Consider the following 57,289-nt stretch of genomic DNA (forward strand, 5'->3'; position numbering starts at 1 on the left):
CATTTTGCCACCGCGCTGATACCGGAAAAATTGGAGGCCACATCACCCAGACCCGGCCCCACGTTGGTAAGGGTCGCCGCCACCGCCGAGAAGGCGGTCACCTCGTTCATCCCGGTGGCGATCAATGCCAGCATGAACAACACAAACAAAATGATGTAGGCGGCAAAGAAACCCCACACCGCCTCGACGATCCGATCCGATACCGCCTTACGCCCCAGTTTGAGGGTATAGACGGCACGCGGGTGCACCAGCCGCTTCAACTCCCGTACTCCCTGCATGAACAGGATCATGAAGCGCATCACCTTGATGCCGCCACCGGTACTCCCGGCGCAACCCCCTATAAAGGAGGAGAACATCAGCATCATCGGCAGTATGGCTGGCCAGTCGGCATAACTGGTGGTGCTGTAACCCGTGGTGGTCCCCAGCGATACCGACTGGAACAGGGCATGGTTGAGTGTCTCCTGCCAGTGTTCATAGTGGTTGTGCTGCAGCAACACGGCGGCGCAGAACAGAAACAGGAACAGCTGAATCCCCAAAAATACCTTCACCTCGGGGTCACGCAGATAGCTCAGCAGGCGCACCGGTGTGTGAGTGAACACCATGAAGTGCAGACCGAAGTTAATGCTGCCGATCAACAGGAAGCACACAGTGACCAGATTGATGGCCGGGCTGTTGAAGAAGCCAATGCTGTCATCGTGGGTGGAGAAGCCACCGATGGAGAGGCTGGAGAAGGAGTGACAGATGGCGTCGAACAGCGTCATACCGGCCAGCCAGTACGCCAGGATGCAGAGCATGGTCAGCAACAGGTAGATAAACCAGAGCGCCTTGGCCGTCTCGGCGATACGCGGCGTCACCTTGGTATCCTTGACCGGCCCGGGGATCTCGGCGCGGTAGAGCTGCATGCCCCCGATGCCGAGCAGCGGCAGTATGGCGACAGCCAGCACTATGATCCCCATGCCCCCCAACCATTGAAGCAGTTGGCGGTAGAACAGAAACGCCTTGGGCAGATTGTCCAGCCCGGTCAGCACGGTCGCTCCCGTTGTCGTCAGGCCGGAGAAAGATTCGAAAAAGGCCTCCGAGACCGACATGCTTGGCACATCCCCCAGCAAAAAGGGCACGGCCCCCACACTGCCCAGCACAGTCCAGAACAGTACCACGATAAGGAAGCCCTCTTTCGAGCGCAGCTCCTTCTTGTGGTAGCGGTTGGGAAACCAGAGCAGCACACCGAGCAACAGCGCGATGAGAAAGGAGCTGACGAACTCGGCACCACCACCATCCCGATATCCAAACGCAACCATTGCAGGCAACAACATGGTCGAGCTGAATAGCGCAACCAACAGGCCAACGATGCGAATAATGCTCAGAATGTGCATTCCGGCTCCCTCTTCAGGCTAAAAGAGCGGTGGATTCTAGCTATCTAAGGAGCGAAGGGATACCCGTCCATGGGTGCGGTCGGTCAACTCCCGATCAACCTGGGCCCAAACAGAGGATTCCCACGCGACCCGCAGGGTAACGCGAGCGCCGTAATCGGCATCCAGCAACTGGCCGTGATGGTATCCGATCAGCGCCTCCACCACACCCATATCGGCATAGTCACATTGGATGAGAGAGGGAGTCTGCTGGCGCTTGATCCGGGTCTCGAGCTGCTTGAGCGCAGCCCCCACGCCCCCCCCATAGGCCTTGACCAGACCGCCAGTGCCCAGCAGCACACCGCCGTAGTAACGCACCACCACGGTGGCTATCTCACCCAGTCCGGAGCCCATCAGCTGGGCCAGCATGGGCTTGCCAGCGGTCCCTGAGGGCTCACCATCGTCGCTGAAACCGTAAACCTGACTGTCTTGTGGTGCGCCGGCAACAAAGGCCCAGCAGTGATGCCGGGCCCCGGGGTGTTGCTGCTTTATCTCGTTGACCCACGCCTTGGCGGCCTCAACCGTCGGCGTGTGCGCGAGCAGGGTGATGAAGCGGCTCTTCTTGATCTCTTCACTCACCGCCAGCGGGGCGGCCGGAATGGAGTACGCTGCCGCCATCAGAGCCCTGCTTGTCTGGTCATGTTCTCCACCCCATTGGCGTGCAACACTATGTTGTCCTCAATGCGGATGCCGCCAAACGGACGCAGCGCCTCTACCTTGTTCCAGTTAACCCGCTTGCACTGCTCGCTCTGACGCAGCGGCGCCAGCAGGCTATCGATGAAGTAGAGGCCCGGCTCTATGGTGAACACCTGGCCCACCTCCATCACCCGAGTACAGCGCAAATAGGGGAACTGCTCGGGAGCAGCCAGGTGTGTGCCACGCTCGTCCTGCATGAAGCCGCCTGCATCGTGCACCTGAAGACCCAGGAAATGACCCAGACCGTGAGGGAAGAAGACGTTGGTCACCCCGGTGTGGATCATCTCGTCTACCGACATGTCCACCAACTCGACCGTTTGCAGCAAGCGCGCCAGCCTGTGGTGCATCTGCAGATGCAACTCGCTGTAACGCCGACCCGGTTTGATCTCCTCGATGATCTCCTGCTGCTGCGCATCCAGCGCCGCGATCAGATCGGCAAACTCGCCACGGCGCCAGGCCCAGGTACGGGTGATGTCGGAGGCATAACCGTGAAAATCCACCCCGGCATCAATCAAGAAGGAGTGGCGCTCCGCATCCGGCACCCGCAAGGCAGACAAATGGGTGTAGTGAAGAATGGCCGCATTGCGGTTGATGGCGACAATATTGCCGTACGGCGCCTCATTGGCCCCCTGCCCAACCGCCTTCATGTAGGCCAGATTGATCTCAAACTCGCTCGCCCCCGCCATGAAGGAGTCCTTGGCCGCGACATGGCCACGCACCCCGATCCGGTTTGCTTCGCGCAGACACTCCAGCTCATAAGGAGTCTTGTAAGCTCGGTGATAGTGCAGATAGTTGAGCACGGATTCCGGGTTCGGCTGACCCAGCCCCAGCAACTTGGCCACCTCGAGATGGCCACCCAGATAGGCCCACTCCTGCTTGCCAGCAGGCAGGTGATCGGCAACCTGCTCCGGCCGCGTCAAGAAGTGGATATCGAAGAAGTCGACCCAGAAGGCATTGGGCAAGTCAGCCACCTTGTGCCAGAAATCCACTGGCCGGTAGAACAGCAACACCGGCTTGTTCACGCCATCCACCAGCAACCAGCAGTGGGGGTTGTCCAGCACCGGCAGCCAGGCCTTGAAGTGCGGATTCACCTTGAAGGGGTAATCCTGGTCGTCGAGGAAGATGCGGTGGGTCTGGCCGGAGTGGATGGCCAGGCCGCTGAGCCCCTGCTGTTGCAGTATGTCGCGGGTGCGATGCTGCAAGGTATCTAGGTGCTGGGCAAAAAGTTGGCTGTAGCTGCTCATGGCGTCCTGCTCCGGGAAAAATGTGATTTCAGCATAACATCAAGCGAATCAGGGCTCGAACCGTCAAGCTATCGCTTCGTGAGGTAACGCATACGTTACAAGGCTTTTGTTATGAAATAAAAACCAATCATTAACAAATAAAAAACAATTCAATACACTGCCGGTAGATACATGCAGTCAGGGACTACTCATGCACAACCTTTGCCTGTGGCAACCGGAGCAGGAGCGGATTCAACAATCCAACCTCCAGCAGTTTATGGCCGAGGTCAACCGCTTCCATGGCCTGCAGCTGCACAACTATGCCCAGCTCTACCAGTGGTCGGTGGAAAAGACGACCCGCTTCTGGCCGCTGGTGTGGCAACACTGCGGCGTCAAGGGCGAGCTGGGGGACATAGTGGCAGAAAACCGCCAGGATATGCAGCGCACCCGCTGGTTCCCCGATAGCCGCCTCAACTTCGCCGAAAACCTGCTGCGCCGTCAGGACGAGAGCCCGGCCATTATCTCCCGCATTGAAGGCAGCCCAAGCCGCACCCTGAGCTGGCATGAGCTGGCGGATCAGGTGGCCAGGCTGGCTCAGTGGCTGCGCCGCCAGGGCATAAGCAGTGGCGACGTGGTCGCCGCCTACCTGCCTAATATCCCCGAAACCGTAGTAGCCATGCTGGCAACCACCAGCCTGGGCGCTATCTGGACCTCCACCAGCCCCGACTTTGGGGAAGCCAGCGTGGTGGAGCGCTTCGGCCAGACCCGGCCGCGAGTGCTGTTTGCGGTGGACGGCTATCGCTACAACGGCAAGGCCATCGACATCCAGGCCAAGGTGGCTGGCGTAGTCAGCCAGATCGACAGCATAGAACAGACGGTGATGATCCCGCTGCTCGGCAATCCCCTGCAGCTTGGTCACGACTGGCAGCACGTGCTGGCGAGCGAGCCGGATGCTGTCCTTCGCTTCGAGCCCATGGGCTTCAACGATCCGCTCTATATCCTCTACTCGTCCGGCACCACAGGCAAGCCCAAGTGCATAGTGCACGGCATAGGCGGCACCCTGCTGCAACATCTCAAAGAGCATCAACTGCACTGCGACACCAAGCCGGGGGAGCGGATCTTCTACTTCACCACCTGCGGCTGGATGATGTGGAACTGGCTGGTGAGCGCGCTCGCCTCCGGCGCCACACTGGTGCTCTATGACGGCTCCCCCTTCTATCCGGACGGCAACGTGCTGTGGGATCTGGCGCGCGACGAGCAGGTCAGCTTGTTCGGCACCTCGGCCAAGTATCTGGATGCGCTCCACAAGCAGGGCTATGCCCCCATCAACACCCACGACTTGCCACAGCTGCGGCTGATCTGCAGTACCGGATCCGTGCTGTCGCCTGAGGGGTTTGACTACGTCTACCAGCAGATCAAAACAAATGTACAGCTGAGCTCCATCTCCGGCGGCACCGATATCTGCTCCTGCTTCGTCATCGGCAACCCGCTCAGCCCTGTTTACCGTGGCAAGAGTCAGGGGCGTGGCCTCGGTCTCGCGGTACAGGTGTTCAACGAAGCGGGCCAGCCGGTACAGGGCGAAAAGGGCGAGCTGGTCTGCACCAAGCCGTTCCCGGCCCAACCCATCGCCTTCTGGGGGGACGACAGCGGCGACAAATACCACGCCGCCTACTTCGAGCGATTCGACAACATCTGGTGCCACGGCGACTGGATCGAGCTGACCCCGACCGGCGGCATCCTGTTCTATGGCCGCTCCGACGCCACCCTCAACCCGGGGGGCGTGCGCATCGGCACCAGCGAGATCTACCGCTACGTTGAACAGCTCGACGAAGTGGAAGAGAGCATCGTCATCGGCCAACAGTGGCAGCAGGACGAGCGGGTGGTGCTGTTCGTCAAGCTAAAGGCGGGCTGCAAGCTGGACGAGCCGCTGCGCGAGCGGATCCGCCAGCAGATCAAACGACACTGTACCGCCCGCCACGTGCCCGCCCGCATCCTGCAGGTGGATGCCATCCCCCGTACCAAGTCCGGCAAAATCGTCGAACTGGCGGTGCGGGAAGTGGTGCACAACAGACCCGTCAACAACACCCATGCCCTCGCCGATCCTGAGGTACTGAGCCAGTATCGCGACCGGCCCGAACTGGCCTGTTGATACAAAACTCATATCCATTGGAGGCGCCGCAAGGCGCCTCTCTTTTGCCCGTTTTGTGATGAGGAGCTTTTACTCGAGAACTGTTAAACAAATGTTTTAAATAGGTGTTGAAAATATCTCCTTTTGGATCAATAGTGAGCCTCGCCCCCTGCTGGGGATAAAGGAGCAACACCCCCCACCGAGTGGGAACAAGGAGACACTCTCATGATCTACCAAGGCGAAACCCTGTCGGTCAGCTACCTCGAAAACGGCATTGCCGAACTGAGGTTTGATGCCCCGGGTTCAGTCAACAAGCTGGATCGCGCTACCCTGCTCTCACTGAGCGAAGCGATCGCCGCATTACAGCAACAAGCCGATTTGAAGGGCCTGATCCTCACCTCCGGCAAAGACGCCTTTATCGTCGGCGCCGACATTACCGAATTCCTGGAACTGTTCGATCTGCCGCAAGAAGATCTGCTCGGCTGGTTGAAAAAGGCCAACGACATCTTCAACGCCATCGAAGATCTGCCGGTACCGACCCTCTGTGCCATCAAGGGCCACGCCCTGGGCGGCGGCTGCGAGACCATCCTCTCCACCGATTTCCGTCTGGCTGACACCAGCGCCAAGATTGGCCTGCCCGAGACCAAACTCGGCATCATGCCGGGCTTTGGCGGCACAGTCCGTCTGCCGCGGGTGATCGGTGCCGACAACGCGCTGGAGTGGATCACCACCGGCAAGGATTACCGTGCTGATGATGCCCTCAAAGTGGGCGCCATCGATGCCGTGGTCGCACCGGACGCGCTGCACAGCGCCGCGCTGCAGATGATGAAAGACGCCATCGCGGGCAAGCTGGACTGGCAGAGCCGTCGCGCCGCAAAAAAAGCCCCGCTGCGCCTCTCCAAACTGGAAGCCATGATGAGCTTCAGCACCGCTGCGGGCATGGTTGCCGCCGTGGCGGGCAAGCACTATCCAGCCCCCATGACTGCGGTGAAAACCGTCGAAGCCGCCGCTGGCATGAGCCGTGACGAGGCTCTGGTCGTCGAGGCGCAAGGCTTTATCAAGCTGGCCAAGACCGATGTGGCCAAGGCGCTGGTCGGTATCTTCTTGAACGATCAGCACATCAAGACGCTGGCCAAGAAGGCTGCCAAGCAGGCAGCTAAGGCCACTCGCCACGCCGCCGTGCTGGGCGCCGGCATCATGGGGGGTGGCATCGCCTACCAGTCTGCCAGCAAGGGCATTCCGGCCGTAATGAAGGATATCAACGAGAAGGCGCTGGCACTGGGCATGGGCGAAGCCACCAAGCTGCTCAACGGCCAGCTCGAAAAGGGCCGCATCGACGGCATCAAGATGGGCCAGGTGCTCTCTGCCATCACCCCGACCCTGAGCTATGACAACGTCAAGCATGTGGATGTGGTGGTCGAAGCCGTGGTCGAGAACCCCAAGGTGAAGGCCGCCGTACTGGGCGAAGTGGAAGGGATCATTGGCGAAGACGCCGTGCTCGCCAGCAACACCTCCACCATTCCCATCTCCCTGCTGGCCAAGGGGCTGAAGCGCCCGCAGAACTTCTGCGGCATGCACTTCTTCAACCCGGTGCACCGCATGCCTCTGGTGGAGATCATCCGCGGCGAGCAGACTTCAGATGAAACCATCAACCGCGTGGTGGCGTATGCCGCCGCCATGGGCAAGTCCCCGGTAGTGGTCAACGACTGCCCAGGCTTCTTCGTCAACCGGGTACTGTTCCCCTACTTCTTCGGCTTCAACAAGCTGGTTGCCGATGGCGCCGACTTCGCCGCCGTCGACAAGGTGATGGAGAAGGAGTTCGGCTGGCCCATGGGCCCCGCCTACCTGCTGGACGTGGTCGGCATCGACACCGGTCACCATGCCGGTGACGTCATGGCGCAAGGCTTCCCGGCGCGCATGAGCAAGGCAGGCCGCACCGCCATCGATGTTATGTATGACGCCAGCCGCTTCGGCCAGAAGAATGGCAAGGGTTTCTACGCTTACGAGCAGGACAAGAAGGGCAAGCCGAAGAAGGTGGCCGATGTGGCCGCTTACGAGCTGCTGGCACCGATTGCCAAGCCGAAGCAGGACTTCGACAAGGAAGCCATCATAGCCCGCATGATGATCCCGATGATCAACGAGGTGGTGCTCTGTCTGGAAGAGGGCATTGTCGCCACGCCAGCCGAAGCCGACATTGCGCTGGTCTACGGTCTGGGCTTCCCTCCTTTCCGTGGTGGCGTGTTCCGCTATCTGGACACCATTGGTCTGGATCGCTACGTGGCCATGGCCGACCAGTATGCCGATTTGGGCCCGCTCTACCGCGTCAGCGACAAGCTGCGTGACATGGCCGCCCTGGGCAAAACCTTCTACTGATTGCGGAAAGGAGATCCATTCATGAAAGACGTAGTCATTGTCGACTGTATCCGGACCCCCATGGGCCGGTCCAAGGGCGGCGCCTTCCGCAACGTGCGTGCAGAAGATCTGTCCGCGCACCTGATGAGCTCCATCCTGCTGCGCAACCCCAACCTCGACCCGAACGAGATCGAGGATATCTACTGGGGCTGCGTGCAACAGACCCTGGAGCAAGGCTTCAACATCGCCCGTAACGCCGCGCTGCTGGCTGGTATTCCGAAACAGGTGGGGGCCGTCACCGTCAACCGCCTGTGCGGCTCAAGCATGCAGGCGCTGCATGACGCCTCCCGCGCCATTCAGGTAGGTGATGGGGATATCTTCATCATCGGCGGCGTCGAGCACATGGGCCACGTGCCGATGAGCCACGGCGTCGACTTCCACCCGGGCATGGCCAAGTCGGTGGCGAAAGCCTCCGGCATGATGGGGCTGACCGCCGAGATGCTGGGCAAGCTGCACGGCATCAGCCGTCAGCAGCAGGACGAGTTTGCCGCCCGCTCCCACCGCCGCGCCTATGCCGCGACCGTGGAAGGGCGCTTCGCCAGAGAGATCGTCGGTCTGGAAGGGCATGACGCCAGCGGCGCCCGCTTCTTCTACGACTACGACGAAGTGATCCGCCCGGAGACCACGGTCGAAACCCTGAGCCAGCTGCGCCCGGTGTTCGACCCGGTCAACGGCACAGTGACCGCTGGTACTTCCTCGGCCCTGTCCGACGGCGCCGCCGCCATGCTGGTGATGAGTGCGGATCGCGCCAAGGCCCTCGGCCTCACGCCCCGCGCCAAGGTGCGCGCCATGGCCATCGCCGGTTGTGATGCCGCCATCATGGGTTACGGCCCGGTGCCGGCCACCCAGAAAGCACTCAAACGTGCCGGTCTGACCGTTGGTGATATCGATCTGTTCGAGCTGAACGAGGCCTTTGCCGCCCAGTCACTGCCTTGCGTCAAGGACCTGGGGCTGCTGGACGTAGCGGAAGAGAAGGTGAACCTGAACGGCGGCGCCATTGCGCTGGGCCACCCGCTCGGCTGCTCCGGTGCGCGCATCTCCACGACTCTCATCAATCTGATGGAGGAGAAGGATGCCACCCTGGGGGTTGCCACCATGTGTATCGGTCTGGGTCAGGGCATCGCCACCGTATTCGAACGGGTGTGATGTAAACGGCTCGCCCTCACCGCGACAGTGAGGGCGAGCCAGAATACTCTCTTTTGGGGCCGACCTTGCCGGCCCGTCATTGAGTCTGTTGAGATCGCCACACGGGGTGATCTCCTGTCGTCGGAATCTGCGTGTTGGCCGTCCCGTTTGGGTCGGCCTTTTTTATTTAAATGGCGCTATATGGGCGGATAATGCCCATAACCTCACATTAGATGGGGGGCTTGCTTGCTTTTTGCTCCCCCGACAGGTTCAATCTGCACAAAAAAATGGGTGGATGCACATACATATGTCAACGAGCAAACAACTGCTGATCGTCGACGACGACCAAGAGATCCGCGAGCTGCTCAATGAATACCTGACCAGGGCGGGTTTCCAGGTATTAACGGCGGCGGAAGGAAACGAAATGCGCCAGCAGCTCGCCCTGCACAGCCCGGACCTGATTATTCTCGATATCATGATGCCAGGTGACGACGGCTTTACCCTCTGCCAACAGATACGTCGCGATTCCCAGGTACCCATCATCATGCTGACCGCCGCCTCCGATGAGGCGGACAGGGTGATCGGCCTCGAACTCGGCGCCGACGACTATATCGCCAAGCCATTCAGCCCGCGCGAGCTGCAGGCTCGCATCAAGGCGCTGCTGCGCCGCGCCGAATTCCGCCAGCCGGAAAAAGAGAAAGAACCGAGCCGCCGGTTGCGTTTTGCCGAGTGGACCCTGGACACCCTGAGCCACCAGCTGACCCACGACGATGGCAGCCTGCTGGATCTCTCCGGCAGCGATGCCCTGCTGCTCGGCATGTTCCTGCAACAGCCGGGTGTGGTACTGGATCGCGATACCATCTCCGATGCCACCCGCGGCCGCGAAAGCCTGCCGATGGAACGCGGCATAGACGTGCAGATCAGCCGTCTGCGTCAGAAGCTGGGTGACAACGGCAAGAGTCCGCGCATCATCAAAACCATCCGCGGCAGTGGCTATATGCTGATCGCAGAAGTGCACGAGATCCCATGAAGGGCAAAAAGGTAGCAACAGCATGCTGATCGGCACAAGGCGCGAGATCCCATGAGCAGCGGTTGGTTCTGGCGGACGCTGGTCCCCCGCTCCCTGTTGTCGCGAATGCTGCTGCTGTTGCTGCTCGCCATCCTGCTCTCCCAGACCATTCTGACCGGCATCTGGATGCAACAGATCCAGAAACGGGAGCTGGAGGGGATGATCAGCACCACCCGCAACCTGGCGCTGTCGGCCGCCTCTACCGTCAACTTCTTCAAGTCGCTGCCGCTGCAGTACCGCCACATCGCACTGGATCAGCTGCGCAACATGGGGGGCAGTCGCTTCTTCGTGTCACTCAACGAGGAAGAGATCCACATCAGCGCCATCCCCGACAGTGAGCGCAAAACGCTGGTGCTGAAAGAGGTGCAGGGGGTGCTGACCCGCAAGCTCTCCGATGCCATGGCCATCAAGGTGGACTTCTCCCGCCCGGAAGAGCTGCACGTCTTCAACAACGACACCCTGCTGGCGGATCTGCCCTCCTCCTGGGCCCGCTATACGCTGTCGCTGGAGCCGCTCAACCCGCCCGTGCTGGTGACCCAGATCGAGATAGAGCCCGGTGAGTGGCTCTATCTGGCGGCTCTGCTGCCCGCCCCCTACATGACCCTCGACGATACCGTCATGCCGAGTAATCAGGTGCGTTTCATCGCCCTGATGACGGTGTTCCTCTGTTTCTTCACCTTCATGCTGGTGCGCTGGCAGACCCGCCCGCTGCGCCGCCTCGCCAAGGCCGCCGTTAATCTCGGCAAGGATATCGACCAACCCTCCCTCAAGGAGGAGGGCGCCTCCGAAATCGTGGCGGCCACTCGCGCCTTCAACATCATGCAACACCGCATCCGCCGCTATATCGATGATCGGGAGCGGCTGTTCAGCTCCATCTCCCACGATCTCAAGACCCCCATCACCCGGCTGCGGCTGCGGGTCGAACTGCTCGATGACGAGGTGCAGATCAGCAAGTTCAACAAGGATCTCGACGAGCTGGAGCTGATGGTAAAAGGGGCGCTGCAGACGGTAAAAGAGACAGATATCCACGAGAACATCGAAGAGATCGATATCAATGCCCTGCTGGAGCAGATGGCCGAGTCGATGAACCTGCACGACGAGCGACTGACTATCGAGGGGCACTGCAAGTGGCCCTATCGCGGCAAGTTGCTGGCCCTCAAGCGCTGTATCGGCAATCTGGTGGACAACGGCATCAAGTACGGCCAAAAGGTGCGCATCATCCTCATGGACGACGAAGAGATGCTGATCCTGTTCATCATGGATGAGGGGCCAGGCCTGCCGGACGATCAGTTCGAGCGCATCTTCGAGCCTTATTACCGGCTCAGCACGGATCTGGCCGGTTCCGGCCTTGGTCTGGGCATAGCCCGCAACATAGCCCACGCCCACGGCGGCGATCTGGTGCTGGAAAATCGCCCGCAAGGTGGCCTGCAAGCCACGCTATCTCTACCAAGGCAGTAACCTTATGAAGTGGTTGTCTTTTTCTGTCATCGCCCTGTTATCACTACCGGTGAGCGCCTCCCAAGTGGAGGTGCTGCACTGGTGGACATCCGGCGGCGAAGCCAACGCGGTGGAAGTGCTCAAATCGGAGTGGACCGAGCAAGGCAACCAGTGGAACGACTTCGCAGTGCAGGGCGGCGGCGGCAAGAGCGCCATGACGGTATTGAAAAGCCGGGCGCTGGCAGCCAATCCGCCGGAGGCGGCACACCTCAAGGGCTATGAGCTGAGGGAGTGGGCCGGGCTCGGCTTCCTGCGCGACCTCAGCCCCATGGCCGAACACCTCGGCTGGTACACCAAAATGCCCTCCATGGTGCGGGAAACCCTCAGCCAGAATGGCGCCCTGATGGCGGTGCCCACCGGTATCCACCGGGTCAACTGGCTGTGGCTCAACCGCAAGTTGTTCGACGAGCAGGGGCTGACGCCGCCCACCGACTGGAACCAGTTCGTGGCCGTGGCCGAACGGCTCAAGGCGCAAAACATCACACCGCTCGCCATCGGTAACGAGCCCTGGCAACTGGCGGTATTGTTCGAAACGGTGGCGCTGGGCGAGGGCGGCAAAGAGTTCTATCGCAAGGCGTTTCTCGAACAAGACAGCGCGACCCTGACCGGTCCCGACATGGTGCGAGTGCTGACGCGCTTCCAGCAACTGCGCGCCTACGTGCCGCAAAAATACGCCGGTTTGAAATGGCATCAGGCCACCAATCTGCTGGAGAGCGGTGGCGCTGCCATGCAAGTGATGGGCGACTGGGTGAAGGGAGAGCTGAGCGCTGGCAACTACCGGCCGGGTGAGGTTATCGCCTGCCTGCCGAGCCCGGGCAGTGCCGGGCTGTTTAGCTATAACCTGGACTCCATCGCCATGTTCAAACAGCGGGATCCCGCCCAGCTACAGGCGCAGGGCGATCTGGCTCAGCTACTGATGACGCCGAAATTTCAGGAGGCGTTCAACCGGGTGAAAGGCTCAATCCCGGCGCTGACCAACCCTGATATGAGCAAGTTCGACCGCTGCGCCGTTCACTCTTATCAGGATTTCCTGCTCGCGGAAAAACAGGGCAACCTGCTGCCCAGCATGGCGGAAGGAATGGCAACGCCGACCAATATGCGCCAGGCAATCCTCGATGTGCTGAGCAACTTCTTCAACGACCCCAACGCCAATCCGGAGCAGACGGCGCTGCGTCTGGAGCGGGCCATGCGCTCGACCCGCTAGTCCCTTTCCCTACGGCCAGAAACGACAAAGGCGGATGATGCATCCGCCTTTGTCGTTGTGGGAGAAATCCGGGAGCTAAGTGTTGTCGTTCTCGTCCTCATCTTCGTCGTAGTAATCGCTGAGCTCGATCCAGAGCCCCAGTCCGATCATCACCATGGAACCGAACCAGGTACCAGTGTTACCGATCGGGCTGCCCATCACTATCATGGCAAAAGCCAAGAACCCCATGCCTGCGTAGGCTTGCAATCTGCCGTAGGAGACCTGCATATTCACACCTCCTTGTCGAATATGGTTCAATTTTTATATTACTCACAAGACGGGGACTAGATAGGGCCAGATAACACTTTGGTTACATATGCTGCTTCCTGACCCGGTTATTTGATTATTTTTTCGCCGTGAGTATCATTGGCAGCTGAATTGGTTGAAGGTTAATTATTGATGAGTGCTTTATTCTGCGACGCAACTCACGAGTTGGACGCAATCGGGCTTCGTTGCCCCGAGCCTGTGATGATGGTGCGTAAAAAAGTGCGGCTGATGGCACAAGGGGAAACCCTGCTGGTCAGCGCCGACGATCCCTCAACCACCCGCGACATCCCCAGTTTCTGCCGCTTCATGGATCACACCCTGATCGCCAGCGAGACAGAGCAGACCCCCTACCGCTATCTGATCCGCAAGGGTCAATAAGCCCAGTTTCGGAGCAAACATGACAGCCATTACCCGAGTCGGCACCACCCAGCGTTGGTCAGACGTGGTCATTCACAACGGCACCCTCTATGTGGTGGAAGTCCCCGTGAGCGAAGAGGCCGACATTCACCAGCAGACCCGCGAAGTGCTGACCAGCCTGCAGCGCCTGCTGGAAACCAATGGCTCCGGGGTCGACAAGATCCTGATGGCCAACATCTATCTCAAGGACATTGCGGACATCACCGCCTTCAACGAGCAGTGGGATACCTGGATCCCGGCGGGTACCGCACCGGTTCGCGCCTGCGTACAGGCCCGCCTGGCCCACGACGGCTACAAGGTTGAAATCCAGCTGACTGCGGCCGTCTAAACCGCGCGATGCTATACCGTGACCGATGGCTGAAGGAGTTGCGAGATCCGGGTCTGTTCCTTCTCCCGCAAGGGGAGAAGGGAGCAAAGAACAGGGCGCCACTGCTCGCAACGGCATCAATAAAAAGGCCCCGCCATCACTGGCGGGGCCTTTTCGTTACCAAAACCTGGACGACTTAAGCAGTCGGGGTCAGGGTAATGGTCACGCGACGGTTCTGGGCCTTGCCAGCAGCAGTGCTGTTGGTGGCAACCGGCTGATCCGGGCCCACACCTGTGGTGGTGATACGGCTGCCGCTCACACCCTGACCAATCAGCTGCGCTGCAACGGCGTCGGCGCGCTGGGCGGAGAGCCTCATGTTCAGATCGCGGGAGCCTGTGCTGTCGGTGTGACCAACCACGTTCAGGCGGGTCTTGTTGAACTCGGCAACTACCATGGCCACGCCGGACAGAGTATTGGTACCAGCCGCTTTCAGCTGGGCGCTGGAGCTGTCGAAGGTGACGTTGTTCGGCATGTTGAGGATCAGCTCGTCGCCATTGCGGGTCACGCTGACACCAGTGCCCTGCAGCTTCTCGCGCAGCTTGGCTTCCTGCACATCCATGTAGTAACCGATACCGCCACCCAGGGCGGCACCGGCGGCCACACCTGTCAGAATCCCCTTCTTGCGATCACCCTTGCTGGAGGAGAGCGCCCCCACGGCGGCGCCCGTCGCAGCGCCAGCCAGTGCCCCCCAGGCACCCTTGGAGGTCTGGGATTCACCGGTATAGGGATTGGTAGTACAACCGGTCAGGGCGACAGCGGGAACCAGAGTCTTGAAATGCATGAAAAAAAACCTCAAAAACAACACGATAAATTAAAGGGCGGCATTCTACCCCAGAGGTGTGCCAAGGTGTGACGTCAGAAGCAAGAGAGTCACCCAAGGCAGAAAAAAGCAGTATCGACCATTGAACTGGATCGCCCCTGAACCAGCGGGAAAAACCCGATAAAGACACCGGAGTTGTGATGAAAGGCAGGCCGTAGTGTGGCTCCATTGACTACTATTGAACCCACTATCAATAAGGCATCAGAGGGTTCCATGTCTTCACTGCTTCGAAATCTTTCGATCCGGCATCTGCTGCTGGGAGCGAGTCTCATCATCTTGCTGACCATGGTGCTGAGCAACATCTGGCGCAGTACCCTGACCAGCCAGCTCGGCCTGTTACCGGGGGAAGTCATCAAGATCACCAATGTGCAGATAGCGCTGCAGGAGCTGCGCTACCACACCACCCAGGTACAACAATTCCTCACCGATGCGGCCGTGTCCGGGGAGCAGGACTCCATCAGTGAAGCAGAACAGCATGCACAGGCAGCTCGTCAGCAGCTCGACACCCTGCCCCAGCTGCAAAGCATTCTGTCACCCCAGCTGGCGCGCCAGCTGGAAGTGGGCAAGCGGATGGTCGATGCCTACCTCAAAGAGGGACGCGAAGCGGGCAACCGCCTGATGAAGGAACCGGATCAGGGGTTCGATGCCTTGACCGGCAACATCGCCAGCACGGTCGAACAGGCGCTCGAGCAGCAGCGGCAACAACTACAGCAACAGGAGCTGGCTATCGAAAACCAGAACCATGCCCTGCAGAGTCAGGACATGACACTGCTGGCCGTCAGCCTGGCCGTTATCCTGCTGATGCTGCTGCTGATCCACCTCAAAACCGTCAAGCCACTGCAGCAGTTGATGACACAGCTGGTCGAGCTGGCCAATCGCAGCCACAACCTCACCTTCCGGTTGCACATTCAGGGGCAGGATGAATTTGCCTATCTGGCCAGGGTGTTCAACCGCTTCCTCGATAATATCGACGGCCTGATTGGCTCGGTGCAGCAGGTTTCCCACAAGACCCATGAAAAGATGGCACTGCTGATGGATCACTCCGGCAGCACCTTCAACAGCATGCAGCAAGCCCAGCAAAACACCGACATGCTGGCGACGGCCATCAACGAAATGACCGCAACCGTCCACAACATCGAGCACAACACCGAGCAGGCCAGTCAGGATACCCTGCTCACCCAACAGCAAGCCCACGATGGCCAGCAACAGGTGAGCCAGACCATCGCCCTCATCCGCCAGGTCGCCGACCATATCGAGCAATCCGCCGGTGAAGTAACCCTGCTGGATCAGGAGAGCACCCAGATAGGCAACATACTGCAGGTCATTCGCACCATCTCGGAACAGACCAACCTGCTGGCACTCAACGCCGCCATCGAGGCAGCCCGTGCCGGCGAGCAGGGGCGCGGCTTTGCGGTCGTGGCTGACGAGGTACGCCAGCTGGCTATCCGTACCCAGGCGGCTACCGTCGATATCCAGCAGCGGATCGAGGCGCTGCAGAACAATACCCGCCACGCGGTCAACACCATGCATACCACCCGCAATGTGAGCGAACAGGCGGTCAATCAAGCGGCCGGCACCGGTGAGACTCTGAACGCCATCGTCGAGGCAATCACCCGGGTTGCCGATATGAATGGCCAGATCGCCACCGCAGCAGAACAACAGGCCAAGGTGACCGAAGAGACCAACCGCAACGTCATGCTGGTCGCCAACATCGCCCGCGAATGTCTGGACCTCTCGCACGAGAGCCGCACCCATACCCGGGATCTCAACCAAGCGAACGAGGAGATTCGTCTTGTCAGCGATCAGTTCGAAGTCAGCTCGAGCCCCCTCAATGGTCGCGAGCACGACCCGCAGCACTGGAACGACTCCTTCATGGTCAATGTGCCGAGCGTGGATCGCCAACATCAGGGGCTGTTCGAGGCAATAAACCGCTTCTACCACGCCATCCGTGACAACAGCTCACCCCAGCAGTGCAAACAGCGGCTGGACGAACTGCTCAAGCTGGCAACCCAGCACGTTGCCGATGAGGAGAAAAGCATGGAGCAGGCCTGCTACCCCGAACTGCAACGCCACAAGTAGTAGGATGTCAGGCTGTTGGCCGCGCAGGGAGCCCGGATCCGCCGCCAAGGTGGCGACGAACAGGAGCGCAACAGGGAGCTGATCATCTTCCTCAAGAACGGGCTGCTCGATCGCATCTTCAGGGTGGGCACGCAGGAGAGCGCCTGCATGATCAAGGCGGGGATGGCATAAGCGCCCCCTCACCACGCTAGCGGCGTCAGCCAATGCCAGTCAGCAATGGACTGGCATTTTTGTTGGCGGGATTAATGGGGGGAGTGCTGGCACTCGACATGGCAAGGACAGCTGACCAGATGATCGTTCACCATCCCCACTGCCTGCATAAAGGCGTAACAGATGGTGCTGCCGACGAAGTTGAAGCCGAGCTTCTTGAGCGCCTTGGACATGGCATCTGACTCCTTTGATGTGGCCGGAATATCACCGTTGCCCTGACGCTGGTTGACCATGGGAGTACCACCGACAAAGCCCCACAGGTAACCGGCAAAGTCGACGCCTTCGGCCTCCAGCGCCAGATAGGCGCGGGCATTTCTGATGATCGACTGCACCTTGAGCCGGTTACGGATAATGCCGGTGTCCTGCATCAATCTCTCCACATCCTGCTCGTCGAACCGGGCGATCAGCACAGGATCAAAGTCAGCATAGGCGCGGTAGTAGCTCGCGGTGCGCTTGAGGATGGTGATCCACGACAGCCCCGCCTGCTGACCATCGAGGCAGAGCTTGGCAAACAGCTCGCGGGCGTCATACACCGGCCTGCCCCACTGTTTGTCATGATATTCAATGTATTCCGGGTCTTTGGTCACCCATGCGCAGCGCAGTTCCATTTCCTCTCCCTTGTGATTTCAGCGGTTTCCCTGACCCTGCCCACTCAGCAGGCGGCACTGCTCACATCATATACCGGACATCCCGCCCGACCAGCCAGGGCGCAGCGCAATCCCTGAATCCCCTGCAATTTCGCCTATTATCCGACCATGCCAGACGGTATACTCCCTCGGTTCACATTCAGCAAATCTTGCTCTGATTTTCATTTCGCGCGAAAAAAATTATGCAAAAATTCGATGTCAAAACCTTTCAGGGCCTGATCCTGCAGCTGCAGGACTACTGGTCCCGCCAGGGCTGTACCATTATTCAGCCGCTGGATATGGAAGTGGGTGCCGGTACTTCCCACCCCATGACCTGTCTGCGTGCCCTGGGCCCGGAGCCCATCGCCTGCGCTTACGTGCAACCGTCCCGCCGTCCGACTGACGGCCGCTACGGTGAAAACCCGAACCGCCTGCAGCACTACTACCAGTTCCAGGTGATCATCAAGCCTTCCCCCGACAACATTCAGGAACTCTATCTGGGCTCCCTGAAAGAGCTGGGTATGGATCCCGAGATCCACGACATCCGCTTCGTGGAAGACAACTGGGAAAACCCGACGCTGGGTGCCTGGGGTCTGGGTTGGGAAGTGTGGCTCAACGGCATGGAAGTGACTCAGTTCACCTACTTCCAGCAGGTTGGCGGCCTCGAGTGCAAGCCGGTCACCGGCGAGATCACCTACGGTCTCGAGCGTCTGGCCATGTACATTCAGGGCGTGGACAGCGTCTACGATCTGGTCTGGTCTGACGGCCCGCTGGGCAAGACCACCTACGGCGACGTGTTCCACCAGAACGAAGTGGAGCAATCCACCTACAACTTCGAACACGCCGATGTGGAGTTCCTGTTCCACTGCTTCGAGCAGTACGAGAAGGAAGCCCAGAACCTGCTGGCACTGGAAAAACCGCTGCCGCTGCCTGCCTACGAGCGCATCCTCAAAGCCGCTCACTCCTTCAACCTGCTGGATGCCCGCAAGGCCATCTCGGTCACCGAGCGTCAGCGCTACATACTGCGCATTCGCACCCTGACCAAGGCCGTGGCAGAGGCATACTACGCCTCCCGCGAAGCGCTGGGCTTCCCTATGTGCCAGCGTAGCGACGACATGCGTGAGCGCAGTGAGAACAAGCAAGGTTAAGGAACGGACATGGCACAACATACATTTCTGGTAGAGATCGGTACGGCTGAGCTGCCGCCCAAAGCCCTGCGCTCCCTGGCCGAAGCCTTTGCCGACAACTTCAAAGCTGAGCTGACCAAGGCCGATCTGGCCTTCGGCGGTGTCGAGTGGTTTGCCTCACCGCGCCGTCTGGCACTGAAGGTGAGCGAGCTGGCTGGCGAGCAGCCGAGCAAGAGCGTCGAGAAGCGCGGCCCGGCCGTCTCTCAGGCGTTCGATGCTGAAGGCAAGCCGACCAAGGCTGCCGAAGGCTGGGCCCGTGGCAACGGCATCACTGTTGCTCAAGCCGAGCGTCTGGTCACCGACAAGGGTGAGTGGCTGGTTCACACCGCCAAGGTCGAAGGCCGTCCGGCTAAAGAATTGCTGGGTGAGCTGGTTGCTGCTGCACTGGCCAAGCTGCCCATCCCGAAAATGATGCGCTGGGGCGACAAGACCATCCAGTTCGTGCGTCCGGTGTTCACCGTGACCCTGCTGCTGGATGGGGATCTGGTTCCCGCCACCATTCTGGGTATCGACTCTGCCCGCACCATTCGTGGTCACCGCTTTATGGGCGAGCCCGAGTTCACCATCGACAACACCAGCCAGTACCCGCAGATCCTGCTGGAAAAAGGCAAAGTGGTTGCCGACTTCATGGCGCGTAAGGCCAAGATCAAGGCTGACGCCGAAGCGGCCGCTGCCGCCTTCGGTGGCGTTGCCGATCTGGACGATGCCCTGCTGGAAGAGGTCACCGCACTGGTCGAGTGGCCGGTGGTGCTGACCGCCAACTTTGAAGAGAAGTTCCTGGCCGTTCCCGCCGAAGCGCTGGTGCACACCATGAAGGGTGACCAGAAGTACTTCCCGGTCTACGACAAGAACGGCAAGCTGCTGCCGAAGTTCATCTTCGTCACCAACATCGAGTCGAAAGACCCGAGCCAGATCATCAGCGGCAACGAGAAGGTGGTGCGCCCCCGTCTCTCTGACGCCGAGTTCTTCTTCAAGACCGACCTCAAGCAAACCCTGGCCTCCCGCCTGCCGCGCCTTGAAACCGTGCTGTTCCAGCAACAGCTGGGCACCGTCAAGGCCAAGGTCGAGCGCATCGAGACCGTCGCCGGCTTTATCGCCGAGCGTATCGGCGCCGATGTGACTCAGGCCAAGCGTGCCGGTCTGCTCTCCAAGTGTGATCTGATGACCAACATGGTCGGCGAGTTCGCCAGCACCCAGGGTGTCATGGGGATGCACTACGCCCGTCACGATGGCGAAGACGAAGTGGTGGCCGTGGCCCTCAACGAGCAGTACATGCCGCGCTTCGCCGGTGATGCACTGCCGTCCGCTCTGGAAGCCTGCGCCGTCGCGCTGGCCGACAAGCTCGACACCCTGGCCGGTATCTTCGGCATCGGCATGCTGCCCAAAGGTGACAAAGACCCGTTCGCCCTGCGTCGCGCCGCCATCGGTGCCCTGCGCATCATGACCGAGAAGCAGCTGGACTTGGATCTGGTTGAACTGGTTGAAGAAGCGGTACGCGTCTACGGCGACAAGCTGACCAACAACACCGTCGTCACCGACGTGGTCGACTTTATGCTGGGGCGCTTTCGCGCCGCCTATCAGGACGAAGGCATCGGTGCCGACGTGGTGCTGGCCGTGCTGGCCCGCCGCCCGACCCGTCCGCTCGACTTCGATCGTCGCGTCAAGGCCGTCAGCCACTTCCGCACTCTGGATGCCGCACTGGCACTGGCTGCCGCCAACAAGCGCGTGAGCAACATTCTGGCCAAGGTCGAAGGCGAGTTGCCGACTGCCGTCAAACCGGAACTGCTGGTCGATGCCGCCGAGAAAGCGCTGGCCACCCAGGTTGCTGCCCTGCAAGGCGAACTGGCCCCGCTGTTCGCGGCCGGTGACTATCAGGCTGCCCTCACCCGTCTGGCCGCCCTGCGCGAGCCGGTCGATACCTTCTTCAACGAGGTGATGGTGATGGCCGACGACGAAGCCCTCAAGGCCAACCGTCTGGCACTGCTGAACAACCTGCGTAACCTGTTCCTGCAAGTCGCGGATATCTCCCTGCTGCAGTGATTAGGGTTGAGTAAGTGATATTAAAAACGGCACCTCTTGGTGCCGTTTTTACAGCAAAATGGGATTAATACCATGCAGAAAATTATTGAATTTAATTTGGGAAGATATAGTCGATTGTCAGAGATTTCTCCTGACGAGGATATAAAAATACAATCCCAAGATGACATCTTATGGCAAGAGATCACCAACAAACTTAGTAATTATTGCATTTTATATAAAAGTTTATCGGCCTCAGTTGAGGTTAGCTGGTTGCCTGTTGTGAAACATAAGAAAGCTCTTGATGAGGTGACAAATAGAATAAGTGATCAAGTCACTACTGAGAGTTATGACTCTGATTTTCTCGACCAATTCTCTGCACTATATTTTAAAAAAATACCATTAATAGCAAAAATTGATATTGATGGCACACTTACAGAATCTGAAGAAGCATTTTTACCAAAAATAATTTTGGAAAAATATCTTTATGATGTATTTATGATCGCTAACCTAGCATCTCCTGGTTCTTGTGACTTTCTGAACATTGAATTTCCAAGAAAAAATGGGCATCCAGAAAAGCTGTTTCTATCGTCTTACTTCTTCGAATGTATGTATATGGAAAACATCAAAAACCAATCCTTACCAATTCATCAGTTAGATTTTGATTTAGTTATGTTTTGGTATAAGAATGTAAACTCAACACTTAAAACAATATCAGAAACAAACATTGAAAAAGCTTTATTTTCGACCATGCACATTTGTAAAAGAGAAAACTTCGATGAAACGACCATAGTTTGGATTTTTCATGCTCTAGAAGCTCTTTTTGGCACAAAGGTTGGCGAAGGCTTTAGCAATATCATAAATAGAATATCCCTTCTCCTTGAATTGGATGATAAGCAAAAAGAAAAAACCAAGAAGACCTTAAGAAAAATGTATGATTTCAGAAGCTCTTTAGTTCATGGAGGATACAAAGTACCACACCCAATAAGACCAGTTGATATTGATAATCACATAGAAAATAAAATTATGGATAACCATGAACTCTGTGAAAGTGGCTTCAATATGATTATTTCGTCCATACAAAAGATGATTAGTAATAACTGGCAGGATTTATGTATAAATGAAACAATCCAAGGAACGCCTGTAGGTTCGATTAGCCGTCCGGCGTAATCGGACGTTCGCGTAAATGGATTATTCCGTCATAACGGCCAGCCGAATTCCCCCCTCCGGCTGGCCACAACCAGGCAAAGCTGGGACACCCACCTGTACCCAGCTTTGACAACTCACTCCCCCTCCACTTTCCTTAAACCGGGAGCCCCGAGGAGAGAGCCGCCATGACCATCGCCCGTTCACGCCAGATCAGCCTCGCAGATACGCCTTACTACCACGTGGTCAGCCGCTGCGTTCGGCGTGCTTTTCTCTGTGGCCAGGATGATCATTCCGGCCAAAGCTACGAGCACAGACGCCAATGGGTGGCCGACAAACTGGGCCAGCTGTCGCAGGTCTTTGCCATCGGTGTCTGCGCCTATGCAGTGATGAGCAATCACTATCATCTGGTACTCAAGGTGCAGGCCCATATTGCCCATGAGTGGAGTGAACGAGAGGTGGCTGAACGCTGGTTCCGTCTGTTTCAGTGGCCCTTGCTGGTGCGTCGTTGGTATCAGGGAGATGAACTGATAGAACCCGAGCTGGACGTTGTGCATCAGCTGATAGCTCAGTGGCGGGAACGCCTCTATTCCATCAGCTGGCTGGTGCGCTTGCTGAACGAGTCGCTGGCCCGCCAGGCCAATCAGGAAGATGGCTGCAAGGGCCACTTCTGGGAAGGACGCTTCAAAAGCCAGGCCTTGCTCAGCGAGTCGGCGCTGCTGGCCTGCATGACCTATGTTGACCTCAATCCCATCCGGGCTGGCATCGCCACCACACCGGAGGAGAGCGATTTCACCAGCATCCAGCGACGGATTGAACAGACAGCTGATTTATCCGCACCAGCCTCCTTGCTGTTGCCTTTTGCAAGAGAAGGCAAGCCCGAAGAACTCCCCTGCAGTTTTGCCGATTATCTGGCACTAGTGGATTGGACAGGACGCGTAATTCGTCTGGATAAGCGTGGCCATATCCCGCACCATCTCGCACCTGTGCTGCAGCGCCTGGGCATAGAAGAGGGGCAATGGTTGGGGCAAGTCACCCTGTTTCGGCGTCACGGTATCCGGGCGATTGGCGACAAGATTTGCTGCCAGCGCTACGCCGCGCATTGTGGCCAGACGCGATGTTATCAGCCCAATCCTTGATACCGGAAAGCCTCGTGAGTTCACCACCAATCAGCAATCCTCGTTGACGCTGTACAGGCACTGATTGCCAACTGGCAGCCACTGACGCTCGCTCAAGCTCACAGCTTGTACTCCCATTGCTGTTTCATGCCTTCCAACCCCTAAACCAGCCTGCGTACGAATGGAGCCTCCCAAGCTATTCATCATTTTCCATCAGGTGGGTGTCCAAATTTAATCCCAAATTTAATCACATCAGGTGGGTGTCCAAATTTAATCCCAAATTTAATCCTTCCAAATTTAATCCTTCCAAATTTAATCCTTCCCTTGCACAACTTGGGCTGGATGGGGGTGATATGTGAGAACCACTCCACAGCAAAACGGCGCCCCAAGGCGCCGTTTTACTGCATACCGCCTTTTATATAACTCAGCCGGTATAGACAGGCAGCAGACCCGCCATGTTGAGCAGATGGAAGAGCGCGGTCAGCACCCCGAACAACAAGACGCCCACTATCATCGGCAGGCCGCCCGGCGTGCGGAAGCCATCGCCCTTACCGCTTTGAGCACGCTTGCCAGCGCGTACCTTCCAGGCCAGCAGCGCGGGTATGATGCAGGTCCAGAGGGTCGCCACGGCACCGGCGTAACCGATGGCCATCAGGAAGCCGAACGGGAACAGCAGGGAGAGCAGCAGCGGTGGCAGGAAGGTGACAGCCCACGACTTGGCGCGGCCCTGATGGCTGTTGTCAAACTTGAACAAATCCGCCAGATAGTCGAACACCCCCAGACCGACCCCGATAAAGGAGGAGAGGATGGCGGCCATGGAGAAGAGGTTGAGGGCATTGGCAACGGCCTCTGACTCTATCACCGAGGCCAGCGCCTTGAGCAGCACGTCAACGTTGCCGCCCTGCGCCACCACAGGCCCGAATTCGCTGCGCGGCAGGTTGCCAAACACGCTCACCAGCCAGATGAGGTAGAACAGCAGCGCGATGGCAGTACCACCAAGGATGGCGTAACGAGCGCGGCGCTCCTCACCGTAGTAGGCACGCATGGACGACACCGAGTGGTGATAACCGAACGAGGTGAGCGCCACCGGCAGCATGGCCAGCGCATAGGGTGCATAGCTGGCATGCTGGCTCAGGGTATCGAACAGCAGGGTCGGCTTGATGTTGAGCGACAACCCCGAGATGCCGAACACGAAGCTCAGCCCCATAGCGATGACCAGCACGACCGAAATGCGATCCACCGCCCGGGTCGAGTGCCACACCAGCCCGGAGAAACCCAGAGTGAACAGGATGGAGCCCCAGTGACTGCCGATGCCGGTCATGCCATCTATGATGAGACCGGCCGAGGTGATGTAGGCGTAGAGCAGTATGCCACCGACGAAGTAGACGGTGAGGTTGTTGAGGGCGTTGACCTTCTCTCCCAGCAGCTCCCGGGTCACGGTATCGAACGACACGCGCAGCGGGTAGCCCTGATAGGACTCCAGCAGCATCCAGCCGGAGACCGTCATCACCACCATGGTCAGGGTGATGGCCAGGATGGACCAGATGGTCCAGGCACCCGCCCCGGCACTCGGCAAGCCCAGCATGCCGGCCCCCACACAGACGCCGGCAATGATACATGCCCCGCCCACCAACGATGGCTTATGCCCCATATTCCACTTCTCCTACCCTGTTCTCACTGCAAAAAAATGGCGCAGCCACGGCTGCGCCCTGACGTTCGCCCTGCCCATGACAGGGGACGATTTGTTGTTCTCGCGAAGGGAATGAACCCGATATCCGGCGGCATATCAGGGTGCTGACGCGCCCTGCCCACCGTTTCGCCGTGGCGACTTTACCCTCCAGCCCGCCCGGTATCAAATCCGCTTGCCTGTTTGGGTCACCCACACGACCCGAAACGGGGCGATCCGGGCGGCTTGCCCCCACCTTGCCAGACCCGTGAGGGCACGAACTCGCGGGTGAGTGTGGCCGGATCAATGGGTGAGTGATGGCGACAGCCTGCACCGGCTCGCCAGACTGCTTGAACTCAAACCCTGAGCAGCACCGGGCCCACAAACACCCCCTCGGTGACGGGGGGTCGTGCTGCCTGTGCGATGGTCGGGACAGCGGCATAGTCCACCAGCGGCGGGGTCAGTCGCGGGCACGGCGCAGGTGGTAGTCAACGTGATAGTCGTTGGCGTTGCGAAACATGATGGAGTAGTTGAGAAACTCCCCGTTCTCGCCATAAGAGAGGGAGGTCAGCCGCAGGATGGGCGCCCCCTGCTCGATATGCAGCAACTCGGCCATCTGCCGGTCGGCCAGCACGGCGCTAAAGCTCTCGTAGTTGCCAGCGATGGGAAGCTGGCACTCATTCTCGATATAGGCAAACTTGGAGCCCTCCAGATGAGCCACCGACAGGGTGCGAAACAGTCGCACCGGCATGTAGCTCTCCTCCAGCAGCAGGGCCCGGCCATCCACAGACCGCACCCGGCTTGAGTAGTAGACGGGCTCGTTAACCTTGACCCTGAGCTGGCTGGCAATCGCAGGCGGGGCCGGCATGGTACGAAACTCCAGCACCTGACTGGTGAGTACCCGGCCCTGATCGCGCATCAGCTCGGTAAAGCCGCTCAGCCCCTTGGTCTCGTGCTGAACATCCTTCTTGGTCACATAGGTGCCGCTGCCGTGGCGCCGCGCCACCAGCCCCCATTCGATCAGCATGTCCACCGCCTTGCGCACCGTCATCCGTGACACGCCAAACTGGCTCGCCAGCATCTTCTCGCTCGGCAATACGTCTCCCACCCGGCAATCCGCGCCATTGACCCGGATACGCAGCCGATCCGCCACCGATTTATAGATCACTGCTAGACCTCTCTCAACCTGTACCTGCGACCCCCTCGTTGAGGCTCATCAGACCCAAGCAATTGAAAATAAATAAGTTTAAATTCAAATAAAACGACAAGAACGTCACAAAAACAAGAGGTACAACAATATCTCAAAATTTAGATCTCTTTGTCTAAATAAGAGCATGCGCCGGATCACATAACCACCATCTATTTCATGAGGGCTTGACGCATTGTTGTTAGGTTCAATTCAGCAACACCAACGACACCCTATCAAAAACGCTTTTAATAAAGGGACAATATATGCTCAGTCAAATTCAACGCTTTGGCGGAGCAATGTTTACTCCTGTACTACTGTTTCCATTTGCAGGTATGGTAGTGGGCATTGCAATCATGCTGAAAAACCCCATGTTCGTGGGAGAGTCGCTGGCCAACCCGCAAGGGTTGTTTTTTCAAATAGTCCATATTATTGAAGAGGGTGGCTGGGCCGTATTCAGAAACATGCCACTTATATTTGCCATTGGCTTGCCGATTGGGCTGGCAAATAAGGCACAGGCGCGAGCCTGTCTCTCCGTCTTGGTCAGCTTCATGACCTGGAACTATTTTATCAACGCCATGGGGATCACCTGGGGCAGTTATTTCGGGGTCGACTTCAGTCAGGATGTGGGGGGTGAAAGTGGCCTCGCCATGGTGGCCGGGATCAAGACGCTGGATACCAGCATCATAGGTGCCATCGTCATCTCCGGCATAGTGACGGCGTTGCACAACCGTCTGTTTGACCGTCAGCTGCCAGTCTTCCTCGGCATCTTTCAGGGCAGCTCGTTTGTCACCATCGTCGCCTTCTTCGTGATGATCCCCTGCGCCTGGCTGACCCTGCTGGGGTGGCCCAAGGTACAGATGGGCATCGCCTCCCTGCAGGAGTTCATGCTGATCTCGGGCCCGCTCGGTGTCTGGGTCTATACCTTCCTCGAGCGAATTTTGATCCCGACCGGCCTGCATCACTTTATCTATGGCCCCTTTATCTTCGGCCCTGCGGCAGTGGAAGGTGGCATCCAGCTCTACTGGGCGCAGCATCTGCAGGAGTTCAGCCAGAGCACTCGCCCGCTGATTGAGCAGTTCCCTCAGGGTGGCTTTGCCCTGCATGGCAACTCGAAGATTTTCGGTGCCATGGGGATTGCCTTGGCCATCTACGCAACGGCAACCAAAGAGAACAAGGCCAAGGTGGCAGGCCTGCTGATCCCGGCCACTCTGACCGCCATGCTGGTCGGCATCACAGAGCCGCTGGAGTTCACCTTCCTCTTCATCTCGCCGCTGCTGTTTGCTATCCACGCCCTGCTGGCCGCCACCATGGCCACCGCCATGTACCTGTTCGGTGTCGTCGGCAACATGGGCGGCGGCCTGCTCGACCAGTTCCTGCCGCAGAACTGGATCCCCATGTTCCACAACCATGCCAGCATGATGTTTACCCAGATAGCCATAGGCCTGGCGTTCACCGGGCTCTGGTTCCTGATATTCAAAAGTCTGATCCTGAAATTTAATTTGAAAACCCCGGGGCGGGAAGACAGCGAAATAAAGCTGTATTCCAAAGCGGATTATCAGGCAGCCAAACAACAACGAGGCAGTGATATTGCGACTCAAATTATCGAGGCACTCGGCGGCAGCAACAATATAAGGAGCCTGAATAATTGTGCCACCCGCTTAAGAATATCGCTGATACATGCCAGCCAGGCGGCGGCAGATGACATTTTCAAAAAACTGGGCGCCCATGGTGTGGTTCGCCATGGCGACAGCATCCAAATCATTATCGGTCTGCATGTGCCTCAGGTACGTGAAAATATGGAATCGATAATGAACAACCCCACTCAATCCTCTTCTTTCGTAACGGAGTCATGATCATGAAAAAATTCTCTGTAGTCATCGCCGGCGGCGGCAGCACCTTTACTCCTGGTATCGTTCTGATGTTGCTGGAGAACCAGCATCGTTTCCCGCTCAAGGAGATCAAGTTCTACGACAACGACGGTGCCCGCCAGGAAGTCATCGCCGAGGCATGCAGGATCCTGCTCAAGGAGAAGGCACCCGAGATTGCCTTCAGCTACGGCACCGACCCCAAGGCGGCCTTCAGCGAGGTGGATTTTGTCATGGCCCACATCCGGGTCGGTAAATACCCCATGCGCGAGCTGGACGAGAAGATCCCCCTGCGTCACGGCGTGGTCGGTCAGGAGACCTGCGGCCCGGGCGGCATCGCTTACGGCATGCGCTCCATCGGTGGCGTGCTGGAGCTGGTCGATTACATGGAGCAGTACTCCCCCAACGCCTGGATGCTGAACTACTCCAACCCCGCAGCCATAGTGGCGGAGGCGACCCGTCGCCTGCGTCCCAACGCCAAGATCCTGAACATCTGCGACATGCCGATCGGGATCGAGGGGCGCATGGCCCAGATCGCCGGCCTCAAGTCACGCAAGGAGATGCGGGTACGCTATTACGGCCTCAACCACTTCGGCTGGTGGACCCGTATCGAGGATCTGGCAGGCAACGACCTGATGCCGCAGATCAAGGAGCATGTCGCCCGCCACGGCTATGTGCCCGATCACGCCAGTCATGCCGAGGCAAGCTGGAACGATACCTTCGCCAAGGCCAGGGATGTGTGGGCGCTCGATCCGGATACCCTGCCCAACACCTACCTGAAGTACTACCTCTACCCGGACTATGTGGTCGCCCATGCCAACCCGGAGCATACCCGCGCCAATGAGGTGATGGAGCATCGCGAGAAACAGGTGTTCAGCGCCTGCCGTGCCATCGTCAAGGCGGGTCACTCAGCAGCGGGCGAGCTGGAGATTGACGAACACGCCTCTTATATAGTGGATCTGGCCACCGCCATCGCCTTCAACACCCAGGAGCGAATGCTGCTGATAGTCCCGAACCGGGGCGCCATCAGCAACTTCGACCCCGAAGCCATGGTCGAGATCCCCTGCCTGGTGGGCAGCAGCGGGCCGGAGCCCTTGCAGGTCGGCACTATCCCCCTGTTCCAGCAGGGCTTGATGGGCCAGCAGGTGGCGGTCGAGAAGCTGGTGGTGGAAGCCTGGGTCGAACGCTCCTACCAGAAGCTGTGGCAGGCGATCACCCTGTCCAAAACGGTGCCGAGCGCCTCGGTAGCGAAGGCCATCCTGGATGACCTGGTGGCCGCCAACAAGGATTACTGGCCGCCGCTGCAATAAATCGCCCATAAACAAAAACCCCCTCGGTGAACGAGGGGGCTTTTCGTGGTGCCAACGGCTGCTGTTCGGTCAGCGCAGGGATTTGACCGAGCGACGAACGATCAATTCGGGCTCTACCGTCATGGACTCGACTTCCAGCGCCTTGTTGCGGATCCGGCTCACCAGGTGCTTCACCGCCAGCAGGCCAAGCTCGGCCTTGGGATGACGAATGGTGGTGAGCGGCGGGCTGGAGAAGCGCGCCATTTCCACGTCGTCATAGCCGATGATGGAGATGTCGTCCGGCACCTTGACCCCGGCTTCCCAGGCGGCGCAGATGGCACCGATGGCCATGGGGTCGTCGAAGGCAAACACAGCCGTCGGGCGAGGCGTGAGGGCCAGGATGCGCTGCATGGCATCGAAGCCGCTCTGGCTCTCGTAATCCCCTTCGAAGATCTGCGCGTCTTTCAGGGTCAGGCCATGTTCGCCCAAGGCGTCGCGTACCCCATCCAGTCGCTGCTGGGTGGTCGGCTTGGCGATCTGGCCCGTGATGCAGACGATGTCCGTGTGCCCCTGCTCCAGCAGATGGCGCACGGCCAGACGCGCACCTATACGGGCGTTGTCGTTGATCACGTTGGCGAAATCGCACTCGGTTCCCCAATCCAGCACCACCTGCGGCACATTCTTGTGAATGCGCAGCATGTCACGCAGCGGGGTGTCGATATCGGTTCCCAGCACCAGCAGGCCGTCGACCCGCTTCTCCATCAGCATTCTCAGGTAATGCTGCTGGCGGGGCGGCTGGTTTTCGGTGTTGCACAGGATCAGGCTGTAACCCTGTTCGAAACAGTACGCTTCCACCCCCTGCACCACTTCAGCAAAGAAGGGGTTGGCACTGGTGGTGACCAGCATGCCTATGGTTTTGGTTGAGTTTATCTTGAGGCTGCGCGCTACCGAGTTGGGCGCGTAGTTGAGTTCTGCCACCGCCTCAAGCACTTTTTGGGTTGCATCTTCGCTGACCCGACGGGTGTGATTGAGTACATGTGAGACGGTGGAGATGGATACGCCTGCCCGTGAGGCGACATCCTTGATAGTGGCCATCTCTGTCTCCTGAATATCAAAAGCGGAACATTAGCAGATTTCCCAAATAAAGGCTTGGTTTTAACAGGCACTGCCGATGAATTGTCAATGCAGGCTAATCTAGGTGCTCCTTTCTATTTGCGCAAACGGATTTTGGTCAAAACGGGAGCAGTGTCAGAGTAAAATATCATCAGTTTTTTCATCTACCATCTGTCACCAGCACACCTTGTTATGAAGATGTTAACTATACAAATCAGTGTTAACGTCTGAAAAATAATTTCAAATCAGCTATTTGCTTCAAAAAAGCACTATCTCACCCGCTCTGGTTAGTATCTTTAACAGCTTGTTATTGCCCAGCGAGGAATGATAGAACCATAACTATTACCGGACTGGCGGGATCTCGGTCCGGAATGGCACACGGGCAATGAAACAATCCACTGATTAAGGGACGAATCGATGAATAAGTTGAGCAAAATGGCAGTCAGGGCAGCGGTTTCTATGGCTCTGTTCGGATCGGTATCACTGGCCCAGGCGGCTGACACCATCAAGATCGGCATTGCCGGCCCGGTCACCGGTGCGGTCGCCCAGTATGGTGACATGCAGTTCACCGGCGGCAAGATGGCGGTCGAGCAAATCAACAAGGCTGGCGGCATCAATGGCAAACAGATCGAAGCCATCATCTATGACGACGCCTGCGATCCCAAGCAGGCCGTGGCGGTCGCCAACAAGGTGATCAACGACGGTGTCAAGTTCGTGGTCGGCCACCTCTGCTCAGACAACACCCTGCCCGCCTCCGACATCTATGAAGATGAAGGCGTGCTGATGATCACCCCCGCCTCCACCAACCCCAAGATCACCGAGCGCGGCTATCAGCTGGTGCTGCGCACCATAGGTCTGGACAGCGACCAGGGCCCGACCGCCGCCAAGTACATCATCGATCAGGTCAAGCCCAAGCGCGTGGCCATTATCCACGACAAGAAACAGTACGGTGAAGGCATCGCCACCAGCGTGAAGACATCTCTGGACAAGGCTGGCGTGAAAGTGGTGGCGTTTGAAGGCGTCACGGCCGGTGACAAGGACTTCTCCGCCCTGATCGCCAAGCTGCAGAAAGAGAACGTCGATTTCGTCTACTACGGCGGCTACCACCCTGAGCTGGGTCTGATCCTGCGTCAGGCAGGGGAGAAGGGGCTGAAAGCCAAGTTCATGGGTCCGGAAGGAGTAGGCAACAAGGACATCTCCGCCATCGGTGGCCCAGCTTCCGAAGGTCTGCTGGTGACCCTGCCGAACAAGTACGATCTGGTGCCGACCAACGCCCCGCTGGTGGCGGCGTTCAAGGCCAAGGGTCAGGACTCTTCCGGTCCCTTCGTGTGGACTACCTATGCTGCGGTGCAGACCCTGGCGGCCGGTATTGCCAAAGCGGGTGAGGATGACCCTGCTGCGGTCGCTGCCGCCATCAAGGCCACACCGATCGATACCGTCATGGGCACCCTGAGCTGGGCGCCGAGTGGTGACCTGAAAGGCTTTGAATTCGGTGTGTTCCAGTGGCACGCCGACGGTACCTCCACCCAAGTCAAATAATCTGCCGGTCGGGGTGACATGAGTCACCCCTCTTTTCTTTGCGGGCAAGCACAGGGATCGCAGTATGTCCGAACACCTCCTTTACCTGGTTCAGCAGCTGCTGAACGGGTTAACCATAGGTAGCACCTATGCGTTGATCGCCATTGGCTACACCATGGTCTATGGCATCATCGGCATGATCAACTTCGCTCACGGCGAGGTTTACATGATTGGTTCCTATGTCGCGTTTATGGTGATGGCCGGGCTCATGATGATGGGCATCGACAGCACCTTCCTGCTGCTGGGAGGCGCCTTCCTGGTCAGCATCATCATCACGGGAACCTATGGCTGGACCATAGAGCGGGTCGCCTATCGCCCGCTGCGGAGCGGCAACCGCCTCATCCCCCTCATCTCCGCCATCGGCATGTCGATCTTCTTGCAGAACATGATGCGAATGGCGCAGGGCTCGCGTGATATCGCCATGCCTACCCTGATCTCCGGGGGCTGGACCCTGGGCGCCGGGGACGGCTTCCAGGCCAGCCTCTCCTACATGCAGCTCATCATCTTCGTGGTGACCTTCATCACCATGCTGGTACTGACCCAGTTCATCGGCCGCTCCCGCATGGGCCGTGCCTGCCGCGCCTGTTCGGAAGATATCAAGATGGCCAACCTGCTGGGCATAGATACCCACGTGGTCATCTCCATCACCTTCGTGCTGGGGGCCACCCTGGCCGCCGTCGCGGGCGTGCTGCTCGGCATGTATTACGGTGTCATCAACCCCTACCTCGGCTTTATGGCTGGCCTGAAGGCCTTCACTGCAGCGGTATTGGGTGGCATAGGCAGCATTCCCGGCGCCGTGCTTGGCGGCCTGCTGCTGGGGGTGGTGGAAGCACTCACCGCCGGTTATCTCAGCACCGAGTACAAGGATGTGATGGCCTTCGTCCTGCTGATCGGCGTCTTGCTGTTCATGCCCACCGGCATTCTGGGTCGCCCGGAGGTCGAAAAAGTATGATAAAACATCAATTTATTCATGCACCTGCCTCCTGTCTGATGCGGCTCTTCATGTCCATCAGCGACATTCTCGGCCGACCGGAAGGGGAGAAAGACTGATGAAAAGCCAATTCATTCACGCTTGCATCGCCAGCCTGGTATTGCTGGTACTCTCCTTCTGGTTGCTCGGCTTCAAGCTCGAGACCGACGGCACCCGTTTGCTGGTCATCAGCCGCCTCGACGTGTCACTGGCCTGGCTGGTGGGTGGTGCCGCCCTGGTATTCTGGTTCCAGATGTTGCGCGGCCAGATCAGCCGGCTGTTCAACGGCTCCATCAGCGGCTTCTCCATCGGCTTCAACAAGCTGGTGCTGCCAAGCCCGGAAGAGGCACCAAAGCTCTATAACCTGACCGCCGTGCTGGTGCTGCTGTTTGCGGTCAGCTGGCCCTTCATGGCCTCGCGAGGCGCCATCGATCTCGCCACCCTCACCCTGATCTACATCATGCTGGGACTGGGGCTGAACGTGGTGGTGGGCCTGGCCGGTCTGCTGGATCTGGGCTATGTCGGCTTCTACGCGGTCGGCGCCTACAGCTATGCCCTGCTCAACACCTATTTCGGGCTGAGCTTCTGGGAGTGTCTGCCCATCGCAGGCCTGATGGCGGCTACCTTCGGCTTCCTGCTCGGCTTTCCTGTGTTGCGGCTGCGGGGAGATTACCTGGCCATCGTCACCCTGGGCTTTGGCGAGATCATTCGCATTCTGCTCAACAACATGACCAGCCTCACCGGCGGTCCGAACGGCATCTCCGGCATTCCCAAACCGACGCTCGGTGGCCTGGAGTTCAACCGCACCGTCAAGGACGGTGGCTTTGGCACCTTCCACGACTTCTTCGGCATCGCCTACAACGCCAACCACAAGGTGATCTTCCTCTACCTGATGGCGCTGGTGCTGGTGGTGGCCACCCTGTTCGTCATCAACCGGTTGCTGCGCATGCCGCTGGGCCGCGCCTGGGAAGCACTGCGGGAAGACGAAATCGCCTGCAAGTCACTGGGGCTCAACCCCACCATCATCAAGCTGACCGCCTTCACCATTGGCGCCACCTTTGCCGGTTTCGCCGGTAGCGTCTTCGCCTCGCGCCAGGGCTTTATCAGCCCGGAATCCTTCGTCTTTATCGAGTCGGCCATCGTCCTTGCGATTGTAGTGCTGGGCGGCATGGGCTCCCAGATCGGGGTGGTGCTGGCCGCTATCGTGATGACGGTGCTGCCGGAGCTGGCCCGTGAATTCAACGAGTACCGCATGCTGATGTTCGGCCTGCTGATGGTGTTCATGATGATCTGGCGACCACAGGGACTGCTGCCGATGACCAGACCTCACCTGGAGCTACAGAAATGAGCACTCATCAGAAGTTGTTGGACGTCTCTGATCTGTCGATGCGCTTCGGTGGGCTGCTCGCAGTCAACGGCGTCAAGCTGGACATAGACAAAGGGGAGGTGATCTCCATCATTGGCCCCAATGGCGCGGGCAAGACGACCGTCTTCAACTGCCTGACCGGCTTCTATCGCCCGAGCGGCGGCGTTATTCGCTACAAGGGTGAGGAGATCCAGGGGCTACCCGGTCACCTCATAGCCCGCAAGGGGATAGTACGCACCTTCCAGCATGTGCGGCTGTTCAAGGAGATGACGGCGGTGGAGAACCTGCTGGTGGCCCAGCATCGCCACCTCAACACCAGTTTCATCGCCGGCCTGTTCAAGACCCCGGCCTTTCGCCGTGCCGAGCAGGAGGGGCTGGAACACGCCGCCTTCTGGCTGGAAAAGGTGGGCCTCAAGGATCTCTCCAATCGCACCGCCGGCAACCTGGCCTATGGGCAGCAACGCCGGCTCGAAATCGCCCGCTGCATGGCAACCCGGCCCGATCTGCTGATGCTGGACGAGCCAGCCGCCGGCCTCAACCCGCACGAGACCGATGAACTGAACGAGCTGATCATCAACCTGCGGGACGAATTTGGCGTCTCTGTGCTGCTTATCGAACACGACATGAAGCTGGTGATGGGCATCTCCAACCGCATTTTCGTGGTCAATCAGGGCACCCCGCTGGCCCACGGCAAGCCGGATGAGATCCGCAACAATCCAGCCGTGATAAAGGCCTATCTGGGCGAATCGTAGGACCCAAGGAGTCACGATGTTAGAACTTCGCAACGTATCGACCCACTACGGCAAGATCCAGGCACTACATGACGTCAGCGTCGAGGTGAAAGAGGGGGAAATCGTCACCCTGATCGGCGCCAACGGCGCCGGCAAGACCACCTTGCTGATGACCCTGTGCGGCGAGCCCAAGCCCAGCAGCGGCAGCATCTGGTTCGAGGGGGAGCAGATAAGCTCCCTCACCACGGCCCGCATCATGCGCAAGGACATCGCCGTGGTGCCGGAGGGGCGTCGCATCTTCGCCCGCCTGACGGTGGAGGAGAACCTGCTGATGGGCGCTTTCTTCGTCGACAAGGCCGAACAGCATGGGCTGCTGGATCAGGTGTTCACCCTGTTCCCGCGGCTGCACGAACGGCTGGAGCAGCGGGCAGGCACCATGTCAGGCGGCGAACAGCAGATGCTGGCCATCGGCCGCGCCCTGATGAGCAAGCCGCGCCTGCTGCTGCTGGATGAACCCTCACTGGGGCTGGCCCCCATCGTCATCCAGCAGATCTTCGACACCATAGAGCAGCTGCGCCAGAAGGGAATGACCATCTTCCTGGTGGAGCAGAACGCCAACCAAGCACTCAAGCTGGCCGATCGGGGCTATGTGCTGGAGAACGGCCATGTGGTACTGCATGACACAGGCGCAGCCCTGCTCGCCAACCCGGCCGTGCGGCAGGCTTATCTCGGCGGCTGACAGGCGTGTCGACGTTCACCATAATGACAAGGGAGCCGCTGGCTCCCTTATCTTTTGTGGGGTTAGTTTGCGCCCCGGCTTGCGGTACACTGACCGGTAATCAACCTATTCGCAGGACCTCTCAATGGACCAGTTTGCCCATATCAGTGCCCATGATGCCCACCAGAAGCTCAGCGCTGGTGAAGCCCGCCTCGTGGATATTCGCGATCCGCAATCCTTCGAGGCTGCCCACGCGGTCGGCGCCTTCCACCTCACCAATGGCACCCTGGTGCGCTTCATGGATGAGGTGGATTTCGATACCCCCGTGATAGTGATCTGCTATCACGGCAACAGCAGCCAGGGGGCAGCCCAGTATCTGCTGCAACAGGGCTATGACCAGGTCTACAGCCTGGATGGCGGCTTCGAGGCGTGGCGCAAAGCATTCCCCGTTCAGGCAGGCGACGCATGACAGGGGCGGGCAAGTCTTCCTCAACCGGCATGATCCAGCTGCTGGTGCTCGATAACGCCCGCATGGCCCAGGCGCTGGTGGACTACCTTGCGACGCTGGGCATCTCCTGCGAGCTGACCCAGTCCGAGCTCGGCGTCTCGGTCTGGCTGGCGGACGAGCAGCGCCTCGCCCAGGCCCAGCTGGAGGTGAAGCGCTTCCTGGCCGAGCCGACCCATCCGCGCTACATGGAGGCCTCCTGGCAATCAGGCAGCGCCGATGCCCGCATCGACTACAGCAAGGGAATGACGGATCCCATCACCGACTTCCTCCATCAGGCGGGGCCGCTGACCCTGGTGGTGATCATTGCCTGTCTGGCCATCTATGCGCTGAATGCCATCGGCCTGCCGATCTTTGACGAGCTGGCGTTCCACCTGACCATGGCCCAGTTTACCGACTGGCAGGCGTGGCGTTACTTCACCCCGGCTTTTATCCACTTCTCGGTGCTGCACCTGGTGTTCAACCTGCTGTGGTGGTGGTATCTGGGGGGCCAGATAGAGCAGCGCCTCGGCAGCGGCAAGCTGCTGATCCTGCTGCTGGTGGGGGCTGCCCTGCCCAACATCGCCGAGTTCTTCGTCAGTGGCCCGCGGTTTGGCGGCCTCTCCGGTGTTGTCTATGCCCTGCTCGGCTACTGCTGGCTGCGCGGCAAGATGCAACCGGCCTGCGGCCTCACTCTGCCACCGGCGCTGATGGGTTTCATGCTGTTCTGGCTGGTGCTCGGTTTCTTCGACTTGCTCGGCACCAGCACAGCCAACATGGCTCATCTGGTGGGTCTGCTGGTCGGTCTGCTGCAAGGCTGGCTGGACAGAAACCACCAGCCAGCCTGACGGTTTGCCCTGCCCCAGTCGCAGAAACGAAAACGCCGCCCCGAAGGGCGGCGTTTTTATTAGCCGACTGGCTTACTGCTTGAGCAGGCTGCCATTGGTCACCTGGACCAGGGTACCGCCACTCATGAAGAAGCTGCCAAATTGTGACTGCATCTCTGTGGTGACGTCACCGCTCGGGTCGAAGTTCTCGTCCGGTGCCAGCAGCGAGCTGTGACCACCGGCCACGAAGCGGGCCGCGTTGCGGCTGGCCGCGCCGGTGGCGGTCAGGGGCTGCAGTGCCAGCACCTTGAACAACGGCTCGGTACCACCCAGCGGCGCGGACGCAATGCTGTTCGGGATCACCTGATCCGACAGGCTCAGCGCACCGTCACCCACGATCTCGGTGGCAAACAGCGGGAAGTCCGCCTTGATGCCGCGACCGAGGTTGATCGGGTCAGCCGAATCCAGCAGCGATTGAGCCGCGAAGCTGTAGCTCTGCAGCGTGCTGGCTGCGGTCGTCTGAGTGGCCGCGTCCAGGCTCGGCAGGAACTCGTTGACGAAGCAGGTCGGCACCGCCGTTTGGCAGTTGGGAGCATAGGCGGCGAAACCGGCCTTCAGCTCGGCACTGCCGCCGGTCAGCACGCCCATCTTGATGGTCGGGCCGAAGGCCGGCGAGTTCAGCAACAGCGGCGCTATGCCGCCACCCGGCATGGCCAGGCCACCGGTGTCGAACTTGAACAGGGCATCCGCCTGCGCGTTGCCTATGGACTGGTTGGCTACTGCCAGCAGATTGGCTCCGGCAATGGCCCCCAGCGAGTGGCCGAGGAAATGCACCTTGAGGCTGCCGGCCGTCCCGATGGCCCCTTGGGCGTTGGCCAGGCCAACCGCCAGACGCAGGCCCAGCAGATCCGCCACGCTCTGTTTCAGGTTGTCCCGCGCCACAGTCAGGTAGCTCAGGTTCAGGTACGGCATCGGATTGTCGGAGGTGGTGACGGTATCCGTGCTGCCACTCAGGGCATAGCCACGCTCACCGTGCAGCGGATGATCGATCACCACTACGGCCACCTTTTTACTTGCCCCCATGCCCGCGCCGATCTGGCCCAGCGCCAGCGCATAGGAGTCCTCTTTGATGGAGGTGACCCCGTGCTGATAGATGATCACATCAGTAATGGTATTGAGCGGTGCGGCGGCAAAGATCCGCATCGGCACGGATTGCACCTCTTCCAGCATCGGCAGCGGGTTGAAGCGACCGATATTGCGCTCGGCATCCAGCGGCTTGCCGCCGGAAGTGAGCGTCACCCCGATCAGCTTGCTCGCCTCGGCCAGCAGCTCGCTCTGGCGGGTCGGATCGGCAATCAGCTCACCCAGCAGGGCCGGATCCACGCCCGCCCCCACCAGCCCGGCGATCACTTCGCTGTCAGACGCTTTCAGCGCATTGGCGATGGCATAGAGACTGGGGATGGCACCGTGCCAGGACTGGGTCTTGGCCTTGTCCCATGAACCGGCTATCGCTGGGGTAGAGAGGAAGTAAGGGAGCTTGACGCTACCGGTGTAAACCTTGGTCAGCTGGGCAACACCGTTGAGCGGAGTGCCAGGGCCAAAGGCGGCTGTCAGTGCATCTTTCTGATCCTGCGGCAGGAACAGCTCAGTATTCAGCTGGGTCAGGAAGGCATTGTTGCCGGTCACTGCCAGGGTATAAGTGCCGGGCAGGCTGGTGTTGCCTTTGGCATCCTGTTTCCACAGGGCGGCAGCATCCAGGGTCGGGCTCTTCAGCACGGAAGCGGCGGCACTCTTCACCGCCACCAGCACATCGGCGCCGGATTGGGTACCGAACCAGTCGGAGAAGATGACATGATCCGTGGCGATGCCGGTCGCGGCCTTGAACAGCCCTTCCTGCAGCGCGATCAGACCGTTGATGGTCTGCTCCTGGGCATTGCTGCCGGCGTTGTTCTTGTAGTTGCCGTAGTCACTGCCTGCCTTGAGGGCATCGCCGCGACTATCTTTCAGCGAATCAGTGGCCACTATCATGTAGTAGGAGGAGGGGTTCAACGGCTTGAGCGGAACCAGGTTCAGCTTGCCGGCCGAGGCGGCCACCACGAAGTCCACACCGTAGGTCAGCACCTTCTTCACGCCGCTCGGGCGCAGCGCTGTGCTGTCGAAGGTCAACTCCAGCAGGTAGAGCGGAGCCACTGAAGCGCCAAACTCTGCCGCCGTCGGTGCCTGAACCGTGATGCCAGACGAGGTGACCGGCACGATCTGGATAGCCTGGGTCGTAGACCAACCATCCAGCGTCGACATGGCGGAAACAGGGTTAGAGAGATCTGCGGTCTCGGTGGAGAATTTCAGGGTACCATCGCTGGCCCGGGCCGCCAGGGCACTGGGGCGCACTGCGTTGGAACCGGTCAACAGATAGTCGAGATAGCTTGAAGTGTCGCCTTTGTTATCATCACTGCCACCACAGCCAGCCAACAGGGCACTGACAACTGCGGCATAAATTAGCTTCTTTTTCATATCCTTATCTCTTTTTAGTTGTTATCCATGATGTGCTGACGGGGTAGGGTGAAAACCCGACCGAACCATATTAACAGCAACGCAACATTTTTTAAGCGTTCTGGTCGGTCATCTGATCTGCTTTTTTTGTGTACAACATCAAGGAATTGGAATAGAAACGGGACCCGATAGGTTAACAGCTTCACCCCGGATACCAGACCCGACCAGCAACGCCCCCAGCTCCTGATGGCAAAAAGCCACCCCGATCTCGGCAAAGCGGCTTAATTGTCGGTAGAATGTCGCCATTGCTTAAGGAGAACCACATGATCGACCCGAAGAAACTGGAAGAGATCGCCAAACAGGTGCACAACTCCCTGCCGCCCGGCATTCGCAGCATGGGTGAAGAGGTGGAAAAGAAGATCCGTCAGGTATTGCAGTCCCAGCTCAACAAGCTGGATCTGGTCAGTCGCGAGGAGTTTGACGTGCAGACCAAGGTGCTGCTGCGCACCCGCGAGAAGCTGACCGCCCTCGAGGCCAAGCTGACGCAGCTGGAACAGCAGCTCGCTGCCAAAGGCGAGTAACACGCTGACACCGCCGGCTCGCACGGCGCATAAAACAAACCCCAGCCAGGCTGGGGTTTGTTGTTTCTGAAGCTCAAGCGCCATCGCAATCGGCCGTCATATACGACTGACACCGCTTTGATGCCTACCGATTCGCACGCTCAACTCAGATGAACTCGTAGGCATCGCCGAAGATGCGCTCAGGCTCGGCACCGAGGATCTTGAACTCCTCTCGCGCCGCTCCAGCCATCTCGAAACGGCCAGCCACATAGATGTCGTAGTCATGCAGACTGACGAAGTCATCCATGATGGCCTTGTGCACCAGACCCGTCTTGCCGGTCCAGTCGCTTTCCGGCTCCTGCACCACAGGGATGAAGGTCAGCGGTGCATAGTCGCGCTCCCACTGCTGCATCTGCTCCTGTTCATAGAGCCAGTGCGCCTGGCGCACCCCCCAGTAGACGAAGACGGGGCGCTTGCTGCCGGTGTCTATCAGGAACTCCAGAATGGAGCGGGCATAGGAAAAACCGGTGCCCCCCGCCATCAGGATCAACGGACGGGGCGACTCTTCCCGCAGGAAGGCCTTGCCTGCCGCCAGTTCGATCTCTATCTCTCCCTGCTCGCGCATGCGGGCCAGCACCTGACCTGCATAAGCGTTCTCGGGGGTGGCGCCGATCTGCAGCTCCAGTACCCCAGGGCGGGTCGGTGAGTTGGCGATAGAGAAGGGGCGTTTGTCCGAATCGCTCATCACCACCAGCAGATACTGACCCGGCTTGAAGCTGACCGCTTGCTGCGGCGTCAGGGCCACGTGCCAGATGGTGTCGACATATTCGCGCAGTTCCTCTACGCGGCACTTGATACGTTGCATTCTTATCCTTGTGACGGGCTCGCTCGGCCCGCTTTCGCTCATTGATTCACTGTAGATTGACGACCAGTGCAGCTGGTCAGGTTTCCCGAGCATACCCAATTCCGCCCGGAGATCATCAACCTTTTATACCCGAACGGCGGTGGCAGCACGGATCCTCTGGCTGGCCGGGCTGGGTCGACCCGGCCCGCGTGATATAAATCCCAAGCAACCAGGCCTAGCCGAGAATAGCCAGCTCATCCCAGATGGCATCCACCTTCTGCTTCACCGCCTCGTCCTGGACTATGGGTTGCCCCCACTCGCGGTTGCTCTCCCCCGGCCACTTGTTGGTGGCATCCAGCCCCATCTTGGAGCCAAGGCCGGAGACAGGCGAGGCGAAGTCGAGGTAGTCGATCGGGGTGTGTTCGATCAGGGTGGTATCCCGGGCCGGGTCCATCCGGGTGGTGATGGCCCAGATCACATCCTTCCAGTCGCGGGCGTTGATGTCGTCATCGCAGACGATCACGAACTTGGTGTACATGAACTGGCGCAGGAAAGACCAGACCCCCAGCATCACCCGCTTGGCATGGCCCGGGTAACGCTTCTTGATGGTCACCACCGCCATCCGGTAAGAACAGCCTTCCGGCGGCAGGTAGAAATCCACTATTTCTGGGAACTGCTTCTGCAACAGCGGCACGAACACCTCGTTCAATGCCACGCCGAGTACCGCCGGCTCATCGGGCGGACGGCCTGTGTAGGTGCTGTGGTAGATGGCATCACGACGCATCGTCATGTGAGTGATGGTGAAGACCGGGAACTCGTCCACCTCGTTGTAGTAACCGGTGTGATCCCCGTAAGGCCCCTCGGGCGCCATCTCCCCCGGCTCCAGATACCCCTCCAGCACGATTTCGGCGCTGGCGGGCACCTCCAGCTCACAGCTCAGCGCCTTCACCACCTCGGTGCGGCTGCCCCGCAGCAAGCCCGCGAAGGCATATTCGGAGAGACTGTCCGGCACCGGCGTCACTGCGCCGAGTATGGTCGCAGGATCGGCGCCCAGCGCCACCACCACGGGGAAGCGCTCGCCCGGGTGGGCTTCCTGCCACTCGCGAAAATCGATGGCGCCACCGCGATGATCCAGCCAGCGCATGATCAGCTTGTTCTTGCCGATCTTCTGCTGGCGGTAGATGCCGAGGTTCTGCCGTTTCTTATAGGGACCGCGGGTAATGGTAAGGCCCCAGGTGACCAGGGGCGCCACATCACCGGGCCAGCAGTGCTGGATCGGGATCTGGTCCAGATCGACCGCCTCCCCTTCCAGCACCACCTGCTGGCAAGGGGCGGAGGAGAGCCGCTTGGTCGGCATATTGAGCACCTGCTTGAAGATGGGCAGCTTCTCCATCAGCTCCTTGAGACCGCGCGGCGGCTCGGGCTCCTTCAGGTAGGAGAGCCAGGTCCCCACCTGACGCAGGGCGCCGACGTTGGGCTGGCCCATGCCCATGGCGACCCGATCCGGGGTGCCGAACAGGTTGGTCAGCACCGGCATGCGGTAACCTTTGGGATTTTCGAACAGCAGGGCCGGGCCACCCGCACGCAGGGTGCGATCGCTGATCTCCGTCATCTCCAGATAGGGATCTATCTCGCGGGTGATGCGCTTGAGTTGTCCGTTTTGTTCCAGCTGCGCGATGAAATCACGCAAATCCTTGTATTTCATGCAGGTACCCTGTGTTCAGGCGATGCCGCATTATAACCCCGGCTGAGCGACGGGTGTACCCGTATCGGGCAGCATCACAGGACTGGCATGGCGCTTTTCCTGCTGGGTGAGCCGATCGGCGAGCTGGGCCAGCAGCCTGGGTTCATCCATCTGCAACAGCAGACTGGCCACCTGACCGCTGTACTGACGATTGCCAAGTTCGGCCAGCAGGAACTTCTGCGCCGAGTCGGGCAGGGGTGAGAGCTGGCTGAGTTGTTGCAGGGCGGGCAATGTCAAACGACTGTTGCGGCTGGCGGCGATTAGCAGGTCGCTCGCCGTCTGCCCCTGATGAAAACGGGCCACGCTCATGAGGGCAGCGATGCTGTCGTGATCCACCGGCTGGTGCCACAGCTTCTGATAGAGGGCGGTATCGCCAGTGCGCTCGACCAGCTGTCGCAGCAGCTGATTGTCGGGCAGGAAGATGCTCATGGCGGCCAGCTTGCGCGCCTCGCGCTGCAAGACAAAGCGCGGCTGCCGCTCGAGGACTGCCAGCAACGCCTGCTGCTGCAAGGCCAGGTCCCGGTTGCGGCTGTTGTAGATCTGTTTGAATTCGAAGCTGTTCTGCTCCAGCAGCTGGCGGTAGTTGTCCTGCCAGACCTGTTGCTGCCAGCGGCTCAGTACCAGCCGCGCCGCAGCGGCAAAATCATAGGCAGGCTGCTGGACCAGGAAACCGTCCACCTCCTTCTCCACCAGCCAACGGGGTGCCTTCACCGACTGGGCACGCACCCACAGCAGCAGTTCGGGGGAGCTTGCGCTGGGGCTGGCATCCAGGGTGGTAAGTAGCCGGCACAGCAGGTATTCCCGCTGGCCCACGGCCAGCGAGTCCAACAGCGAGTCCATGGCAGCAAACTGCCCCTGCTGCAGACGGCTGCCCAGATAATCGATATGGCCCTGCAGCCCTTCATCGGCGACCAGCTCGGATCTGGGCACCGAGGGGGGGGCAGCATGCACCGGCATGCCCATCAGCCAACCGAGTCCTATCAGAAGTACCAGCTTCATGACGTCCCTGTCCTTGTGACATCGAGGTTTCATACTACTCAAGCGACCGGAAAATAGATAAACAAAAACCGCGACCTAAGCCGCGGTTTCGTCATTGTCCGACCAGATTACTTCTGTTGACGCCGCATGGAGTCAAAGAATTCGTCGTTGGTCTTGGTGGCAGCCAACTTGTCGATCAGGAACTCGATGCTGTCGATCTCACCCATGGGGTGAATGATCTTGCGCAGGATCCACATCTTCTGCAGCTCGTCACCGGTCGTCAGCAACTCTTCCTTCCGGGTACCGGAGCGGGTGATGTCGATGGCCGGGTAAACGCGCTTCTCGGCAATTTTGCGCGAGAGGTGCAGTTCCATGTTGCCGGTCCCCTTGAACTCTTCGTAGATAACCTCGTCCATCTTGGAACCGGTATCAACCAGCGCGGTCGCTATGATGGTCAGGCTGCCGCCTTCCTCAACATTACGCGCGGCGCCGAAGAAGCGCTTGGGTCTGTGCAGGGCATTGGCGTCCACACCACCGGTCAGTACCTTGCCGGATGAGGGTATGACGGTGTTGTAAGCACGGGCCAGACGGGTGATGGAGTCCAGCAGTATGACCACATCCTTCTTGTGCTCGACCAGGCGCTTGGCCTTCTCGATCACCATCTCTGCGACCTGGACGTGACGGGATGCCGGCTCGTCGAAGGTGGAAGCGATCACTTCACCCTTCACCATGCGCTGCATCTCGGTCACTTCTTCCGGGCGTTCGTCGATCAGCAGGACGATCAGTTCACAGTCCGGGTGGTTGTAGGCGATGCTCTGGGCGATGTTCTGCAGCAGCATGGTCTTACCGGCCTTGGGCGGCGCCACGATCAGGCCGCGCTGGCCTTTACCGATGGGGGAAGCCAGGTCCAGCACGCGGGCAGTGATATCTTCTGTCGAACCATTGCCCCGTTCCATGCGCAGACGCTCGTTGGCATGCAGGGGAGTCAGGTTTTCGAACAGGATCTTGTTGCGGGCGTTTTCCGGACGGTCGTAGTTGACCTCGTTGACCTTGAGCAGCGCGAAATAACGTTCGCCCTCTTTCGGTGGCCGGATCTTGCCGGAGATGGTATCGCCGGTACGCAAGTTGAAGCGGCGGATCTGGCTCGGGGAGACATAGATATCGTCCGGGCCTGCCAGATAGGAGCCGTCTGCACTGCGCAGGAAGCCAAAACCATCGGTCAGGATTTCCAGCACACCGTCGCCAAAGATATCCTCACCACCCTTGGCATGTGCCTTGAGGATCGCGAAAATAATATCTTTCTTGTGCGCCCGAGCCAGATTTTCTAACCCCATGGATTCGCCAAGCTTGACCAGCTCGGACACAGGAGTGTTCTTTAATTCAGTCAGATTCATAGTGGTGAAAGTCTGTAAGCAAGGATTGAAATGAGGAGACAGTCTGCTGGATTGATGCTGATCGGATTTGATTTGCCGGGCTGTTGTTAAGCAAAGAGTCAGGCAAAAAGGTTAGCAAACGAACGATAAACTAGCACCAATCGGGACGAGCGTCTAGGTGATAAAATACAAGGAGCGCATTATTGCAATGCGCTCCTTTTTGATTATTACAGGTTACCGTCCAGAAACTCTTTCAGCTGAGTCTTGGACAGGGCACCGACCTTGGTCGCAGCCACTTCGCCATTCTTGAACAGCAAGAGGGTCGGAATACCGCGAATCCCATACTTGGGCGGAGTGTCGGCGTTATGGTCGATGTTCAATTTCGCCACTGTCACACGACCGGCATACTCTTGGGCGACTTCGTTCAGGATCGGGGCAATCATCTTGCACGGACCGCACCATTCGGCCCAGAAGTCGACCAGAACGGCGCCATCGGCTTTGATTACATCTGCCTCGAAGCTGGCATCGCTCAGCTGAACAATCTTGTCACTCATCTCCAACTCCAGTCAGTAATTAAGGCTTTATTGACGTATCAACAAAGGCAATAGTTGCCCTATTTGAAATGATCCTGTTTATTATTGCAAGCCTAACCTGATAACCTACCGCCATGAGCAAAACACACTTAACGACCGAAAAATTCGCCCAAATGGGCCTCGAACCCGAAGTTCTGGCTGGTCTGGAATCAAAGGGATTTCACTATTGCACGCCCATCCAGGCTCTGTCTCTGCCGTTGCTGGTAGAAGGCCATGACCTCGCCGGTCAGGCCCAGACAGGAACCGGCAAGACCATTGCCTTCCTGGCCGCGACATTCAACTATTTGCTGACCCACCCGCTGACCAATCCCCGTCTGGTTAACCAACCCAGAGCCATCATCATGGCGCCCACCCGGGAACTGGCAGTACAGATCTACAACGATGCCGACAGCATAGCCGCCTCTACCGGCCTGAAACTCGGCCTCGCCTACGGCGGCGAAGGTTACGACAAGCAGCTGGCCGTGCTGGAGCAGGGCGTCGACATCCTGATCGGCACCACCGGCCGCATCATCGACTACTTCAAGTCCAAGGTCATCGATCTGAGCAATATTCAGGTCGTGGTACTGGATGAAGCCGATCGCATGTTCGATCTGGGCTTCATCAAGGATATCCGCTTCCTGTTCCGCCGCATGCCTGCCCCGACCGAGCGGTTGAGCATGCTGTTCTCCGCCACCCTCTCCCTGCGGGTGCAGGAGCTGGCCTACGAGCACATGAACCACCCGGAACACGTGCAGGTGGAGCCTGAACAGATGACGGGCGTGCGCATCAAGGAGGAGCTGTTCTACCCCTCCAACGAAGACAAGATGCTGCTGTTGCTCTCTCTGATGGAAGAGGAGTGGCCAGAAAAAGCCATCGTGTTCGCCAACACCAAACATATCTGTGAAGACGTGCAGGCGTGGCTGGAGAATGACGGCCACCGCGCAGGTCTGCTGACCGGTGACGTGCCGCAGAAGAAGCGGATGAAGATCCTGGAAGAGTTCACCAAGGGGTCGCTGGACATCCTGGTCGCCACCGACGTGGCTGCCCGTGGTCTGCACATCCCGGACGTGACCCACGTCTTCAACTACGACCTGCCCGACGACGCCGAGGACTATGTGCACCGTATCGGGCGTACCGGTCGTGCCGGCAAGAGCGGTCACTCCATCAGCCTGGCCTGTGAAGACTATGCCTTCAACCTGCCTGCCATCGAGGAGTACATCCACCACCCGATCCCGGTCAGCAAGTATGACCGCGAGGCGCTGCTGGATGACGTGACCGCACCGAAACGGGTCGTTCGTAACCGCCAGCCGGTGAACCGCAACATGCGGGATCGCCAGGGTGGTGCCAACAGCAACAACCGTCGTCGTCCGCCGCGCAAGAGCTGAAGGACAGGCCCAGTTGTACAACTCGCCGCTCTATGCCGCCATCGACCTTGGCTCCAACAGCTTTCATATGCTGGTGGTGCGCGAGGTCGCCGGTGCGCTGCGCACCGTCACCAAGGTCAAGCGCAAGGTTCGCCTCGCCGCCGGGCTCGACCCGGAATTTCGTCTCAGCCGTGCCGCCATGGAGCGGGGCTGGGACTGCCTGCGCCTGTTCTCCGAGCAGTTGCAGGACATTCCGGCCGACAACATCCGGGTGGTGGGCACAGCTACCTTGCGCCTTGCCACCAACGTCGATGAGTTCCTCAGCGAAGCGGAACGGGTGCTCAACCACAGCATAGAGATCATCTCTGGCGAGGAAGAGGCCAAGACCATTTACGAGGGGGTCTCCTGGACCTCTGCCGGGGAAGGCAACCGGCTGGTGATCGACATCGGCGGCGCCAGCACAGAGCTGGTGATCGGCGAACATAGCGAAGCGAAACTGCTCAACAGCCTGCACATGGGCTGCGTCACCTGGCTCAACAACCACTTCGGTGATGGCGAGCTGAGTGAAGCCCGCTTCGGACAGGCCATCGCGGCCGCCAAGGCGGTGTTGGAGAAGGTGGCGGAAGACTACCGTACGCTGGGCTGGCGCACCTGCGTCGGCGCCTCCGGCACGGTACAGGCGCTGCAAGAGATCATGCTGGCGCAAGGGAAGAGCGAGCGGGTCACCCTGCCGAAACTGCAGGAGCTGATGGGTCAGGCCATCGCCTGTGGCAGGCTGGATCAGCTGCAACTGGAAGGGCTGGCGGCCGAGCGGCTGACCGTGTTCCCCTCCGGTCTCGCCATCCTTATCGCCATCTTCGAAACCCTGAACATCGAGAGCATGACCCTCGCGGGTGGCGCGTTGCGAGAAGGCTTGATCTACGGTCTGCTTGGCAACAATCACGACTGTGATGCCCGGGATCGCACCGCAGACAGCCTGATCAGCCGCTATCAGCTGGATACAGAGCACGCCGAGCGGGTGCGCGATACCGCCGTCGACGCATTCAACCAGCTGCAACCGGCCTGGCGACTCTCCAAACGCTACGGGCGCCCGATCTTGCGCTATGCAGCCCTGCTGCACGAGATCGGCCTCTGTATCGAGTACAAGAAGGCGCCGCAGCACGCCGCCTACATCATCGACAACATCGACATGCCGGGCTTTACCCCTGCGCAAAAAAAGCTGTTGTCGGCCCTGCTGTTCAACCAGCGGGACGAATTCAAGCTGGAAACCCTGGAGAAACAGGGTGCCGTCACCGGTCGTCAGGCGATCCGCCTGGCCCGTATCCTGCGCATCGCGCTGATCCTCTGCATGCGTCGCACTCAGGGCACAGTACCCAGCTTCACCCTGCAGGCCGATGAAGAGGCACTGATTCTGACCCTGCCCAAGGGATGGATGGATGAACACTACCTGCGCGCCAGCGAATTGCGACTCGAAGTGGAACGCCAGCAAAAGATGGGCTGGCCCACTCGCTTGCTGGAAGCCTGATCCAGAAACTTGCTTGTTTGGGAGCCGATCATGCCGGATTACCAACCTATCAGCTGCGATCTCTACGACTGGCTTGAAATTGCCGCCAGCTGGCAATTGCCGGTGAGCCTCACCAGCCGTGATGGTTACCAGTGGCATGACAAGATCCGCACCATAGAAGCCAGCGAAGGGGTTGAGTATCTGCTGTTGCACAGTGGCGAGCGGCTCAGCCTGGCAGAGTTGGCGACCTTGCGCCTGAACTGGCAAGGGGAAGAGAAGCTGATCCGCTTCGCTCCAACTCACTGAATACAGTACAAAAAAGGAAGGCCAACATGGTGTTGGCCCTCCTTTTTTACATCCGCGGCTCACACAGACCGTTAACCCGCCGCCAGCGCCGCCATGACATAGACATCGAAGCGGTTGCTCTTGGTCTCGATGGCCATGCTGGGTTTGTGCTCATTGAGCCAACCCGCGTAGTCGGGGCGCTTTACCACCACCCGCTTCTCCGCCATCTTGAGGGCCGCCGGCAACAGGGCATCCGCATCGAGATCCGGCCCCACCAGCGACTGGAACACCCGCATCTCTTTTTTCACCAACGCCGACTTCTGCTTGTGGGGGAACATGGGATCGAGGTAGATGACATCAGGCCGCTCGGTCAACGCCAGCAGGTTGTCAACCGCCGGTCCTTGCAGCAGGCACATCCGCTCGCTGACCCAGGAGCCTATCTCGGGATCCTGCGCCGCCCGTCTCAATCCATCCTGCAACAGGGCCGCCACCACAGGGCTGCGCTCAATCAAGGTCACCTTGCAGCCGAGGGAAGCCAGCACGAAGGCATCGCGGCCGAGCCCGGCAGTGGCATCCACCACGGTAGGCATTGCACCGGCCTTGAGCCCGACCGCCTTGGCAATGGATTGACCGCGCCCGCCGCCGAACTTGCGTCTGTGGGCTACGGCTCCTTCCACAAAGTCCACATAGACGGCACCCAGCTTGGGTTCGTCCAGCTTGCGCAGCTCCAGCCGCTCGGGCGTAAACACCAGCGCGAACTGGGGGTAGTCGGTCTGGTCAAGCTGGCTGGCCAACACGTGTGCCTGCGCGGCCTTGGTGGGGTCTTCGAGGAGGATTTGCATGATCTTGGCTGCGTTCTAAGTTCAATGGGCGGAGTGTATCACAGCCCCTTTATGCGGCTGTAGGGTGTGTCGTATCGGGGCAAAATGGCATGGCGAGAAGACACGACAGGCTGACCCTGGCGCTAGAACAGGTATCGGCTAGCTGCTCTGCAGGAACATGCTCTTGTCGTTGAGTTGCAGGTATTCGATCAGGTCGTCATATGCCAGTGGACGGCTGAGCAGGAAGCCCTGGGTGAAGGCACACCCCTTCTGGCAGAGGAAGTTGAGCTGCTCGCGAGTCTCCACCCCCTCGATCACCACCTGCATGCCGAGGTTGTGCACTATGTTGATGATGCCATCGAGCAGCAGCCTGTCCTGCTCGTTGAACGGGATATGGCGCACGAAGGCCCTGTCAATCTTGACCAGATCCACCGGGAAGTTGCGCAGGTAGTTGAGAGCCGAATAGCCGGTGCCAAAGTCGTCGATGGCCAGCTTGCAGCCCGCCTCGCGCAGGGCATCGATCCGCACCCTGTGCTGATCACTGGTTTCCATCAGCAGGGATTCGGTGATCTCGATGACAATATCGCAGGGGTCGAGCCCGAAGTGATGGATCACCTTGAGCCACTCGCTCGCCTCCGGATCTATGGTCTGGAACTCCTGGGTGGAGCGGTTAATGGACATCTGCAGATCCGGGAAGCCGGATTGCTGCAACCGCGCCAGATCCCGACACGACTGCCAGAGCACCAGCGCTCCCAGCCCCTGAATGAGCCCGGCCTCTTCCGCCAGCGGAATGAAATCCGCCGGCGAAACCTGGCCCCACTGGGGGTGATACCAGCGCACCAGCGCCTCCAGCTTGGCCACCCGGCCGCGGCGGTTGTCCCAGATGGGCTGATAGGCCATGGTCAGCTGCTCCAGCTTGATGGCCTCCGCCAGATCCTGCTGCATCTGGTGACGCTGGCGCACCTCCTCCCGCATGGAGACGCAGTAGGTGCCGAGTTGGCGCCCCTGCCGCTTGGCGGCAAACAGCGCCTGTTCGGCGTTGCGCAGCAGCTCGTCGCTCTCGACGCCATCCCCGGGGCAGAGGGTGATGCCGATGGTGGCGGTCACATAAAGGTGCTGGTTGGCCAGCATAAAGGGACGGGCGAAGCCCCCTACCACCTGCTTGGCGAATACCTCGGCCTGCCGACGGTTGACTATACCGGGCACCAGGAAGGCGAACTCGTCGCCACCGATGCGGGCCACCAGATCATCGGTACGTACCCGGCTCACCAGCCGATCCGACACCTCCCGCAGCAGGGCGTCACCGGCGTGGTGATCCATGCTGTTGTTGACCGCTTTGAAATTGTTGAGGTCGAGCACCATGAGTGCGAAACGCTCGCCCCGCTCGCAGAAGCGGCTGAGGCAGCGGCCAAACAGCCAGCGATTGGGCAGGCCGGTGAGGTTGTCGTAGTTGGCCTGGGCGGCGATTTTCTGCTCCGCCAGCTTGGTCTGGGAGAGATCGCTGAAGATACCTATGTACTGGCTGATCTTGCCCCCTTCCCGCAAGGTGCTGATCATCAGCTGCTGGGGGTAGAGCTTGCCGTTCTTGCGCTTGTTCCACACCTCGCCACGCCAGACTCCTACCCGCTCCAGCGCGTGATACATGTCGGCGTAAAAGGCCTGATCGTGCAGCCCGGACTTGAGCATGCTGGGGCACTGACCGCACACCTCACTCTCGCTGTACCCCGTGATCTGCTCGAATGCCGGGTTGACCGAGATGATGCGACTGTCGGCATCACACACCAAAATGGCTTCGGAGAGATTGTCATAGACCCGGTGGGAGAGTTTGAGCTGCTCGGCATGACGCTTGAGAGGATCGATATTTTCCAGCACCACCATCAGGTAGTCGGGCTGCAGCTGCTCGTCCCGCACCAGGGTGACTGTGGCCCGCCCCCACAACACCTGACCATCCCGGTGCAGGTAACGCTTCTCCTGAGTGAAGGCGGTACGCTCACCGCGCTTGAGCTCCCCATAACAGGGGGCGCTGCGCAGCCAGTCTTCCGGATGGTTGAGTTCGGCGGCAGGGCGGTGCTGCAGCTCCTTCTGGCTGTAACCCAGCATCTTCTCGATGGCCGGGTTGGTCCAGAGGATCCTGCCATCCAGATCCAGCTTGCCGATCCCCACGGGGGCGTGGGACATCATGGTGTGCAGAAAGTGGTGATACTCAGGCTGATTCAGCACCGGTAACTGCTGACACATCAGCGCCAGCTCGCGGCCCGCCAGCGGCGCCAGCAGCCGCAGCAAGCCCATCACCTTGTCCATGTTGGCGAGCGGTTGCTTGAACAGCACGCTGCAGAGGCCGATAGTCTCGCCCTGGGCATTCTTGAGGGCCACGGCGGCATAGGCCTGAATATGCCAGTCCTGCAACACGGCGGCATGAGGGAACAGCTGCTGGACGCGATCGCTGAACCAGGCCTCCCCCTGTTGCAGGGCGACCTCCCCCGGGGTGGCACTGACCGGAAAACTGAAATGGGTGGTGTCGAGAGACGCAGGGTGGACGGCGTGTACCTTGAAAAACAGCCCAGCTTGATCCCTGCCTGAAATCAGGACGAAATCGGCCCTGACCGCTGCGGCGATTTCACTCACAAAGGTATCGAAATATCCCTGGCCACTCGAATGAGACAGACTTGAGATGATTTGATAGACAGACTCGAGTGCTCGCCTCATGGCAAGGTTCTTTCTCTCCTTGGAAGGTAGAACCCGACTCTACTGAAGAGGCGGGGACAGTGCAAACATGCACTCTGCAAGATATTAAAAAGCCTTGAGAAAAGGGACCAAAAGGTCCCTTTTTATCTCAAAAATCATGCAAGGATCCCACTATGCCGCAAAAGTGTACCGGCTTGAAGCTCACGGCGGCGCTGGGCATCAGGCGGCGATCCCGCTGTGGCGTAACAACGCATCGACCTTGGGCTCGCGGCCACGGAAGGCACGGAACAGCTCCATCGGCTCCTTCGCCCCCCCCTTCTCCAGAATATGCTTCAGGAAGGATTGGCCGGTGGCCGGATTGAAGATCCCCTCCTCCTCGAAGCGGGAGAAGGCATCGGCAGAGAGCACCTCGGCCCACTTGTAGCTGTAGTAGCCCGCCGCATAGCCGCCGGCAAAGATGTGGGAGAAGCTGTGCTGGAAACGGTTGAACGCGGGCGGCGTCATCACAGCCACCTGGCTGCGCACCTCGGCCAGCAGGGTCAGGACCTGATCCGGGTTGGCCGGGTCAAACTCCTGGTGCAGGCGGAAGTCGAACAGGGCGAACTCCAGCTGACGCAGCATCTGCATGGCAGCCTGGAAGTTGCGGGCAGTCAGCATCTTCTCCAGCAGATCGGCAGGCAATGGCTCGCCGGTCTCATGATGGCCGGAGATAAAGGCCAGCGCCTCGGACTCCCAGCACCAGTTCTCGAGGAACTGGCTCGGCAGCTCCACCGCATCCCAGGCCACACCGTTGATACCGGCAACGCCGGCAACGTCGATTTGGGTCAGCATGTGGTGAATACCGTGACCAAACTCGTGGAACAGGGTGACCACTTCGTTGTGGGTGAACAGGGCCGGTTTGCCATCCACGGGGCCATTGAAGTTGCAGGTCAGGTAAGCCACCGGCTTTTGCAAAGATCCATCCTGACGATAACGACGACCCAGGCACACATCCATCCAGGCACCGCCCTGCTTGTGTTCGCGGGCATAGAGGTCGAGATAGAAGCTACCGCGCAGCTCGTCTTCGGCATCGAAGATGTCATAGAAGCGCACATCCGGGTGCCAGGTGTCGATGCCGAGGCGCTCGCGCACCTTGATGCCGAACACCCGTTTCACGACTTCAAACAGCCCCTTCACCACCTTGCTGGCAGGGAAGTAGGGGCGCAACTGCTCGTCGGAAATGGAGAACTTGTGCTGCTTGAGCTTCTCGGCGTAATAAGCAAGATCCCAGGCGGCCAGTTCACTCTGACCATGTTGCTCGGCAGCGAAGACGCGGATTTCCTCCAGCTCGGCCTTGCCTTGCGGCAGGGATTTGGCGGCCAGATCCGTGAGGAAGTTCACCACCTGTTCGGTCTTGTCTGCCATCTTGGTGGCCAGCGACAGCTCGGCGTAATTGGCAAAGCCAAGCAGCTGGGCCAGCTCGCGGCGCAGGGAGAGCAGCTCGCTCATGATGGCGGAGTTGTCCCACTTGCCGGCGTTCGGGCCCTGATCCGAGGCGCGGGTGGTGAAGGCCTCATACAGTTCGGCGCGCAGCTCGCGGGTGTCGGCATACATCATCACCGGCAGGTAGGAGGGAATATCCAGAGTAAACAGCCAGCCCTGCTGACCCTTTTGCTCCGCCAGCTGGCGGGCGGCGGCCTGCGCGCTCTGTGGCAGGCCGGTCAGTTCGGCCTCGTCGGCCACCAGCTTTTGCCAGCCCTGGGTCGCATCCAGCACGTTGTTGCTGAAACGGGAGGCCAGCTCGGAGAGACGGGCCTGGATTTCGCCGTAGCGCTGCTGCGCCTCGGCGGGTAGACCGATACCGGACAGGCGGAAGTCGCGCAGGGTATTTTGGATCTCCTTGCGCTGGGCGCCGCTCAGCAGTGGGAAGTCGTCGCTCTCGGCCAGCTCGCGATAGGCCTGATAGAGCCCCTCATGCTGACCGACATAGGTCTGGAATTCGGAGAGCAGCGGCAGGCAGGCGTCATGGGCCGCGCGCAGCGCTTCGCTGTTGAGCACAGAGTTAAGATGGCTGACCGGTGACCAGACTCGCGCCAGGCGGTCATTCACCTCTTCCAGCGGCGCGATCAGGCTGTCCCAGGTATGGGGGTCACGCTGGGCCAGCACATCGCCGATCTTCTGTTTGCAATCGGCGATCGCCTGCGTCACGGCAGCGTGCACCTGATCGGGCTGGATCTGGCTGAAAGGGGGCAGCGAGTCCATTGTCAGCAAAGGGTTATTCATCCTGCGGTACCTCTAAATTCTCTACAGCCCCTGCCGTCCAGAAGCCTGCTTGGACCATCTAAGATGTAGGCAGAAACCTCATTAATCAAGCCTTTGCCGCCGAGAGGTGGGCCAGCTCCCCACTTTTAGCGAGAATGTGCTCATTAAATCGGCAACAAGGCAGCCAGAGACGACAATGCCGACCCGGAGGTCGGCATTGTGAGCGAAAGCGCAAGGCAGGCATCAGCGTCTGGCGTCCTCCTTCAGCCACTGCGCCACGCGCTTGGCGAAGTAGGTGAGGATGCCGTCAGCACCGGCTCGCTTGAAGCAGAGCAGGGACTCCATGATGCTCTCCTTCTCCTTCAGCCAGCCATTCTGTATCGCCGCCATGTGCATGGCGTACTCGCCACTCACCTGATAGGCAAAGGTCGGCACGCCGAACTGATCCTTCACCTGACGGATCACGTCCAGATAGGGCATGCCCGGTTTGACCATGACGCTGTCGGCCCCTTCCTGAATATCCAGCGCCACCTCGTGCAAGGCTTCGTTGCTGTTGGCCGGATCCATCTGATAGGTGGCCTTGTTGCTTTTGCCGAGGTTGCCAGCAGAGCCAACCGCGTCGCGGAACGGGCCGTAGTAGCAGGAAGCGTACTTGGCGGAGTAAGCCATGATCTGGGTATTGATGAAGCCGTTCTCTTCCAGCGCAGCACGAATTGCCCCGATACGGCCATCCATCATGTCGGACGGCGCGACGATATCGACCCCGGCGGCGGCGTGGGAAAGCGCCTGCTTCACCAGGATTTCCGTGGTGATGTCGTTCAGCACATAGCCTTCGTCATCTATGATGCCGTCCTGACCATGGGTAGTGAACGGATCGAGCGCCACGTCGGTGATAACACCCAGCTCGGGGAAGCGAGCCTTGAGGGCGCGGGTCGCCCGCTGGGCCAGCCCGTCCGGGTTGTAGGCCTCTTCCGCCAGCAGGCTCTTGCTCTGAAGCGGGGTCACCGGGAACAGAGCGATGGCGGGCACGCCGAGGGCGACCAGCTCTTCGGCTTCCGCCAGCAGCAGATCGATGGAGAGACGCTCCACCCCCGGCATGGAGGTGACGGCCTCACGGCGGTTCTCCCCCTCCAGCACGAACACGGGATAGATGAGATCGTTGACGGTCAGGACGTTCTCGCGCACCAGACGACGGCTGAAATCATGTTTGCGCACCCGGCGCAGGCGGCGACCCGGAAAGGCGCCCGGAAGAGTTGTAGCCATGAATCACTCCAAAAGAGGAAGTTGGAAGAACGCGGCGGAGGTGGCCCGGGTATGGGCCAGCAAGGCCTCGGGCGCTTCACCACGACAGGCCGCCACCACCTGGGCGATGTGCGGCAAAAAAGCGGGTTCGTTGCGTTTCGGGCGGGGTTTCAAATCCCGCGGCACCATATAGGGGGCATCGGTTTCAATCATCAACCGACCGGCCGGAATGCGGGCCACCTGTTCGCGCAGCAGCTGGCCACGGCGCTCGTCACAGAGCCAGCCCGTCACCCCTATATGCAGCCCCAGCGCCAGACACTCGTCCAGCTCCTCGTCGGATCCGGTGAAGCAGTGCAGTACTGCGCCTGGCAGGCTGGGCAGCCAGGGACGCAAGATCTCGACAAAGCGGGCATGGGCATCACGGCAATGCAGAAACACCGGCATTGCCAGTTCGGCAGCCAACGCCAGTTGGGCATCGAATACCGCATCCTGCACCGGGCGGGGGGAGAAGTCGCGGTTGTAGTCGAGACCACACTCGCCGATGGCCACCACCTGCGGCAATGCCGCCAGCTCGCGCAGGGCGGGCAGGGTTGTCTCATCGACACTCTTGGCATCGTGGGGATGGACCCCGGCGGTGGAGAAGCAGTAACCCGGCCACAGAGCAGCCAAGTCAGCGCTTTCGCGGCTACCGGCCAGATCGGTGCCGGTCAGGATCAATGCCTCGACCCCGGCGGCACGGGCACGCGCCACCAGTTCAGGCTGTTCACCGGCAAACTGGCTGCTGGTCAGGTTTAAACCGATATCGATCATGCCAGCTCCCAAACCCCTTTGGGAGTCAGGCTTGTATCCTTAATTTGCTTAGACTTTCTTAACTCAGTAGCAGCCCAGCGCATGTCATATTGCCATGTAAAGAACAGCTCTCCGGCGCCTTTCAATTCTTGCTCTTTATGTGTCCATATCCATTCAGCGATACTAACAATTGGAGCTCTACCTCCGCGATCTGCTAACGCAGTAAGCACCCATTCTTGTAAATCCGTTTTCGTAACCATGTATCGGCTCTATCAAATTAAGAGGAGCCTCAGCTCCCCCCTTCCGCTTGTTCCTGTTGCTCTTCATCCTCTTTCTTCACATAGAAGCGGGCGAAGAACAGACCTATCTCCCACAGCGCCCACATCGGGATCGCGAGCAAGGTCTGGGAGAAGACATCAGGCGGCGTCAGCAACATGCCGACCGCGAACACCCCGACGATGACGTAAGGGCGTTTCTCCCGCAGGCTCTTGGGGGTGGTTACCCCGGTCCAGCACAGCAGTATGGTGGCCACCGGGATCTCGAACGCTACCCCGAACGCGAAGAACAGGGTGAGCACGAAGTCCAGATAGCTGGCGATGTCAGTCGCCACTGTCACCCCGGCGGGCGCGGTACTGGTGAAAAAGCCGAACACCAGCGGGAACACCACGTAGTAGGCAAACGCCATACCGCTGTAGAACAACACCGCCGTGGAGACGACCAGCGGCATGATGAGACGCCGCTCATGCTTGTACAGACCGGGGGCGATGAAGGCCCAGGCCTGGTAGAGCAGATAGGGGATCGCCACGAAGAAGGAGACCACCAGCGTCAGCTTGATCGGCGTCAGGAAGGGGGTCGCCACATCCGTCGCTATCATGCTGGTGCCTGCCGGCAACTGACTGAGCAGCGGCTGGGCCACGAAGTCATAGATATTGTTGGAAAAATAGAT

Annotated in this window: 49 protein-coding genes (2 of these 49 only partly in view); 27 read left to right on the plus strand and 22 right to left on the minus strand. The window is 59.4% G+C overall.

What is annotated here, in order from left to right:
• The 3 genes in view from WJM78_RS22140 to pepQ are tightly spaced (at most 36 nt apart) and all read right to left on the minus strand, a layout consistent with a single transcriptional unit that may run on beyond the window.
• Positions 1-1,373: the 5' portion of a TrkH family potassium uptake protein gene (locus WJM78_RS22140; protein ID WP_339012167.1), read on the minus strand. Its footprint begins 85 nt before the window's first position; 1,373 of the gene's 1,458 nt are visible here — the first part of the coding sequence; it begins with the start codon at positions 1,371-1,373; its stop codon lies beyond the left edge, outside the window.
• A gap of 36 nt (positions 1,374-1,409) precedes the next feature.
• A complete protein-coding gene (locus WJM78_RS22145) occupies positions 1,410-2,027 on the minus strand; it encodes an IMPACT family protein (RefSeq protein WP_042036113.1) in 618 nt (205 codons plus the stop codon).
• Positions 2,027-3,349, minus strand: coding sequence for a Xaa-Pro dipeptidase (gene pepQ / locus WJM78_RS22150; RefSeq protein ID WP_339012169.1), 1,323 nt, complete (start codon positions 3,347-3,349; stop codon positions 2,027-2,029). Before pepQ ends, WJM78_RS22145 begins: the two co-directional genes overlap by 1 nt.
• Positions 3,350-3,539: 190 nt before the next feature.
• On the opposite strand from pepQ, the gene WJM78_RS22155 reads away from it, so the two are divergent.
• From WJM78_RS22155 to WJM78_RS22180, 6 genes are all read left to right on the plus strand, one after another.
• Positions 3,540-5,477 (plus strand): acetoacetate--CoA ligase, encoded by a 1,938-nt coding sequence (locus WJM78_RS22155; RefSeq protein ID WP_339012172.1) that lies wholly within the window; start codon positions 3,540-3,542, stop codon positions 5,475-5,477.
• A gap of 204 nt (positions 5,478-5,681) precedes the next feature.
• The gene (gene fadB, locus WJM78_RS22160) at positions 5,682-7,829 is read left to right on the plus strand and encodes a fatty acid oxidation complex subunit alpha FadB (RefSeq protein ID WP_339012174.1); all 2,148 of its coding nucleotides are present in this window, start codon (positions 5,682-5,684) and stop codon (positions 7,827-7,829) included.
• Positions 7,830-7,850: 21 nt separating this feature from the next.
• Positions 7,851-9,014 (plus strand): acetyl-CoA C-acyltransferase FadA, encoded by a 1,164-nt coding sequence (gene fadA / locus WJM78_RS22165; RefSeq protein WP_287146956.1) that lies wholly within the window; start codon positions 7,851-7,853, stop codon positions 9,012-9,014.
• A gap of 286 nt (positions 9,015-9,300) precedes the next feature.
• Positions 9,301-10,023: a response regulator gene (locus WJM78_RS22170; protein ID WP_005320571.1), complete on the plus strand. Its 723-nt coding sequence runs from the start codon at positions 9,301-9,303 to the stop codon at positions 10,021-10,023.
• Positions 10,024-10,074: 51 nt separating this feature from the next.
• A complete protein-coding gene (locus tag WJM78_RS22175; protein WP_042036106.1) occupies positions 10,075-11,520 on the plus strand; it encodes an ATP-binding protein in 1,446 nt (481 codons plus the stop codon).
• Positions 11,521-11,524: 4 nt separating this feature from the next.
• Positions 11,525-12,763 carry an ABC transporter substrate-binding protein gene (locus tag WJM78_RS22180; protein WP_339012181.1) on the plus strand — a complete coding sequence of 413 codons (1,239 nt, stop codon included), beginning with the start codon at positions 11,525-11,527 and terminating at the stop codon, positions 12,761-12,763.
• Positions 12,764-12,838: 75 nt separating this feature from the next.
• On the opposite strand, the gene WJM78_RS22185 is transcribed toward WJM78_RS22180, so the two are convergent.
• Positions 12,839-13,030: a hypothetical protein gene (locus tag WJM78_RS22185; RefSeq protein ID WP_042036104.1), complete on the minus strand. Its 192-nt coding sequence runs from the start codon at positions 13,028-13,030 to the stop codon at positions 12,839-12,841.
• 171 nt (positions 13,031-13,201) lie between these two features.
• Between WJM78_RS22185 and tusA the strand changes: the two genes are divergently transcribed.
• The gene (gene tusA / locus WJM78_RS22190) at positions 13,202-13,447 is read left to right on the plus strand and encodes a sulfurtransferase TusA (protein WP_108536594.1); all 246 of its coding nucleotides are present in this window, start codon (positions 13,202-13,204) and stop codon (positions 13,445-13,447) included.
• 19 nt (positions 13,448-13,466) lie between these two features.
• Positions 13,467-13,814 carry a RidA family protein gene (locus WJM78_RS22195; protein WP_339012185.1) on the plus strand — a complete coding sequence of 116 codons (348 nt, stop codon included), beginning with the start codon at positions 13,467-13,469 and terminating at the stop codon, positions 13,812-13,814.
• Between the two features lie 175 nt (positions 13,815-13,989).
• Here the strand turns inward: WJM78_RS22195 and WJM78_RS22200 are convergent, their stop codons facing one another.
• Positions 13,990-14,634 carry an OmpA family lipoprotein gene (locus tag WJM78_RS22200; RefSeq protein WP_339012188.1) on the minus strand — a complete coding sequence of 215 codons (645 nt, stop codon included), beginning with the start codon at positions 14,632-14,634 and terminating at the stop codon, positions 13,990-13,992.
• A 252-nt stretch (positions 14,635-14,886) separates the two neighbouring features.
• Between WJM78_RS22200 and WJM78_RS22205 the strand changes: the two genes are divergently transcribed.
• Positions 14,887-16,752, plus strand: coding sequence for a methyl-accepting chemotaxis protein (locus WJM78_RS22205; RefSeq protein WP_339012191.1), 1,866 nt, complete (start codon positions 14,887-14,889; stop codon positions 16,750-16,752).
• 15 nt (positions 16,753-16,767) lie between these two features.
• Positions 16,768-16,923, plus strand: coding sequence for a hypothetical protein (locus WJM78_RS22210; protein ID WP_258224658.1), 156 nt, complete (start codon positions 16,768-16,770; stop codon positions 16,921-16,923).
• A gap of 71 nt (positions 16,924-16,994) precedes the next feature.
• On the opposite strand, the gene WJM78_RS22215 is transcribed toward WJM78_RS22210, so the two are convergent.
• Positions 16,995-17,570 carry a DNA-3-methyladenine glycosylase I gene (locus tag WJM78_RS22215; protein ID WP_339012197.1) on the minus strand — a complete coding sequence of 192 codons (576 nt, stop codon included), beginning with the start codon at positions 17,568-17,570 and terminating at the stop codon, positions 16,995-16,997.
• 221 nt (positions 17,571-17,791) lie between these two features.
• On the opposite strand from WJM78_RS22215, the gene glyQ reads away from it, so the two are divergent.
• From glyQ to WJM78_RS22235, 4 genes are all read left to right on the plus strand, one after another.
• Positions 17,792-18,736, plus strand: a complete 945-nt coding sequence (glyQ, locus tag WJM78_RS22220; protein ID WP_005307400.1) for a glycine--tRNA ligase subunit alpha — start codon at positions 17,792-17,794, stop codon at positions 18,734-18,736.
• Between the two features lie 9 nt (positions 18,737-18,745).
• The gene (gene glyS, locus WJM78_RS22225) at positions 18,746-20,815 is read left to right on the plus strand and encodes a glycine--tRNA ligase subunit beta (protein ID WP_339012202.1); all 2,070 of its coding nucleotides are present in this window, start codon (positions 18,746-18,748) and stop codon (positions 20,813-20,815) included.
• Between the two features lie 72 nt (positions 20,816-20,887).
• Positions 20,888-21,961 (plus strand): hypothetical protein, encoded by a 1,074-nt coding sequence (locus tag WJM78_RS22230; RefSeq protein ID WP_339012205.1) that lies wholly within the window; start codon positions 20,888-20,890, stop codon positions 21,959-21,961.
• 164 nt (positions 21,962-22,125) lie between these two features.
• Positions 22,126-23,076: a transposase gene (locus WJM78_RS22235; protein ID WP_287147332.1), complete on the plus strand. Its 951-nt coding sequence runs from the start codon at positions 22,126-22,128 to the stop codon at positions 23,074-23,076.
• A gap of 403 nt (positions 23,077-23,479) precedes the next feature.
• Here WJM78_RS22235 and WJM78_RS22240 read toward each other — a convergent pair whose 3' ends face one another.
• Both WJM78_RS22240 and WJM78_RS22245 read right to left on the minus strand, forming a co-directional pair.
• A complete protein-coding gene (locus WJM78_RS22240) occupies positions 23,480-24,706 on the minus strand; it encodes an aromatic amino acid transporter (RefSeq protein ID WP_042036092.1) in 1,227 nt (408 codons plus the stop codon).
• 475 nt (positions 24,707-25,181) lie between these two features.
• The gene (locus tag WJM78_RS22245) at positions 25,182-25,889 is read right to left on the minus strand and encodes a GntR family transcriptional regulator (RefSeq protein ID WP_042036090.1); all 708 of its coding nucleotides are present in this window, start codon (positions 25,887-25,889) and stop codon (positions 25,182-25,184) included.
• 284 nt (positions 25,890-26,173) lie between these two features.
• Here WJM78_RS22245 and WJM78_RS22250 point away from each other — a divergent pair, with 284 nt between their 5' ends.
• Positions 26,174-27,763, plus strand: coding sequence for an alpha-glucoside-specific PTS transporter subunit IIBC (locus WJM78_RS22250; RefSeq protein WP_339012211.1), 1,590 nt, complete (start codon positions 26,174-26,176; stop codon positions 27,761-27,763).
• A complete protein-coding gene (locus tag WJM78_RS22255) occupies positions 27,760-29,085 on the plus strand; it encodes a 6-phospho-alpha-glucosidase (RefSeq protein ID WP_275930694.1) in 1,326 nt (441 codons plus the stop codon). Before WJM78_RS22250 ends, WJM78_RS22255 begins: the two co-directional genes overlap by 4 nt.
• Positions 29,086-29,154: 69 nt before the next feature.
• On the opposite strand, the gene WJM78_RS22260 is transcribed toward WJM78_RS22255, so the two are convergent.
• A complete protein-coding gene (locus tag WJM78_RS22260) occupies positions 29,155-30,159 on the minus strand; it encodes a substrate-binding domain-containing protein (protein WP_042036086.1) in 1,005 nt (334 codons plus the stop codon).
• 435 nt (positions 30,160-30,594) lie between these two features.
• On the opposite strand from WJM78_RS22260, the gene WJM78_RS22265 reads away from it, so the two are divergent.
• The 7 genes from WJM78_RS22265 to glpG all read left to right on the plus strand — a co-directional run bounded on the left by WJM78_RS22265 (position 30,595) and on the right by glpG (position 36,872).
• A complete protein-coding gene (locus WJM78_RS22265) occupies positions 30,595-31,716 on the plus strand; it encodes a branched-chain amino acid ABC transporter substrate-binding protein (protein ID WP_339012217.1) in 1,122 nt (373 codons plus the stop codon).
• Positions 31,717-31,780: 64 nt separating this feature from the next.
• Positions 31,781-32,707, plus strand: coding sequence for a high-affinity branched-chain amino acid ABC transporter permease LivH (gene livH, locus WJM78_RS22270; protein ID WP_339012220.1), 927 nt, complete (start codon positions 31,781-31,783; stop codon positions 32,705-32,707).
• 97 nt (positions 32,708-32,804) lie between these two features.
• Positions 32,805-34,073 (plus strand): high-affinity branched-chain amino acid ABC transporter permease LivM, encoded by a 1,269-nt coding sequence (locus WJM78_RS22275; RefSeq protein ID WP_339012223.1) that lies wholly within the window; start codon positions 32,805-32,807, stop codon positions 34,071-34,073.
• On the plus strand, positions 34,070-34,843 hold the full coding sequence (livG, locus tag WJM78_RS22280) for a high-affinity branched-chain amino acid ABC transporter ATP-binding protein LivG (protein WP_042036082.1): 774 nt from the start codon (positions 34,070-34,072) through the stop codon (positions 34,841-34,843). The genes WJM78_RS22275 and livG overlap by 4 nt, the downstream gene beginning before the upstream one ends.
• 16 nt (positions 34,844-34,859) lie before the next feature.
• Positions 34,860-35,561, plus strand: a complete 702-nt coding sequence (locus tag WJM78_RS22285; RefSeq protein WP_339012227.1) for an ABC transporter ATP-binding protein — start codon at positions 34,860-34,862, stop codon at positions 35,559-35,561.
• 124 nt (positions 35,562-35,685) lie between these two features.
• The gene (glpE, locus tag WJM78_RS22290) at positions 35,686-36,009 is read left to right on the plus strand and encodes a thiosulfate sulfurtransferase GlpE (RefSeq protein WP_042036079.1); all 324 of its coding nucleotides are present in this window, start codon (positions 35,686-35,688) and stop codon (positions 36,007-36,009) included.
• A gap of 29 nt (positions 36,010-36,038) precedes the next feature.
• Positions 36,039-36,872 carry a rhomboid family intramembrane serine protease GlpG gene (gene glpG, locus WJM78_RS22295; protein ID WP_339015975.1) on the plus strand — a complete coding sequence of 278 codons (834 nt, stop codon included), beginning with the start codon at positions 36,039-36,041 and terminating at the stop codon, positions 36,870-36,872.
• A 72-nt stretch (positions 36,873-36,944) separates the two neighbouring features.
• Here the strand turns inward: glpG and WJM78_RS22300 are convergent, their stop codons facing one another.
• Entirely contained in the window at positions 36,945-39,362 is a 2,418-nt protein-coding gene (locus WJM78_RS22300; protein WP_339012232.1) for a VolA/Pla-1 family phospholipase, read from the minus strand.
• A gap of 302 nt (positions 39,363-39,664) precedes the next feature.
• Between WJM78_RS22300 and ubiK the strand changes: the two genes are divergently transcribed.
• Positions 39,665-39,922 carry a ubiquinone biosynthesis accessory factor UbiK gene (ubiK, locus tag WJM78_RS22305; protein ID WP_042036077.1) on the plus strand — a complete coding sequence of 86 codons (258 nt, stop codon included), beginning with the start codon at positions 39,665-39,667 and terminating at the stop codon, positions 39,920-39,922.
• A gap of 145 nt (positions 39,923-40,067) precedes the next feature.
• On the opposite strand, the gene fre is transcribed toward ubiK, so the two are convergent.
• The 5 genes from fre to trxA all read right to left on the minus strand — a co-directional run bounded on the left by fre (position 40,068) and on the right by trxA (position 45,394).
• Complete coding sequence (gene fre / locus WJM78_RS22310; RefSeq protein WP_042036076.1) at positions 40,068-40,766, minus strand: NAD(P)H-flavin reductase; 699 nt, start codon at positions 40,764-40,766, stop codon at positions 40,068-40,070.
• A gap of 214 nt (positions 40,767-40,980) precedes the next feature.
• Positions 40,981-42,450 (minus strand): 4-hydroxy-3-polyprenylbenzoate decarboxylase, encoded by a 1,470-nt coding sequence (ubiD, locus tag WJM78_RS22315; RefSeq protein ID WP_042036075.1) that lies wholly within the window; start codon positions 42,448-42,450, stop codon positions 40,981-40,983.
• Between the two features lie 30 nt (positions 42,451-42,480).
• Positions 42,481-43,488 carry a hypothetical protein gene (locus WJM78_RS22320; protein WP_339012239.1) on the minus strand — a complete coding sequence of 336 codons (1,008 nt, stop codon included), beginning with the start codon at positions 43,486-43,488 and terminating at the stop codon, positions 42,481-42,483.
• 107 nt (positions 43,489-43,595) lie between these two features.
• The gene (gene rho / locus WJM78_RS22325) at positions 43,596-44,861 is read right to left on the minus strand and encodes a transcription termination factor Rho (protein ID WP_042036072.1); all 1,266 of its coding nucleotides are present in this window, start codon (positions 44,859-44,861) and stop codon (positions 43,596-43,598) included.
• A 206-nt stretch (positions 44,862-45,067) separates the two neighbouring features.
• Positions 45,068-45,394 carry a thioredoxin TrxA gene (gene trxA / locus WJM78_RS22330; protein ID WP_005307306.1) on the minus strand — a complete coding sequence of 109 codons (327 nt, stop codon included), beginning with the start codon at positions 45,392-45,394 and terminating at the stop codon, positions 45,068-45,070.
• Between the two features lie 113 nt (positions 45,395-45,507).
• On the opposite strand from trxA, the gene rhlB reads away from it, so the two are divergent.
• From rhlB to WJM78_RS22345, 3 genes are read left to right on the plus strand one after another with little or no spacing between them, the layout of a single operon-like run.
• Positions 45,508-46,797 (plus strand): ATP-dependent RNA helicase RhlB, encoded by a 1,290-nt coding sequence (gene rhlB / locus WJM78_RS22335; RefSeq protein ID WP_275930690.1) that lies wholly within the window; start codon positions 45,508-45,510, stop codon positions 46,795-46,797.
• Between the two features lie 13 nt (positions 46,798-46,810).
• Positions 46,811-48,301 (plus strand): guanosine-5'-triphosphate,3'-diphosphate diphosphatase, encoded by a 1,491-nt coding sequence (gppA, locus tag WJM78_RS22340; RefSeq protein ID WP_042036069.1) that lies wholly within the window; start codon positions 46,811-46,813, stop codon positions 48,299-48,301.
• 30 nt (positions 48,302-48,331) lie between these two features.
• Positions 48,332-48,586 (plus strand): Rho-binding antiterminator, encoded by a 255-nt coding sequence (locus WJM78_RS22345; RefSeq protein ID WP_287146951.1) that lies wholly within the window; start codon positions 48,332-48,334, stop codon positions 48,584-48,586.
• 71 nt (positions 48,587-48,657) lie between these two features.
• On the opposite strand, the gene WJM78_RS22350 is transcribed toward WJM78_RS22345, so the two are convergent.
• The 7 genes from WJM78_RS22350 to tatC all read right to left on the minus strand — a co-directional run.
• On the minus strand, positions 48,658-49,407 hold the full coding sequence (locus WJM78_RS22350; protein ID WP_339012248.1) for a class I SAM-dependent methyltransferase: 750 nt from the start codon (positions 49,405-49,407) through the stop codon (positions 48,658-48,660).
• Positions 49,408-49,545: 138 nt separating this feature from the next.
• A complete protein-coding gene (locus WJM78_RS22355) occupies positions 49,546-52,092 on the minus strand; it encodes a sensor domain-containing phosphodiesterase (protein ID WP_339012251.1) in 2,547 nt (848 codons plus the stop codon).
• A gap of 198 nt (positions 52,093-52,290) precedes the next feature.
• Positions 52,291-54,333, minus strand: coding sequence for an oligopeptidase A (gene prlC / locus WJM78_RS22360; RefSeq protein ID WP_339012254.1), 2,043 nt, complete (start codon positions 54,331-54,333; stop codon positions 52,291-52,293).
• A gap of 222 nt (positions 54,334-54,555) precedes the next feature.
• Positions 54,556-55,575 (minus strand): porphobilinogen synthase, encoded by a 1,020-nt coding sequence (gene hemB, locus WJM78_RS22365; RefSeq protein ID WP_042036062.1) that lies wholly within the window; start codon positions 55,573-55,575, stop codon positions 54,556-54,558.
• A 3-nt stretch (positions 55,576-55,578) separates the two neighbouring features.
• Positions 55,579-56,364: a TatD family hydrolase gene (locus WJM78_RS22370; RefSeq protein WP_339012257.1), complete on the minus strand. Its 786-nt coding sequence runs from the start codon at positions 56,362-56,364 to the stop codon at positions 55,579-55,581.
• Complete coding sequence (locus WJM78_RS22375; RefSeq protein WP_108535840.1) at positions 56,361-56,603, minus strand: hypothetical protein; 243 nt, start codon at positions 56,601-56,603, stop codon at positions 56,361-56,363. The genes WJM78_RS22370 and WJM78_RS22375 overlap by 4 nt, the downstream gene beginning before the upstream one ends.
• Positions 56,604-56,632: 29 nt before the next feature.
• Positions 56,633-57,289 carry the 3' portion of a twin-arginine translocase subunit TatC gene (gene tatC / locus WJM78_RS22380; protein ID WP_108535839.1) on the minus strand. Its footprint extends 99 nt past the window's final position, so 657 of the gene's 756 nt are visible here — the last part of the coding sequence; its start codon lies beyond the right edge, outside the window — the gene reads right to left on this strand; its stop codon occupies positions 56,633-56,635.

It is taken from the genome of Aeromonas popoffii, assembly GCF_037818705.1.
In the GTDB taxonomy this organism is placed as follows: domain Bacteria; phylum Pseudomonadota; class Gammaproteobacteria; order Enterobacterales; family Aeromonadaceae; genus Aeromonas; species Aeromonas popoffii.

What these genes read in the sequence shown, in the direction of transcription:
- fadA (WP_287146956.1), top strand. Translation starts at nt 7,851, where the DNA reads ATGAAAGACGTAGTCATTGTCGACTGTATCCGGACCCCCATGGGCCGG.
- WJM78_RS22215 (WP_339012197.1), bottom strand. Translation starts at nt 17,570, where the DNA reads ATGGAACTGCGCTGCGCATGGGTGACCAAAGACCCGGAATACATTGAA.
- WJM78_RS22145 (WP_042036113.1), bottom strand. Translation starts at nt 2,027, where the DNA reads ATGGCGGCAGCGTACTCCATTCCGGCCGCCCCGCTGGCGGTGAGTGAA.
- WJM78_RS22345 (WP_287146951.1), top strand. Translation starts at nt 48,332, where the DNA reads ATGCCGGATTACCAACCTATCAGCTGCGATCTCTACGACTGGCTTGAA.
- rho (WP_042036072.1), bottom strand. Translation starts at nt 44,861, where the DNA reads ATGAATCTGACTGAATTAAAGAACACTCCTGTGTCCGAGCTGGTCAAG.
- glyQ (WP_005307400.1), top strand. Translation starts at nt 17,792, where the DNA reads ATGCAAAAATTCGATGTCAAAACCTTTCAGGGCCTGATCCTGCAGCTG.
- WJM78_RS22275 (WP_339012223.1), top strand. Translation starts at nt 32,805, where the DNA reads ATGAAAAGCCAATTCATTCACGCTTGCATCGCCAGCCTGGTATTGCTG.
- WJM78_RS22265 (WP_339012217.1), top strand. Translation starts at nt 30,595, where the DNA reads ATGAATAAGTTGAGCAAAATGGCAGTCAGGGCAGCGGTTTCTATGGCT.
- fadB (WP_339012174.1), top strand. Translation starts at nt 5,682, where the DNA reads ATGATCTACCAAGGCGAAACCCTGTCGGTCAGCTACCTCGAAAACGGC.
- WJM78_RS22240 (WP_042036092.1), bottom strand. Translation starts at nt 24,706, where the DNA reads ATGGGGCATAAGCCATCGTTGGTGGGCGGGGCATGTATCATTGCCGGC.
- WJM78_RS22300 (WP_339012232.1), bottom strand. Translation starts at nt 39,362, where the DNA reads ATGAAAAAGAAGCTAATTTATGCCGCAGTTGTCAGTGCCCTGTTGGCT.
- glpG (WP_339015975.1), top strand. Translation starts at nt 36,039, where the DNA reads ATGATCCAGCTGCTGGTGCTCGATAACGCCCGCATGGCCCAGGCGCTG.
- WJM78_RS22170 (WP_005320571.1), top strand. Translation starts at nt 9,301, where the DNA reads ATGTCAACGAGCAAACAACTGCTGATCGTCGACGACGACCAAGAGATC.
- WJM78_RS22195 (WP_339012185.1), top strand. Translation starts at nt 13,467, where the DNA reads ATGACAGCCATTACCCGAGTCGGCACCACCCAGCGTTGGTCAGACGTG.
- tusA (WP_108536594.1), top strand. Translation starts at nt 13,202, where the DNA reads ATGAGTGCTTTATTCTGCGACGCAACTCACGAGTTGGACGCAATCGGG.
- WJM78_RS22375 (WP_108535840.1), bottom strand. Translation starts at nt 56,603, where the DNA reads ATGGTTACGAAAACGGATTTACAAGAATGGGTGCTTACTGCGTTAGCA.
- pepQ (WP_339012169.1), bottom strand. Translation starts at nt 3,349, where the DNA reads ATGAGCAGCTACAGCCAACTTTTTGCCCAGCACCTAGATACCTTGCAG.
- WJM78_RS22350 (WP_339012248.1), bottom strand. Translation starts at nt 49,407, where the DNA reads ATGCAAATCCTCCTCGAAGACCCCACCAAGGCCGCGCAGGCACACGTG.
- WJM78_RS22185 (WP_042036104.1), bottom strand. Translation starts at nt 13,030, where the DNA reads ATGCAGGTCTCCTACGGCAGATTGCAAGCCTACGCAGGCATGGGGTTC.
- livH (WP_339012220.1), top strand. Translation starts at nt 31,781, where the DNA reads ATGTCCGAACACCTCCTTTACCTGGTTCAGCAGCTGCTGAACGGGTTA.
- WJM78_RS22250 (WP_339012211.1), top strand. Translation starts at nt 26,174, where the DNA reads ATGCTCAGTCAAATTCAACGCTTTGGCGGAGCAATGTTTACTCCTGTA.
- WJM78_RS22200 (WP_339012188.1), bottom strand. Translation starts at nt 14,634, where the DNA reads ATGCATTTCAAGACTCTGGTTCCCGCTGTCGCCCTGACCGGTTGTACT.
- WJM78_RS22175 (WP_042036106.1), top strand. Translation starts at nt 10,075, where the DNA reads ATGAGCAGCGGTTGGTTCTGGCGGACGCTGGTCCCCCGCTCCCTGTTG.
- fre (WP_042036076.1), bottom strand. Translation starts at nt 40,766, where the DNA reads ATGCAACGTATCAAGTGCCGCGTAGAGGAACTGCGCGAATATGTCGAC.
- WJM78_RS22155 (WP_339012172.1), top strand. Translation starts at nt 3,540, where the DNA reads ATGCACAACCTTTGCCTGTGGCAACCGGAGCAGGAGCGGATTCAACAA.
- WJM78_RS22180 (WP_339012181.1), top strand. Translation starts at nt 11,525, where the DNA reads ATGAAGTGGTTGTCTTTTTCTGTCATCGCCCTGTTATCACTACCGGTG.
- ubiD (WP_042036075.1), bottom strand. Translation starts at nt 42,450, where the DNA reads ATGAAATACAAGGATTTGCGTGATTTCATCGCGCAGCTGGAACAAAAC.
- ubiK (WP_042036077.1), top strand. Translation starts at nt 39,665, where the DNA reads ATGATCGACCCGAAGAAACTGGAAGAGATCGCCAAACAGGTGCACAAC.
- WJM78_RS22260 (WP_042036086.1), bottom strand. Translation starts at nt 30,159, where the DNA reads ATGGCCACTATCAAGGATGTCGCCTCACGGGCAGGCGTATCCATCTCC.
- trxA (WP_005307306.1), bottom strand. Translation starts at nt 45,394, where the DNA reads ATGAGTGACAAGATTGTTCAGCTGAGCGATGCCAGCTTCGAGGCAGAT.
- WJM78_RS22320 (WP_339012239.1), bottom strand. Translation starts at nt 43,488, where the DNA reads ATGAAGCTGGTACTTCTGATAGGACTCGGTTGGCTGATGGGCATGCCG.
- WJM78_RS22230 (WP_339012205.1), top strand. Translation starts at nt 20,888, where the DNA reads ATGCAGAAAATTATTGAATTTAATTTGGGAAGATATAGTCGATTGTCA.
- WJM78_RS22285 (WP_339012227.1), top strand. Translation starts at nt 34,860, where the DNA reads ATGTTAGAACTTCGCAACGTATCGACCCACTACGGCAAGATCCAGGCA.
- WJM78_RS22235 (WP_287147332.1), top strand. Translation starts at nt 22,126, where the DNA reads ATGACCATCGCCCGTTCACGCCAGATCAGCCTCGCAGATACGCCTTAC.
- rhlB (WP_275930690.1), top strand. Translation starts at nt 45,508, where the DNA reads ATGAGCAAAACACACTTAACGACCGAAAAATTCGCCCAAATGGGCCTC.
- WJM78_RS22355 (WP_339012251.1), bottom strand. Translation starts at nt 52,092, where the DNA reads ATGAGGCGAGCACTCGAGTCTGTCTATCAAATCATCTCAAGTCTGTCT.
- livG (WP_042036082.1), top strand. Translation starts at nt 34,070, where the DNA reads ATGAGCACTCATCAGAAGTTGTTGGACGTCTCTGATCTGTCGATGCGC.
- glpE (WP_042036079.1), top strand. Translation starts at nt 35,686, where the DNA reads ATGGACCAGTTTGCCCATATCAGTGCCCATGATGCCCACCAGAAGCTC.
- WJM78_RS22205 (WP_339012191.1), top strand. Translation starts at nt 14,887, where the DNA reads ATGTCTTCACTGCTTCGAAATCTTTCGATCCGGCATCTGCTGCTGGGA.
- WJM78_RS22370 (WP_339012257.1), bottom strand. Translation starts at nt 56,364, where the DNA reads ATGATCGATATCGGTTTAAACCTGACCAGCAGCCAGTTTGCCGGTGAA.
- hemB (WP_042036062.1), bottom strand. Translation starts at nt 55,575, where the DNA reads ATGGCTACAACTCTTCCGGGCGCCTTTCCGGGTCGCCGCCTGCGCCGG.
- prlC (WP_339012254.1), bottom strand. Translation starts at nt 54,333, where the DNA reads ATGAATAACCCTTTGCTGACAATGGACTCGCTGCCCCCTTTCAGCCAG.
- WJM78_RS22255 (WP_275930694.1), top strand. Translation starts at nt 27,760, where the DNA reads ATGATCATGAAAAAATTCTCTGTAGTCATCGCCGGCGGCGGCAGCACC.
- glyS (WP_339012202.1), top strand. Translation starts at nt 18,746, where the DNA reads ATGGCACAACATACATTTCTGGTAGAGATCGGTACGGCTGAGCTGCCG.